Here is a 55,521-nt window from a genome sequence, read left to right as displayed (position 1 = left end):
CCACGCACCTGCACCCCGGCGACCTGCCGCCGGCCGACGGCATCGCGCTGTGCGCGGCGCACCTGGGCCGCTCGCGGCTGATGCGCGACTGGATCGATCCCTCCGTCACCGACGAACACGACCCGCTGTCGGTGGACCCCGAGCTCGACATGTACGACCCGCGCCATCGCATGCCCTACGACGCCGGCTTCCTCGCGCGCTTCAGCGCCGCGCAGAAGGCGCGCCTCGATCGCCTCGAGCACTGGGCCCTGGAGCGGCTGCGCCTGCTGCGCGGCACGCCCGGCGGGCCGCGCGACCAGGCCTTCGTCGTCTACCGCACGCACGCCGACCCGCGCTGCGCGGACCTCTCGATCGACCCCAACGACCGCGCGCCCGGCAGCGTCTGGGGCGATGCACGGCAGGTCAACTACTCGGCCAACGCGATGGGCCGTACCACCTCGCTGACCGCCTTCCTCTCGCAATGGTCCTCACGCTCGCAGGCCGACGGCCCCGCGAACCTGGCGCGCACCACCTGCCCGAAGCTGCTGCTGACCTACACCGCCGACCAGTCCACCTTCCCGAGCACGCGCGACACGTGGCTCGCGGCCGGCGGCGCGCGCATCCGCAACGTGGACATCGTCGGCGGCAACCACTATCTCGCGGGCCAGCCCAAGCTGGTGCCGCAAGCGGCCGACACGATCGCGGAATGGGCGCACACCCTGTGAGCCGCATGATGGAAGAATTCCGTTTCGCGCCCGAATACGAATTGCCGCACTGGCCTTTCGTCGCGCCACCCGAGCTGGGACGCCAGGACATCGTGCGCCATCCCATCGTCATCGTCGGCGCGGGCCCGGCCGGCCTCACGCTGGCCTGCGACCTCGCCAAGCGCGGCGTGCCGGCCGTGCTGCTGGACGAGGACGACACGGTGGGCGTGCGCGGCGCCTCCTCGCGCGGCATCTGCTATGCGCAGAAGAGCCTGGAGATCTTCGAGCGCCTCGGCGTCTACCAGCGTATCGCGGACAAGGGCATCACTTGGTCTTTCGGCCGCACCTTCTCGGGCGCACAGGAGGTCTACAACTTCAACCTGCAGATCGCCAGCGTCTCGGCGCAGCCGCCCTTCGTCAACCTGCAGCAGTTCTACCTGGAGTGGTTCCTGGTGGACCGCGTCCTGGAACTGGGCGTGGTCGACCTGCGCTGGAAGAACCGTGTGAGGCGCATTGAACCCGGTGGGGACGGCGTGCACATCGAGGTCGAGACGCCCGCCGGCGCCTACGCGATCGAGGCAGACTATGTGATCGATGCCAGCGGCGCCAACAGCCCCATCCGCGCGCAACTCGGCCTGGACGCGCATACCTCGCGCAGCACCGACCGCTGGTGCATCAGCGACGTGCGCTTCAAGAAACCGCTGCCGGTGGAGCGCTGGACCTGGGTCGATGCGCCCTTCAACGAGGGACGCGCGGTCTGGCAGCACCTGATGGCCGATGGCGTGTGGCGCATCGACTACCAGATGCCGGAGGACAGCGACACCGCCCACATCAGCAAGCCGGAGGTGGCGGGCGCGCGGCTGCGCGAGCAGCTCGGCCCCGACGTGGAATTCGAGTTCGTCTGGATCGGACCCTACGGCTACCGCGACCATCTGCTCGACCGCTTCCGTCACGGCCGCCTGTTCTTCATCGGCGACTCGGCCCATGTGGTCAGCCCGTTTGGGGCGCGCGGCGGCAACACCGGCATTCAGGACGCCGCCAATCTCGGATGGAAGCTGGCCCTGGTCGCACAGGGCCAGGCCGGCGATGCCTTGCTGGACACCTACGACGCCGAGCGCCGACCAGCCGCAGCGGAGAACCTGAAGGTCACGAGCCGCACCGCACGCTTCCTTGCGCCGCGCTCGCCGGCCGAGCACCTGATGCGACGCGCCGTGGTCGCGCTGGCCTCGCGCTACTCCTTCGCACGCGCGCTGGTCAACACCGGCCGCATGTCGGTGGCCAACGCGTACCCCGCGGGTGACCATCTGCCGGAGGGCGGGTGCAGCGTGCAGAACTTGCCGCTGCGCTGGCAGAACGGGGGCTCCTGCAGCTTGATGCAGTTGCTGGCCGAGGGCACCCATTGCCTGGGCCTGTGGCACGCGCCGACGCGAGATCAGGCGCAGGCGGCCGCCGCGCTCGCCTCGCTGCCCCTGCGCCTGATCGGCATCGGCGGCGACAGCGGCCTGCCCACGCTGGCGCCGGACGAGACGCTGCTGCAGCACCTCGGCCTCGACGATCCCGCCGGCGGCTTCTGCCTCATCCGCCCGGACGCCTACCGCGCCGCCCTGCTGCGCGACCCCACGCCGGCGGCCATCGCCGCCGCCCTCCACGCAGCCCTGGCCCATGACTGACGCACCCATGATCACCGAGCCCCACATCCCCGACCCCGACGACTTCTATGCTGCCTTGCTGGCCGCTCACGAAGGCCTGAGCGACCCGCAGAGCGCGAGCCTCAATGCGCGCCTTGTGCTGCTGCTGGCCAACCAGTGCCGCGACCACGCCGTGCTGCTGGAATGCATCGCCGCCGCGTGCGCCACCGGAGCCGCGGAATGAGCGGCCAGGTCTCTTTCGCCTCCGCCGCGGACACGCGCGAGCAGAAGCCGCAGCTGCGCGAACTGGCGCCAGACGTCTACGGCTACATCAGCGACTTCGATCCCAACTGCGGCTTCGTCGTCGGCGACGAGTACGTGGTGCTGATCGACACCCGGCCCACACCGCGCATGGCGCGCGACTTCCTGGCCGACATCCGCCGTGTCACCGACAAGCCAATCAGGTTCATCGTGCTCACGCACTACCACGCCGTGCGCGTCATGGGCGCGAGCGCCTTCGATCAGGTGCAGGCCATCATCGCCAGCCGCGGCACGATGGACTGGGTGCGCGAGCGCGGGCAGGCCGACTTCGACTCGGAGGTGGGCCGCTTCCCCCGCCTGTTCGCCGGCGTCGAGGAGATCCCCGGCCTCACCGTGCCGGACATGAGCTTCGAGCGCGAGATGAGCCTGTGGTTGGGCTCGCGCGAACTGCGGCTGATGTGCCTGGGCCGTGGCCATTCGGGCGGCGACACCGTGGCATGGCTGCCGGACTGCGGCGTGCTGTTCTCGGGCGACGTGGTGGAAAACCGCTGCGGCGTCTATGCCGGCGATGCCTACATCCAGGACTGGGCCGCCACGCTGGACGCGGTCACCGCACTCGCGCCCCGGGTGCTGGTGCCCGGCCGCGGCGCCGTGCTGCACGACCCTGCAGCCTGCGTGCAGGCCATTGCACTCACCAAGGACTTTCTCTCGACCCTGCTGGACAGCGTGCGCGCCAGCATCGACGCGGGCGAGGACATCCGCGGCTGCTTCGAGCGTGCCGAGGCCACCATGAAGCCGCGCTTCGGCGACTGGCCGGTGTTCCAGCATGTGCTGCCCTTCGATGTCTCGCGCGCCTACGACGAGCTGCGTGGCATCGAGCATCCGGTCGTGTGGACGGCCGAACGCGACCGCGAGTTGTGGCAGGCCCTGCGCAGCTAGGGCTTGGCTACCAGCCGAGCCCCAGGTGCAGCGGCATGTAGACCGCCATGCCGGCCACCATCGTCCCCAGGACGCCGCGCCGCCAGAAGTAGTAGGCGGCGCCGGCGGCCGCACCGTAGAGGCGCGCGTCCTGCCAGGTCGAGATCAGGTGGCCCTGCGTCGTCACGATCTCAGGGATGATCACGGCGGCGAGTGCGGCCACCGGGGCATAGTGCAGCGCGCGGTGTGCCCAGTCCGGCAGGCCCCATGGCCGGTCGAGGATGAAGAAGAAGCAGCGCGTGAGCACCGTCACGCAGGCCAGGCCGATGATCACGGCCAGGGTCCATGGATCGGTGGTGCCGCCGCTTCCCAGGCTCACTTGTCGTCCTCCGCGCTGGGGTCCAGCCCGAACTGCTTCTCCAGCCAGAAGCACAGCAGCACCGCCACGCCGATGCCGGCGACGATGTTGAGCTTCAGCGGCAGCGCATAGGCTGCCACGGCCGTCGCGCCGGCGATCAGCGCCGCGAGGATGCGCAGCCGCGTCGTCACCATCGAGCAGACCACGGCGACGAGGCAGAGCACCCCGGCAAAGCCCAGTCCCCAGCTCTGCGGGATCAGGTTGGCCAGCACGACGCCCAGCAGGCTCATGCCCATCCAGGAGCACCAGGTCACGAAGTAGTTGCCGGTGAGATAGGCCTCCTGCGCGCGCTTCTCGGCCTCATTCGTCGGCGGCTGCTCGTATTGGCGGGTGAAGAACGCATAGGTCATGTCGGCCGTCAGATAGCCATGCGTCATGCGGCGCCAGCGCGGCATGTGCATGAGATAGGGTCGCAGGTGCAGGCTGAAGACCACGAAGCGCAGGTTGACGCAGAAGCCCGTGGCCAGGATCACCCAGGCCGGCGCGCCGGCGATCAGCAGCGGGATGGCGGCCAGTTGCGAGCTGCCGGCGTAGACCAGCAGCGTCATCGCGATGGATTCGAAAACGCTCATGCCGGACTTCACCATCGCCACGCCGGTCATCAGGCCCCAGGCGCCGGTGCCGAGGGCGACCGACGACATGTCGCGCATGCCCTTGCGGAACTCGGGTTGGCGGCGGATGGAGGAGGAGAAGAACATCAGGACTTCCGCCGGGCCGCCTCAAGGGGGGCCTGCGCGCCCTCGGGAGGCAGCGAATACACACAGTGATGAGCGTGGGGGCAATTCATCAGCCGAAGACCTGCCCGGGCTTCACATCGAAGCCGCGCAGGAAGTCGGCCACCGGCAGGCGCTTGCCGCCCGGGCGCTGCAGTTCGGTGAGCATGACGACCGCGCCCTTGGCCGCGACAGCCACGCCGGTGGAACTGACCGCTAGCACCGTACCCGGAGGATCGGCCGGCGCGCCGGATTGCACGCGCGCAGCCCAGAGCTTGAGGGTCTCGCCGTCCAGGGTGCTCGTGGCACCGGGAAACGGGTCGAAAGCGCGGATGCGGCGCACGATGGCGGCGGCCTCCTGCGACCAGTCGATCTGCGCCTCCGGCTTCTCGACCTTGTGCGCATAGGTCACGCCTTCGGCGGGTTGGGCCTCGGGCTGCAAGGCTGAAGTTTCGGCCTGCTTCAGCGCATCCACGATCAGCCGCGCACCGAGCGCGGCGAGGCGGTCGTGCAGCAGCGCGGTGCTGTCTTCGCCGATTGCCAGCGATTCGCGCACCAGCATGGCGCCGGTGTCGAGGCCCGCATCCATCTGCATGATGGTGACGCCGGTCTCCTCGTCGCCGGCCTCGATCGCGCGATGGATGGGTGCGGCGCCGCGCCAGCGCGGCAGCAGGCTGGCGTGGATGTTGAGGCAGCCCAGGCGAGGCGCGTCGAGCACCCACTGCGGCAGGATCAGGCCATAGGCCGCCACCACCATGGCATCCGCCTTGGCGTCGAGGATGGCGGCGCGCGCCGCCGCGGCATCCTCGGGGTATTTGCCGTCGAGGCGCAGGCTGCGCGGCTGTGCCACCGGCCAGTTGCGCGCGACCGCCAACTGCTTGACCGGCGAGGCCTGCAGCTTCATGCCGCGGCCCGCGGGACGGTCGGGCTGCGTCAGCACCAGCACGATGTCGAAGCCCGCCGCGGCAATCGCCTCCAGGGCGACGCGGGCGAACTCGGGTGTCCCCGCGAATGCGATCCTCATGCGCCCCTCACAGCGGCGCCAGCAGTTCGAGCATCAGGTCGTCGCCGGTGTGGTAGCGCTGCACCACGCCGTTCCGATCGATGTAGATGAAGAGCAGGCGGGGCGTGTTCTGCCACTTGTAGCGCCAGGTCCAGATGTTGCCGTCGAAGGAGCCCACCCGCGTGATCTCGAAGGGCCGGCCGTAGGTGCGCAGCACGTCGGCCGTGCGCCAGGTGCCCACGCCCGGCTGGATGGTGCGGTCGAACAGGCGCTCGTCCAGCTCCTGCGTCACCGCGACCACGTGGCCGCCCGCATCGAGGTCGACGTTGTTGACCTCGAAGCCGGCCGGCGCGCGCGAATACTGCAGGCGTTCGCCGTCGCCCGGCAGGGTGTACGTGGCGGTCGGCGTGCCGAGTTGCCGCAGCGTGTCGTCACGCGAGGTGCCTGCGGCAAGGCGGGTCGGCTCGCCGGCGCAGCCGGCCAGCAGCGCGGCCGTTGCCAGCAGCGCGGCCGGGCCGATGCGGGACGACACGGTCAACGCCGGCCTTCCCGCTGCTCCAGGCGCTGGTCCTCGCGCTGTTGCTTGAGCAGCTTGCTCTTGATGCGATTGCGCTTCAGGGGCGAGAGGTATTCGACGAACACCTTGCCCAGCAGATGGTCGAGTTCGTGCTGGATGCACACTGCCAGCAGGCCCTCGGCTTCGATGGTGCGAAGCTCGCCCTCGGCATCGAGGGCCGTCACGCGCACCGAGGTCGAACGCTCGACGCCGTCGTAGATGCCGGGAACCGAGAGACATCCTTCCTCATTGAGGACTTTTTCATCACTCGCCCAGACGATCTCGGGGTTGATCAAAACCAGCGGCTCGTTACGCTCCTCGGAGACGTCGATCACGACCAGCCGCTCGTGCACGTCGACCTGGGTGGCTGCCAGGCCGATGCCGTTGGCGTCGTACATGGTCTCGAGCATGTCGGCGACCAGGGTCTTGATGCGTGCATCGACACCCTGCACCGGCTTGGCGACCTTGTGCAGGCGAGGGTCGGGAAAGCTCAGGATGGTTCTTTTGGCCATGAACGGGAGGAAAAGTTGTCGTTATTTTCGCCATTTCCGCGACGCCCCAAGCGCCAGCAGCTTGATAAACGTTGCCCGATCAAGGGCTTCGGCGCAAAATTCGTAGCAAATTGTGAGTATTTGTATGCCCTCCGGGGCCGCATGCGTGCACACCATACGACCATGACACACCGCATCCAAGACAGCCTGCGTCCGCACCTTCTCGCCACGCTGGCGGCCCTCGCGATGGCGGGCATGGGCACCACCGCCCTGGCACAGAACTACCCGGTCACACCGCAGCAGCGGAGCACGGCCCAGCAGGCGGCGCAGGCCGGGGTGCCGCTGTCCGAACTGGCGCCCAACGCGCCGGACGAATACACGGTCAAGCCGCGCGACACCCTGTGGGCCATCTCCCGCCTCTACCTGCGCAGCCCCTGGCGCTGGCCCGAGCTGTGGGGCATGAACATGTCGGAGATCCAGAACCCGCACCGCATCTACCCCGGGCAGGTGCTCTACCTCGACAAGAGCGGCGGCCGCGCCCGCCTGGCGCTGCGCCGCGGCGGCAGCGGCATGCCGGAGGGCGGCACCATCAAGCTGTCGCCGCGCACCCGCTACGAATCGCTGGCCGACATGGCCCTGCCGACGCTCAACCCGAGCTTGATCGAACCCTTCCTCGCCGAACCGATCGTGGTGGACGCCGACACGCTGACGATGGCACCGCGCATCGTGGCCGGCAACGAGAGCCGCGTGGTGCTGGCGCGGGGCGACCGCATCTATGCGCGCGGCGAGGCCAAGACGCCCCTCGTGGAGGCGGCCGGTCCCATCCAGACCTATCGCGTCTTCCGCAACGCCACCCCGCTCAAGGATCCGGGCACGGGCGAGATCCTCGGCTACGAAGCCCAGTACGTCGGCAAGGCCGAGCTGCAGCGCGGCGAATCGAGCGCCAAGGAAGAAGTCGACGGCAAGGAAGTCTTGTACCCGGTGCCCGCCAGCCTCGACATCGTCGCGACGCGCGAGGAAATCCGCGCCGGCGACCGCCTGCTGCCCGAGCCGCCGCGCCAGCTGTTGAGCTACGTGCCGCGCGCACCCGCCCAGCCCATCGCCGACGGCCGCATCGTCTCGGTCTACGGCAACGCGGTGCAGTTCGCGGCCCAGAACCAGGTGGTGGCGATCAACAAGGGCACGATCGACGGCATCGAGAACGGCCACGTGCTGGCCATCCTCAAGAACGGCGACACCATCATCGACAAGACCAGCGGCACCAAGGAGACGATGAAGCTGCCCAACGAGCGCATCGGCCTGCTGATGGTGTTCCGGCCCTTCGAGCGCGTCTCGTACGCGCTGGTGCTCGAGATCCACGACGCACCGCGCATCGGCGATCTGCTGGTCAATCCCTGATCCCCTCCGGCGCTTGCGTGGAGCCTGACGAACTCGCGGGCTGGCTTCGGCTCACGCTGACGCCGGGCATCGGCAACACGGCCGCGCGCCGGCTGCTGGCCGCCTTCGGGCTGCCGGCAGCGATCTTCGAGCAGACGCCAGCGGCCCTGCAACAGGTGGTGAGCGAGGCCCACGCGACAGCACTGCTCACACCACAGGCCGGCCTTGGCGCCTTGCTCGACAGCACCCAGGAGTGGCTGCACGGCGTCGAAGCGCTGGGTGCCACGCGCCGCATCCTGACGCTGGGCGATGCAGGGTATCCGGGCTCCCTGCTCGAGATGGCCGACCCGCCGCTCCTGCTCTACGTTCTGGGCCCGGCCGCGCTCGATCTCACTCAGCTCGAGCGCAGCATCGCCATGGTCGGCAGCCGCAATCCCACGCCGCAGGGCATCTCGAACGCCCGCGCCTTCGCCCGGGCCTTCGGCGAAGCCGGCGTCACGGTGGTCTCCGGACTGGCGCTCGGCGTCGACGGTGCGGCGCACGAAGGTGCGCTGGACGCGGCCATAGACCCCCTCTGGCCGGCCACGGTGGCCGTGGTGGGCACCGGGCTGGACCGCGTCTATCCCGCACGGCACCGCGCGCTCGCGCAGCGCATCGCCGAGCGCGGCCTGATCGTGAGCGAGTTCGCACTCGGCACGCCGCCGCTCACCCAGAACTTCCCCAAGCGCAACCGGATCATTGCCGGCCTGACGCGCGGCACGCTGGTAGTGGAGGCGGCGCTGCAGTCGGGCTCGCTGATCACCGCGCGGCTGGCCTCCGAACAGGGCCGGGAGGTGTTCGCGATCCCGGGTTCCATCCACTCGCCCCAGTCGCGCGGCTGCCATGCGCTGATCCGGCTGGGCGCGAAGCTGGTGGAAACGGTGGGAGACGTGCTCGAGGAATTGCGCTTCGACGCCGCGGCGCCGGCGCCATTGCTCGCGTCAGGAAACGAGGCCTCGCCGCATCCCGGGCTGCTGCAGGCCCTCGGCCACGATCCCGCGAGCCTGGACGCGCTGGGCGCGCGCACCGGTCACGCCGTGGCCGCGCTCCAGGCGCAATTGCTGGAGCTCGAACTTGCCGGCCAGGTGGCCCGGCTGCCGGGCGGGCTGTTCCAGCGGGTCATCCGGGCATAGGCGATCCCGCCTGCATGCATCCATGCCGTGGCGCGGACGCGAAGCTGGGCTATATTGGCCCCATGTTCGAAGTGCTCGTGTACGTGTACGAAAACTACTGGCGCGGCGATGCCTGCCCCGAACCCGAGCAGCTGGGCCGCAAGCTCAGCGCCCAGGGCTTCGATCCCCAGGAGATCCGGGACGCCCTGTACTGGCTCGACGGCCTCAGCCTCGCCACCCAGGGCATCGAGTTGACGCGGCATGCCGACGGGACCAGCGCCACCGTCCGGGCCGCACCGGTGGTCCTCCCGGGATCACCGGACTCCATGCGCATCTACTCGACCGCCGAACAGGAGCATCTGGGCGCCGAGTGCCTGGGCTTCATCAGCTTCCTCGAGTCGTCCCAGGTGTTTTCGGCCGGGCTGCGCGAGATCGTGGTCGAGCGCGCCATGGCCACCACCGGCGATACGCTGACGCTCGACGAGCTCAAGATCATCGTGCTGATGGTGCACTGGAGCGCCGGGGTCGAGCCCGACGCGCTGGTGCTCGACGAGCTCTGTGACGACACGTCCACACGCGTCGCGCACTGAGCCCGCTCAGTTCAGGAGCCGTTCCGGGTTCGCATCCAGCTTGGCGAGCGCCTCGCGCGTGGCGCGCACGGTGAGCGTCTCTTCCTCGGCAGGCACCAGCAGTCCGGCCTGCAGGTAGGAGGCCAGACGCCCGACCTGGATGAGGAAGCTGCGCCCGTCGCTGGAGGCGAACAGGTGCAGCTGCTTGCGCTCGCTGCGCCAGACGAACTGGACCTGGCTCACGCGGTCGTTGTGGTCCAGCATGAACCAGGTGCCCACCTGCAATTCGTGCGCCCACTGCACCATGTCCTCGCCGACCTTGTTGCCGGTGTCGGGCACGATCTCGAGCGAGGCCGCGTCCACGCCCAGCAGCAGCTCGATGCTGGCGGCGTCCAGCGGCAGGTCAGTGGCGTCGCCCTCGTCACTGACGAAGTCCTCCAGGTTGGCCAGGCGCTTGGCCATGGCCTCGATCTTGGCCTGCGGGATGGCCTCTGTCTTGGACAGGAAGGCATCGGACAGCGTGGAGCCGATGGTCTTGATCTGCGCCTCCTGCGGCTCGCCCTCGATGCCCAGCAGGCTCATGCCCTGGCGCAGGCGCTGCAGCAGCTGCGGCAGGTCCTGGATCACGCGGGCGCGGTCGTTGCGATTGGGCTTGGCGCTGGCGGCCCACACCAGGTCGGAGGCGGCGCGCTTGAGCGTGACGGTCTGCTCGTCCTGCGGGCCATGCCGCAGCGCGGCGATGGCCAGCACCTCGGCCCAGATCTTGAACAGGAACTCGCGGATCTCCTCGCGCACCGGCATGTCGTTGAGCATCTTGCGCAACTCGATGGTGTACTGGATCGCCATCGTCTCCTTCTGCTCGACCTGCTGCGCCACGCTCATCAGCCGCTGGGTGGCGTCGCTCTGCGTCAGGTACTTGTTGAGGAAGGCGACGAATTCGTCGAACACCAGCTTGAACACCCGCTGGCCGGTCTCGGGGTATTGCTCGATCACCTGCACCACGCGGCGGATCTCGCCTTCGAGCGCACTGCCCGAGATGGCGGCGGCGTCGAAGCCCATCACGCAGGAACCCATGCGGTCGATCAGCATGCGCGCCGGATGCTGCAAAGTGGCAAAGAACTCCGGCTCAGCGATCGCCACGCGCAGCACGGGCATCTGCAGGCGTGCGAACCACACGCGCGCCGAGAAAGGGATGCGCTCCTCCGCCAGGATGGCCTGGAACATCAGCGCCACGATCTCGACCGTGGCCTTGTCGGCGGTGGTCGGCGCCTTCTTCTTGAGCTCGCTGGTGCGCCGGCGCAGCTCGGCAGCCGTCTGGTGGATGGCGGTGGCCTCGTCGCCGACCACATACTGCGAGGCCATCGCCTGGTAGGCCTGCTCGGCGTCGGCAATGGCAGCAGCGAAGGCCGGCGCCGCAAGCCCGACGGGTCCGCCGCCGCCTCCTCCACCACCGCCACTGACACCCACCGCGCCAGGACCGTGGCCGCCCGGCACACGCATCTGCCCCAGGTCGCCGCCGATCCTGGCGGTCACGAAGCGCTTGAGGTTAAGCAACACCCCTTGCGCGCGCTGGCGTGCCAGGACCAGCGGGGAACCGCCGGTGGCGACCAGGGTGTCGCCGCCCGCCCGCCCGGCGCTGACGCCGATTGCGGCCGGCGCGAAGCTGCCCGGCGGCAGGGTGATGCCGGCGCTCATGCCGGGCGGGATGGTTCCCACCTGCGAGGATCGCGCGAAGCTGCCGCCCAGCGCAGCGGTGCCCGAGTTGGCGCTGCCGGTACGCTTGACGAAGCTCTTGAGATCGATCTCGGGCATCACGCCCCGCTCGATCAGGAAGGCATTGGCATCCTTGTAGGCTTGGACGACCACGTCCACCAGGCGCTGCTGCACCACCTCCTGGACCCGGTTCCAGGATTCGCGGCTCAGCCCCGCGGCCAGCCACTGGTCGACCAGGGTCCGGGCCAGCGCCTCGGGCTTGAGCACGTCCTTGGCGTCCAGCTCGGTCGTGCCCTCCAGGTGCTGGATGCGCAGGCGCAGGTCATTGAGCTCGAAGCTGGCCTTGTCCGTGATCGCCTGGGCCAGGCGCGAGGACAGGATGTTGGTCTCCACCACCTCATCGCCGATCAATTCCAGCCGGAGGCCGCCGGTCGAGCCGCCGCTGGCGCCACCGGTCAGCGCCTTGCGCCATGCAGCCTGCGACAAGGGGGCCCAATTCGAACCCTGCGACTGGAAGGCCAGGAAATCGTCGCGGTGCTGCTGCATTTCGCGCACGCTGGCGGTCATGGTGGCCAGCGCCACCAGCCGCTCGCGCACCGCATTGGCCACCGGGACGATCGCCCCGCCGGTGGCGGTGACGAAGCGCTCGCGCGTCTCGCGGGCGAGCTGCTGGGAGGAGGCGGGAGACCGCGAGATCATGGAAGGGGCAAGGACGGCAAATAAAACGTTTCAACAAGCCTGAGCTTGTATTGTGAAGCGTAACCGCACAAGCGCCCCCGAGGCTGCTCCGCAACCCGAACGCCCGGCGGCCCGGGCGCGGCCCGCGGTGTTTACACCACGGCGCCGGTGTTCGGATCGTCCGGGTCACCCTCGCGCTTCGTGGGCTTGACCAGGTCTTCCCGTTTCACGCCCAGCCACATCGCGATCGCCGCCGCCACGAAGGCGGACGAGTAGATGCCGAACAGGATGCCGATGGTCAGGGCCAGCGCGAAGTAGTGCAGCGTCGGCCCGCCGAAGAAGAACATCGACAGCACCACCAGCTGGGTGGAGCCGTGGGTGATGATGGTGCGGCTGATGGTGGAGGTGATGGCGTTGTCGATCACCTCGCGGGTGTTCATCTTGCGGTAGCGCCGGAAGTTCTCCCGCACCCGGTCGAAGATGACCACCGACTCGTTGACCGAGTAGCCCAGCACCGCCAGCACCGCCGCCAGCACCGCCAGCGAGAACTCCCACTGGAAGAAGGCGAAGAAGCCCAGGATGATCACCACGTCGTGCAGGTTGGCCAGCACGGTGGCCAGCGCGAACTTCCATTCGAAGCGGAAGGCCAGGTAGATCATGATGCCGACCACCACCATGCCGAGGGCCTTGAGGCCGTTGGTGGTGAGCTCCTCGCCCACCTGCGGCCCGACGAACTCGTTGCCGCGCAGGGTGGCCGACGGATCGACCGCCTTGAGCGCGGACATGACCTGCTCGCTCTGCTGGGCCGAGGTCTGGCCCTTCTGCACCGGCAGGCGGATCTGGACGTCGCGCGAAGTGCCGTAGTTCTGCACCTGCACGTCGGCGTAGCCGAGCTTGCCGATGGTCTCGCGCACCTTGCCCACGTCCACGGACTGCTGGTAGGCGACCTCCATCACGGTGCCGCCGGTGAATTCGACCGACAGGTGCAGCCCGCGGTGGAACAGGAAGAACACCGCCAGCAGGAAGGTGATGACGGAGATCGCGTTCAGCACCAGTGCATGGCGCATGAACGGGATGGTCCGGTGGATTCGGAAGAACTCCATGTTGCGTGCGCTCCCCTACTTGGCGTCCGCCACGGTCTTCTCGGCGTCCGGCTTCCAGACCGTGCCGATGGACACGCTCTTGAGCTTCTTCTTGCGGCCGTACCAGAAGTTCACCAGGCCGCGCGAGAAGAACACGGCCGAGAACATGGACGTCACGATGCCGATGCAGTGCACCACCGCGAAGCCGCGCACCGGGCCGGAGCCGAAAGCCAGCAGCGCGATGCCCGCGATGAGGGTGGTGACGTTGGAGTCCAGGATGGTGCCCCAGGCACGGTCATAGCCCGCGTGAATGGCGGCTTGCGGCGAGGCGCCGCCGCGCAGCTCCTCGCGTACCCGTTCGTTGATCAGCACGTTGGAGTCGATCGCCACGCCGATCGCCAGCGCCATGGCCGCGATGCCCGGCAGCGTGAGCGTGGCCTGCAGCATCGACAGGATGGCCACCAGCAGAAGCAGGTTGACGGCCAGCGCGATCGAGGAGAACAGCCCGAACAGCATGTAGTACAGGCACATGAACACCATGATCGCGGCGAAGCCGTACATCACGCTGTCGAAGCCCTTCCGGATGTTGTCTGCGCCCAGGCTGGGGCCGATGGTGCGCTCCTGGATGATCTCCATCGGCGCGGCCAGCGAGCCGGCACGCAGCAGCAGCGCCAGGTCGTTGGCTTCCACCACGTTCATCGCGCCGGAGATCTGGAAGCGGTTGCCCAGCTCGCCGTTGATGGACGGTGCGGTGAGCACCTCGCCCTTGCCCTTCTCGAAGAGCAGGATGGCCATGCGCTTGCGGTAGTTCTCGCGGCTGACGTCGCGCATGATGCGGCCGCCCTTGGCGTCCATGGTCAGGTCAACCTTGGGCTGCTGGGTCTGCGAGTCGAAGCCGGTCTGGGCGTCGGTGAGGTTCTCGCCGGTCACCAGCACCTGCTTCTTGACGATGACGGTGCGGCCTTCGCGGTCGAGGAACTTCTCGGAGCCGAAGGGCACCGGGCCGCCGCCGGTCTCGGCCGCGCGGCCCTCGGCAGACTCGTCCACCAGGCGCATCTCGAGCGTGGCGGTGCGGCCCAGGATGTCCTTGGCCTTGGCCACGTCCTGCACACCCGGCAGCTGCACCACGATGCGGTCCAGCCCCTGCTGCTGGATCACCGGCTCGGCCACGCCCAGCTCGTTGATCCGGTTGTGCAGCGTGGTGATGTTCTGCTTGAGCGCCGCGTCCTGCAGGCGGCGCGCCGCCTCGGGCTTGATGGTGACGGTGAACTTCGTCTCGCCGCCTTCCTGGCTCTCGACGATGGCCAGGTCGGCGAACTGGTCGCGGATCAGGTCCCGGGCCGGCGCCACGGCGGCCGCGTCGCGGAAGCGCAGCTCGATGGTCTGGCCGTTGCGGCTGACCGCGGCGCCGCGGATGCTCTTGTCGCGCAGACCCGAGCGCAGGTCGTTGGCGAAAGACTCGGCCTTCTTGTCGATGGCGCCCTTCATGTCGACCTGCAGCAGGAAGTCCACGCCGCCGCGCAGGTCCAGGCCCAGGTACATCGGGAAGGCGTGCAGCGCGGACAGCCACGAGGGCGATCGCGACACCAGGTTGAGCGCCACCACGTAGGGCGGATCGCTCGGGTCGGGCACCAGCGCCCGCTGCAGCGTGTCGCGCGCCTTGAGCTGGTCATCGGTGGTGGCGAATCGGGCGCGCACTGAATTGGCGTCCAGTGTGATGAGGTCCGGCGTGAGGCTGGCCGTCTTGAGAATCTCCGTCACCCGGGCAGGGGTGCCGGCGTCGATCTTGACGGTCGACTTGGCCGAGGACACCTGCACCGCGGGCGCCTCGCCGAAGAAATTGGGCAGGGCGTAGATCAGCCCCACCAGCAGCACGATGACGATGATCGTGTACTTCCAAACCGGATAGCGGTTCATCGCATGAAACCTTCAATGACGCGGGTGCGCGGCACCCGCGTTTTCCGCCGGACTTACTTGATGGCGCCCTTGGGCAGAACCTGGACGACCGCCGAGCGCTGCACCTGCACCTCGACGCCCTTGGCGATCTCGACCGTCAGGTACTGCTCGCCCAGTTGGGTGATCTTGCCGAGCACACCGCCGGCCGTGGCGACCTCGTCGCCCTTGGCCAGGGCCTCGAGCATCGCGCGTGCTTCCTTCTGGCGCTTCATCTGCGGGCGGATCATGACGAAGTACAGCACCACGAACATCAGCAACAGCGGGAGCATGCTGCCGAGCGAGGACATCATGTCGCCCCCGCCGGATGCAGGAGCGGGCGCGGTCTGGGCGTAAGCGGTGGAAATGAACAAGGAAGTCTCCAGCAGAGAGGAAGGATGGGAGCGCGAAGCCCCTCTGGGGTTCACGGTTCCGCGCGCTGTAGAGACAGGCGCGCGAAGGCGGGGCGGGGCCCCGCACGGCATCGCGCATTGTATTCGGCGGCGTCCGGCCCGCCGGCGCTAAGCCGGCCGGGCCGGGAGGGCTTTCGCCGGCCAGGCGACGGCGTCGACCGGAGATGTGCTCAGGCGGCCACGCGGGCGCCCTGGGGGTCGCGCCACTTGGCCATCAGCGCGGCCCAGCGGCCGCGCGCCGCCTGCAGGTTGCGCTCCTTCACGTGGCCGTAGCCGCGGATCTGCTCCGGCAGCGCCGCGATCTCCAGCGCCAGGGCGTGGCTGCCGGCATTCAGGCCGGCCAGCACTTCCTCGACGCTGGCGCGGTACTCGCCGATCAGCGCGCGCTCGGTGCGGCGCTCCTCGGTTCGGCCGAAGGGGTCGAGCGCCGTGCCGCGCAGGCCCTTGAGCTTGGCCAGCAGACGGAAGCCGGTCAGCATCGCCGGGCCGAACTTCTGCTTCTGCAGCTCGCCCCTGGCATTGCGCTGGGCAATCATCGGCGGCGCCAGGTGATAGTTGAGCTTGTAGTCGCCCTCGAACATGCCCTCGACACGCTCGAGGAAGCTGCGGTCCGCATGCAGGCGCGCGACCTCGTACTCGTCCTTGTAGGCCATCAGCTTGAACAGGTAGCGGGCCACCGTCTCGGCCAGGGCGGTCTTGCCCAGCGCCGCCTCGGCCTGCTGCACCTTGGCGACGAAGGCCCGGTACTGCTCGGCGTACGCCGCGTTCTGGTAGGCCGTCAGGAACTCGGCGCGGCGCGCGACGAGACTCTCGACCGTTTCGCGCTTCTTGAATTCGATGACCTGTCCGGGGTTCAGTCGCTTGCCGAGCTCCTGCGGCCGCTGGGCGGCCTGGCGGCCCCATTCGAAGGCGGCCTTGTTGTTCTCGATCGCCACCGCGTTGAGTTCGATCGCGCGCATCAGCGACGCGTGCTCCAGCGGGATCCAGCCCTTCTGCCAGGCGTAGCCCAGGATCATCGGGTTGACGTAGATGGTGTCGCCCATCAGCGAGCTCGCGGCGGCATCCGCATCGAAGGCGCCGAGCGACCCGGCACCCACGGCACGCGCGATCTCGGCAGCGCAGGCCTCCTGCGGGTTCTGCCAGTTGGCATTGCGCACGAAGCCCGCGGTCGGCGCGCCGTGGCTGTTCAGCGCCACGTGGGTGCGGCCCTCGCGCATGCGCGCCATCGTCTCGGCGTTGACGCTCACCAGCGGATCGCAGGCCAGCACCAGGTCGGCTGCGGCCGTGCCCACGCGGGTGGTCCGGATGTCGTCCTGGGTGTCGCCGATCAGCACGTGGCTCCAGGTCGCGCCGCCCTTCTGCGCGAGGCCGGCGGCGTCCTGCGTGACGATGCCCTTGCCCTCGATGTGCGCCGCCATGCCCAGCAACTGGCCGATGGTGATCACGCCCGTGCCGCCGACGCCGGCCACCACGATGCCCCAGACCTGGCCGCCGGCCAGCGAAGGCAGCGCCGGCTCGGCCAGGGCGCCGAGCTCGGCCGGCGTCGAGGCCTTGTTCTTCGCCTTCTTCTTGAGCTGACCGCCTTCCACGGTCACGAAGCTCGGACAGAAGCCCTTGAGGCAGCTCATGTCCTTGTTGCAGGTGCTCTGGTTGATGGTGCGCTTGCGGCCGAACTCGGTCTCCAGCGGCTCCACCGACAGGCAGTTGCTCTGCACGCTGCAGTCGCCGCAGCCCTCGCAGACCAGCTCGTTGATGACCACCCGCTTGGCCGGATCGACCATCGTGCCCCGCTTGCGGCGGCGGCGCTTCTCGGTGGCGCAGGTCTGGTCGTAGATGATGGCGGTGGTGCCCTTGATCTCCCGGAACTCGCGCTGGATCTCGTCCAGCTCGTCGCGGTGCCGCACCTTCACGTCCTGCCCGGGCACGTTGACGCCCTCGTACTTCTCCGGCTCGTCGGTCACGATGACCACCTTGGCCGCACCCTCGGCATGCAGGCTCTCGGCGATCTGCAGCACGGAGTGGCCCTCGGGACGCTCGCCCACCTGCTGGCCGCCCGTCATCGCCACCGCGTCGTTGTAGAGGATCTTGTAGGTGATGTTGACCCCGGCCGCGATGCTCTGGCGGATCGCCAGCAGGCCGCTGTGGAAGTAGGTGCCGTCGCCGAGGTTGGCGAAGATGTGCGGGTCGGTGGTGAAGGGCTGCTGGCCCACCCATGGCACGCCCTCGCCGCCCATCTGCGTGAAGCCGATGGTGGAGCGGTCCATCCAGGTCGCCATGAAGTGGCAGCCGATGCCGCCCATCGCGCGCGAGCCCTCGGGCACGACGGTGCTGGTGTTGTGCGGGCAGCCCGAGCAGAACCAGGGCTGGCGGCTCGCGTCCACCGGGCTCACGATCTGCGGCGCGGCCATCGCGCGCTCCTTGGCCTCGAGGATGGCGAGTTGGGCGTCGATGCGCGCCGCCATGTCGCTGCCGGCGGCGGCCAGGATGCCGGTCTTCTTCAGCCGCATCGCGATGGCCTTGGCGATCAGCGCCGGGTTCAGGTCGGCGTTCGCACGCAGCAGGGTGTGGGCGGTCGGGTTGGGCATGGACCATTCGCCGCCCGAGTAGCCCTCGGCCTCGTGCACCTCGCCCTCGTCGAACTTGCCGACCACGTTGGGCCGCACGTCGGCGCGCCAGTTGTAGAGCTCTTCCTTGAGCTGGTACTCGATGACCTGGCGCTTCTCTTCCACCACCAGGATTTCCTGCAGGCCGGTGGCGAAGTCGCGGGTGAGCTGCGCCTCCAGCGGCCACACCACCGCCACCTTGTGCAGGCGGATGCCCAGCTGGCGGCAGGCCGCGTCGTCCAGGCCCAGGTCGATCAGGGCCTGGCGGGTGTCGTTGTAGGCCTTGCCGCTGGCCATGATGCCGAAGCGGTCGTTCGGGCCTTCGATCACGTTGTGGTTGAGCCGGTTGGCGCGGATGTAGGCCAGCGCGGCATACCACTTGTAGTGCATGAGACGCGCCTCTTGCTCCAGCGCATGGTCGGGCCAGCGGATGTGCAGGCCGCCGGGCGGCATCTGGAAGTCGGTGGGCATGACGATCTCGACGCGCTCGGGGTCGATCATCGCGGTGGCGCTGGATTCGACGATCTCCTGGATCGTCTTCATGCCCGACCAGATGCCGGCGAAGCGGCTCATCGCGAAGGCATGGATGCCCAGGTCCAGGATCTCCTGCACGTTGGTCGGGAAGAACACCGGCGTGCCGCAGGCCTTGAAGATGTGATCGCTCTGGTGCGCCGCGGTCGAGCTCTTGGAGATGTGGTCGTCGCCGGCCACCGCGATCACACCGCCCCAGGGCGTGGTACCGGCCATGTTGGCGTGCTTGAAGACGTCGGAGCAGCGGTCCACGCCCGGGCCCTTGCCGTACCAGATGCCGAACACGCCGTCGTACTTGTTGGTGCCCGGCGGCGCGAAGCCCAGTTGCTGCGTGCCCCAGAGTGCCGTGGCGGCAAGCTCCTCGTTCACGCCCGGCTGGAAGACGATGTGCTGTTCCTTGAGGTACTTGCTGGCCTTCCACAGCGCCTGGTCATAGCCGCCGAGGGGGGATCCGCGGTAGCCGCTGATGAAACCTGCCGTGTTCTTGCCGGCCTGCTGGTCGCGCAGCCGCTGCAGCATGGGCAGCTTGACCAGGGCCTGGACGCCGCTCATGAAGGCGCGGCCGTAGTCCAGTGAATATTTGTCGTCGAGCGTGACCGTTTCGAGTGCCTTGCGGATGTGCTCTGGCAGCGGTGCGTTCATCGTCGTTGTCTCCGGTGGCTGTGCCTTGTGGGCGTGGCGGTGGGTGGGGCGAGGCATCCGGGTGTGGACCCCGCAGCCATCATGCTCGCAAAGTGTATGCCTGGCGCCTTGATAGGTGTTTGCGTTCTTTGCCCATTCGAGGCCCTATTTCGAAAGGATCTTGCTTAAGATAGGCCTTCATGGAAAGCATTGACAAGTTCGACCTCGCCATCCTGCAAGAACTGCAGGCCGACGCACGCCTCACGAACGCCGAGCTGGCCCAACGCGTGGGCCTCTCGGCCGCGCCCTGCTGGCGCCGGGTGCGGGCGCTGGAAAAGGCCGGCTACATCCGCGGCTACCACGCCGAGATCGACCGCCACAAGATCGGCCTGGGCGTGCTGGCTTTCGTGCGCCTGGACACCGACCGCGCCACCGGCGAGGTCACGCGCAAGATCGAGGAGGCGATCCGCAAGCTGCCCGAGGTGGTGGCCTGCCACTACATCAGCGGTACCGGCATGTTCGAGCTGCAGGTGGTGGCCGAGGACCTGGACGGCTTCTCCCGCTTTGCCCTCAACAGCCTGATGCACCTGCCGAACGTGAAGGACCTGCACACCAGCTTCTCGCTGGGCGAGGTCAAGGCCAGCCGGGCGCTGCCTTTGGGCCACTTGGCGAAAAAGACCGGCAAGTCCGGCCGCCCGGGCACCGGACAATAGCGACGCTCATGCCCCCGATCTCGCCAGAAGAAAGCCCCGTCCAGACACGCGTGCCGCCGCCGCGCATCGGCCCCTTCGAGCCGCTCAAGCTGCCGGTGTTCCGCATGCTCTGGAGCACCTGGCTGGTGGCCAACATCTGCATGTGGATGAACGACGTGGCGGCGGCGTGGATGATGACCTCGCTGACCACCTCGCCGATGTGGGTGGCACTGGTGCAGTCGGCCTCCACCCTGCCGGTGTTCCTGCTGGGCCTGCCCAGCGGCGCCCTGGCAGACATCCTCGATCGCCGGCGCTGGCTGGTCGCCACCCAGTTCTGGCTGGCCGGCGCCGCCATCGTGCTGTGCGGCGCGGTGGTGCTGGACCTGATGAGCGCGCCGCTGCTGCTGGCCCTGACCTTCGCCAACGGCATCGGCCTGGCGCTGCGCTGGCCGGTGTTCTCGGCCATCGTGCCCGAACTGGTGCCCCGCACCCACCTGCCGGCGGCGCTGGGCCTCAACGGGCTGGCGATGAACGCCTCGCGCATCGTCGGGCCGCTGCTCGCCGGCACACTGATCGCGAGCGCGGGCACGGTCTGGGTCTTCGGGCTGAATGCGGTGCTGTGCGTGGCCTCGGGCTTCATCGTGATGCGCTGGCGGCGCGAGCACAAGCCGAACCCGCTGGGACGCGAGCGCCTCATCAGCGCCATGCGCGTGGGCGTGCAGTTCGTGCGCCAGTCGCAGCGCATGCGCGCCGTGCTCACCCGCATCTCCATCTTCTTCCTGCATTCGACCGCGCTGCTGGCGCTGCTGCCGCTCCTGGCGCGCAACCTGAAAGGCGGCGGGGCCGGCACCTTCACGCTGCTGCTGGCGGCCATGGGTGCGGGCGCCATCACCGCGGTGATGTTCCTCCCGCGGCTGCGCCAGGCGCTGGCGCGCGATCAGCTGGTGATGCGCGGCGCGATGCTGCAGTCCGCCGCCACGGCCGTGATGGCGGTGGCGCCCAACGCCTGGATCGCCGTGCCGGCAATGTTCTGCGGCGGCATGGCCTGGATCACGGTGGCGAACTCGCTGTCGGTCTCGGCCCAGCTGGCGCTGCCCGACTGGGTGCGCGCCCGCGGCATGTCCATCTACCAGATGGCGATCATGGGTGCCAGCGCCTTCGGGGCGGCGCTCTGGGGGCAGGTGGCGGAGCTGTCTTCGCTCCACCTCACCCTGGGCATCGGCGCGGCCAGCGGCAGCCTGTGCATGCTGCTGGCCATCCGCTACGTGACCGACCACGTGGGCGAGGACGAAGACACCACCCCCGCACGCAAGGGCTGGGCCAAGGGCCCGCCGACCGAGGCGCCGGGCGAGGATGGCCGCGTGGTCGTCACCATCGAATACCTGATCGACCCGGCCCGCGCCGCCGCCTTCCACGTCGTCATGCAGCAGACCCGCCGCGCGCGCCTGGGGCAGGGTGCGATCGGCTGGGAGCTGCTGCACGACATCGCCGAGCCGGGCCGCTACCTGGAGGAGGTCGTGGACGAGTCCTGGACCGAGCACCTGCGCCGCTTCCACCGCGCCACCGCGGCCGACATGGCGCTGCGCGAGCGCCGCCTGGCCTTCCATCAGGGCGAGACGCTTCCGGTGGTCACGCGCTACGTGGTGCGGCGCTGAGGCCTGCGTCGACAGCTTCCTGAAAGCTCCGGCGCGGCACCATCAACGCATTCCAAACAGACCGATGGAGACGACCATGCACGATCCGCAATCCGCCGGGCCCGCGTCCGACTTTTCCCCCGCCCGCCGCCGCCTGCTCGGCATGAGCGGCGCGCTCGGCCTCGCTGCCGCCTGGCCGCGCATCGCGCCGGCACAAGCCGCCTGGCCGAGCAAGCCGGTGCGCTTCGTCGTCCCCTTCGCGCCGGGCGGAAGCTCCGAGATCGTGGCCCGCTCGGTGGCCGCCGAACTCTCGCGCACGCTGGGCCAGAGCGTGTTCGTCGACAACAAGCCCGGCGCTGCCGGCAACATCGCGATGACCGAGGTGGCCCGCGCCGACGACCAGCACACGCTGATCCTCGGCCACATCGGCACGCTGGCGGTCAACCCGTACATCTTCGACAAGCTGCCCTACGACGCCAACAAGGACTTCAAGCCGGTCAGCCTGCTGGCCAAGGTGCCCAGCCTGTACGTGGTGCATCCCGACGTGCCGGCGAAGAACCTGCGCGAGCTGATCGCCTACGCCCAAAGCAAGCCCGGCAAGCTGAGCTACGGCTCGGCCGGCAACGGCAGCGCCGGCCACCTGGCCTTCGAGTACCTGAAGATGACCTCCAACATCTTCATGCTGCACGTGCCCTACCGCGGCACCGGCCCGATGCTGACCGACCTCATGGCCGGGCGGCTGGATGCCTCGGCCATCGGCGCGGCGGCGGTGCTCCCCTTCATCAAGGCCGGCAAGCTGCGCTGCGTCGCCACCGGCTCGGCCCAGCGCCTGCCGCAGCTGCCCGATGTGCCGACAGTGGCCGAGCAAGGCTTCCCCGGCTTCGAGATGACGCAGTGGTACGGCTTGCTGGCGCCGGCCAACCTGGCGCCCGCGAACCTGGCCAAGCTGTCGGCCGAGACCATGAAGGCGGTGAAGGCACCCGCCGCGCTGGAGCGGCTCAAGGGCGACGCCGCCGAATCGATCGGCGACACGCCGGAGCAGTTCGCCAAGTTCATCGCCGGCGAACAGGCCCGCTGGAAGAAGGTGATCGCACGGGCCAACATCAAGCCCGACTGAAAGCGGCCGCCGCGGGCATAGTGGCGCCATGCGCATCCTGCTGGCCGAAGACGAACACGCGCTGGGCACCTGGCTCTGCAAGGCGCTGGAGCATGCCGGCATCCAGGTCGACTGGGTGGACGACGGGCGGCTGGCCGACCGTGCCCTGCAGCAGCACGACCATGACGCGCTGGTGCTCGACCTGGGCCTGCCCGGCCTGGACGGCCACGCGGTGCTGCAGCGCCTGCGCGCCCGCGACCAGCGGCTGCCGGCGCTGATCCTCACGGCCAGCGATTCGGTGGACGAGCGGGTGCGCTCGCTCAACGCCGGCGCCGACGACTTCCTGGCCAAGCCTTTCGCGCTGGCCGAGCTGGAAGCCCGGCTGCACGCGCTGGTGCGGCGCGCCCGCGGCACCGAGCATCCGCGCCTGGCCTGCGGCCCGCTGGCCTACGATGCCGCGCGCCGGCAGTTCCTGCTGCACGGCGAGCCGCTGGCCTTGTCGCCGCGCGAGCAGGCGGTGCTGAAGGTGCTGGTGCAGCGCAGTGGTGAGCCCTTCTCCAAGCAGCAGATCCTGGAGCGCGTGTTCTCCGACGAGGCGGACGTGCAGCTGGAGGCGGTCGAGGTGATCATCCATCGCCTGCGCAAGCGCCTCGAAGGCCGGGGCGTCGGCATCACGACCCTGCGCGGCCTGGGCTATGCGCTGGAAGCGGCCTGAAGAGCCTGAGAGTCTTTCGCGCTGGCTGCGCGAGGCCAGCCTCTGGCGGCGCCTGGCCTGGCTGCTGCTGCCGATGCTGGTGCTGGTCACCGCGCTCGAGCTGTGGATGACACGGCACGACGCGCTGGAGGCGGCCGACTCGGCCTACGACCGCTCGCTGCTGGGCGCCCTCAAGTCCATCGACGCCAACATCTCCACCGCCTCGGGCGGTCTCTCGGTCGAGCTGCCCTACCGCATGTTCGAGTTCTTCGAGCTCACCGCCAGCGGCCAGGTCTACTTCCGCGTTGCCACCTCCGACGGGCTGGTGGAGCTGGGCAGCGCGGACCTGCCTGCGCCGCCCGGCGTGGTCACCACGGGCCAGCCCGTTTTCTACGACGCGCCCTATTTCGGCGAGCCGGTGCGCTTCGCTGCCTACCGGCGCGCGCTGGAGCGCGCCCCGGCCGGCAGCGAGGCGCGCAGCGTGCTGGTGCAGGTGGGCGAAAGCACGCGCTCGCGCCGGGAGTTCACCCGGCGCTTCGTAAAGCGGGCGGTGCTGCGGGACGCGTTGGTGCTGGCCCTGCTGGTGTGCTGCACCGCCGTCGCGCTCGCCGCCGCGCTGCGCCCGCTGGCGCGCCTCGCGCGCGAGGTGCAGACGCGCAGCCCCGAGGACCTGGCCCCGATCGCCGGGGACGGCCTGCCGGCCGACATCCGCCCCCTGGTGGCGGCCGTCAACCAGCAGATGGCGCGCACCCAGGCGCTGGTGGCGCAGCAGCGCCGGTTCCTGGACGATGCCTCGCACCAGCTGCGCACCCATCTCACCACGCTGCAGATGCAGGCCGACTACGCCCGGCGCGAGCAGGATGCCACCCAGGTGCAGGCCGCGCTGGAAGCGCTGGGCACGGAGATCGGCCGCGCCACCCGCAGCACGCAGCAGCTGCTCGCGCTGGGCCGCAGCGACACCGCGGCGCTGGACATCGCGCAGCTGGACCTGGCGGCGCTGCTGCGTGAGGTCGCGCTGGCCTTCCTGCCGCAGGCGCGCGCCCGCCGGATCGACCTGGGCATCCACACGCCGGCGCCGGAGTTCCCCGCGGTGGCCGACCGCGGCCTGATGCGCGAAGCGCTGGCCAACCTGGTGGCGAACGCGGTGGCCCACACGCCCGAAGGCGGCACCGTGACCCTGTTCGCCGCCGCCGATGCGCAGGGTTTCAGCCTCAACGTGGAGGACAATGGCCCCGGCCTGGCCGCCGAGGAGCGCGCCGCGCTGGGCCAGCGCTTCCGGCGCGGGCAACGCGCGGCCGGCGGCGGGTCCGGGCTGGGCCTGGCGATCGCCCGTGCCATCGCCGAGCGCCACCGCGGCGCGCTGCGGCTCGAGGCGCGCGAGGCGGGCAGCGGCCTCCACGCCATCCTCTGGTGGCCCCGCACAATGGGCTGACCCATCCCATGAACACGACCGGCGCCCTCGCTGCCCCCGCACGCCGCCGAATGCTGCGGGCGCTCGGCGCACTGGTATTGCCCGCTTGCATGCCGCTGCGCGCCGATGCCAACGACGATCCCTCGTACGGCCCCGCGGAATGCGTGGTCCCCGCCAAGCCCGGCGGCGGCTTCGACCTCAGCTGCGCGCTGGCGCGCGAGGCCCTGCAGGCGGTTCGGCCGGCGCGGCCGCCGTTGGCCAGCCGCTATCTGCCGGGCGGCATCGGCGCCGTGGCCTTCGACCGCATCGCCACCGGCCGGTTGGGCGGCCCCGCGACCCTGGTCGCCTTCTCCAGCGGCTCGCTGCTCAACCTGGCGCAGGGCCGCTTCGGCCCGCATCCGCCCTCGGCGGTGCGCTGGATCGCCACACTGGGCACCGACTACGGCGTGATCGCGGTGCACCGCGACGCCCCCTTCAAGACCCTGGGCGAGCTGGTCGCCGCCCTGCGCCAGGACCCGGCCCGCCTGGCGTTCGGTGCCGGCGGCACGGTGGGCAGCCAGGACTGGATGAAGGCCGCCCTGCTGGTGCGCGCCGCCGGACGCGACCACAAGGCGATGCGCTTCGTCGCCTTCGAGGGCGGCGGCGAGGCCCTGGCCGCGCTGCAGGGCCGCCACGTGGACCTGTTCCCAGGCGATGCGGCCGAGGCCCTGCGGGCCCAGGCCGCCGGCGCCCCCCTGCGCTTCCTGGCGGTGCTGGCCGAGACCCGTCTGCCCGGCGCCCTGGCCGGCGTGCCTACCGCACGCGAACAGGGCATCGACCTGGTCTGGCCCACCGTGCGCGGCCTCTACCTCGGCGCGGACGCGCCCGAGGCCGCCGTGCGCGCCTGGACCGAGGCCTTCCGCCAGGCGGTCGCCAGCCCCGGCTACGCCGCCCTGCGGGAGCGCCATGGCCTGTACCCCTTCACCCTGACCGGCGACTCGCTGGAGGATTTCGTGCGCCAGCGCATCGAGGCCTACCGGCGCCTGGCGGACGAACTGGGCCTGCGCCGCTGGGCGCGGTAGCATCGGCCCTGCCCGGGAACCTAATTCCACCCTCAGACTCCCACGGCATGATCCGCTGCACAAAAAAGGACTCAACGTCCCGCACAACGACAGCAGCCTGCACCTCCACAATACGAAACGGAAAGACGACCCTCCCATGCGCCTCACCACCAAAGGCCGCTTCGCGGTCACTGCCATGATCGACCTGGCGCTGCGTGAGCGCTCGGGACCGGTGACCCTGGCCGCCATCAGCCAGCGCCAGCGGATCTCGCTGTCCTACCTGGAACAGCTCTTCGGCAAGCTGCGCCGCCACAAGCTGGTCGAATCCACCCGCGGCCCGGGCGGCGGCTACTCGCTGGGGCGCAAGGCGGCCGACATCACGGTGGCGGACATCCTGTTCTCGATCGAGGAAGAACCTGCCGAAAAGCAGGATCCTCACGCCGGCGCCGACGGCCGCTGCAGCACCGAGGAGCTGTGGGCTTCGCTGAACCGCCGCACGGTGGAGTTCCTGGATTCGGTCTCACTGCAGAGCCTGGTGCTCGAGCAGTTGGCCAAGGGCGTGAAGGTCGAGAGCGAGCAGCCGGCGGTCAAGCGCGTGCCGGCCAGCACGCCGGTGCCGAAGCGTCCCCGGGTCAATGCGCCGAACTCTGTGTTCGCGCTGGGCACGCTGGCCAAGCGCTGAGTCTTCCCCCTCCCTCCAGTTTCCTTCAGCGGACCGGCAACATCATCCGCAGCAGCCCGCCCGCCGTTACCAGGCGGTCGGGGCTATAGCTCTCCTCCAGCACGGCGCCGAGCCGGCGCACGATGCCCGGGCTGCGTTGCGCACGCCAGAACACGAAGTCGGCGATCCAGGGATGGTGGTTGACGCGGTTGGCCTGCGCATAGGCCGCGAAGCGCGGCTTCAATGCCGTCAGCGCCGCGTCGTAGCGCGCGCCCACTGCGGCATCGCCCTCGGCGCTGGTCATGGCTTCGGCCGCGAGCATGCCGGTTTCCATCGCCTTGCCGATGCCCTCGCCGGTGAAGGAATAGGTGCTGCCCGCCGCCTCGCCCGTCACCAGCACGCCCGGACGCGACCAGCGCGCGCCGTCGAGCGAGCAGCGCAGCGGCGCGCCCTTGAGCTCACCTTGCAGGCTGCCGCCCTGCATCAGCTCGCGCGCGGGCGCATGCACCTGGGTGAAGGCGGCGAACAGCGCGCGCAGGTTGAGTTCGGGGCCGCCTTCCGCGGGGCTGTCCAGCAAGCCGGCACCGACGTTGAACAGCCCGTTGCCGCAGGGAAAGATCCAGCCGTAGCCGCCGCGCAGGGCGCGGTGCCACACCACCTCGAGCTGGCGGATGCGCCCGGCCATCGCCTCGTTCCTCACATAGCCGCGCAGCGCGACGCCGCTGGGCACGCGCCGGCTGCACATGTCCGCGGCCAGCAGCGGACCCGCCGCCGCGCCGGTGGCCAGCACGGTCCAGCGCGCGCGCACCGCTCGCTCGGTGCCCTCGGCCAGCCGCAGCCGGGCGCCCACCACGCGGCCGTCGGCGTCGACCAGCGGCGCCTCGAAGCGCGCCGGCGCGAACCAGCGCGCACCGGCCGCCAGCGCGGCCTGGCGCACGATCTCATCGAGCTCGCGCCGCGGCAGCACCGCCAGGCTGGCCGGCACCTCGATCCTGCTGCCGCGCGGCGCCACGCAGGCCACGTGGCTGGCGGCGCAGGCGCGGGCCAGGACCGCATCGAGCACGCCAAGGCGGGCCAGCGCCCGATGGGCATCGGGGATCAGCCCGTCGCCGCAGACCTTCTCGCGCGGAAAGCCATGGCGGTCGACCAGCAGCACGTCCGCCCCGGCACGCGCCAGCAGTTGCGCGCAGGCACTGCCGGCCGGCCCCGCACCGACCACCAGCACGTCGCAGTCTGCCGGCTCAGGCGCCGCTGCCATAGGGGCGGGTGATGATCTCGAGCAGGTGGCCGTCGCGGTCGGGCCAATAGACCCCGCGGCCGCCGTCGTTGTGGTTGATGCGGCCGGGCTGGTGCTGGTGCGGGTCGGCCCAGTAGGGCAGGCCGCGCGCGCGGATGCGATCGAAGATCGGGTCGAACTCCGCCTCGCTCACCAGGAAGGCATAGTGCTCGATCGGGATCCGCTCGTCGCTGCGGATGTAGTCGAGCGTGACGCCGTTGTCGAGCTGCACGCAGTGGAAGGGCCCGAAGGTGGTGGGCGCCTCGCGCCCCAGCAGTTCCGCCAGGAACAGGGCGGAGGCTTTCGGATCGCGCGCGGGAACGATCGTGTGATTGAGCTGGATGGCCATGGCGTTCCTCCATGAGCGCGGCGGGATGGGTTGCCGCAGGAGAGCGCGCATGTTAAGACTTGCACCGGGCCTGCGCGCGGCGAATCCGGCGCCGGCCCCATCGCGTAGAGGGTGGATCGCAGCCTGACGGGAGACCGCCATGAAACGCTTCCTGATGATCGTCGCGGCCCTGGCGGTGATGGTCGCCGCACTGTTCGTGCCGCTGGAGGCGGACCGCACCCGCTTCGTCAACAGCGCGGAGATCGCGCGGCCGCCGGCGGCGGTGCACGCGAGCCCGAGCGCCTGTGGCGCATCGCGGGCAGCATCGGAGAGCGCGAGGCCGGTGTGCTGAGCTACACGCTCACGCCCACGGCGGGCGGCACGCATTTCGAGCGCAGCTTCGAATACCGCTCGCCCAACCTGCTGTTCGCGATCCTGAATGCGCTGAGCCTGCGCGCCCGTGTCGAGGCTGAATCGGCGCACGCCGTTTCCCGCCTGAAAGCAAAACCGGAACAGCCCGGCCCGGCCTGAAAGTTGCGTGGACCCGACACCTTCCGGCTGCCGCGGCAGCCCGGGCCACGCCTTCGCATTAGGATCAAGCCCACGTCAAAGGGGGCACGATGGGCAACAGAAGCGACGAAGACAGCATCGAGTTCGACAAACCGCCGGTGCGCGAGGAGGCCGCCGTCGCGGTGCCGGACTGCGACGGCCCACTGGTGGTGCAGGCGCTGTCCTCGATGCTGGAGCTGATCCGGGAGCAGCTCGGCATGGACGTGTTCTTCGTCTCCGAATTCATCGACGGCCGCCGCGTCTTCAGGCACGTGGCGACGGCGCCGGCCATGGGCATCATCCGCGTGGGCGAGTCCCACACGATGGAGGACAGCATCTGCCAGCAGGTCATCGACGGTCGCGTGCCCAGCCTCGTGCGCGACCTGCGCGTGCTGCGCACCCGGCAGCCCCTGCCCGAGGTGACCCGGCCGATCGGCGCGCACATCAGCGTGCCGGTGGTCCTGCCGGACGGCAGCATCTACGGGACCCTGTGCGGCTTCGCGGTCGAGCGCAGCGTCGAGCTGTCGGAGCGGCACGTACGCAGGCTCGAGATCGCTGCCCAGGCGACCGCCCGGCTGCTGGCGCAGGCGGCCGGCGAACTGAGCCCTTGAAACCATCGCCATGACGACCGGCACCGCCACGCCCCCCGCCGCTGCGCCCGCCATCGGCCCGGACTTCACGATCGCCTTCCAGCCGATCGTCGACCCGGTGCGGCGCGAGGTCTTCGCGCACGAGGCGCTGGTGCGCGGCTTGGCGGGGGAAGGCGCCACCGGGGTGCTCTCGCGGGTCCAACCCCAGCATCGCTTCGCCTTCCACGAGGCCTGCCGCGTGCGCGCCATCGAGATGGCCGCGCAGCTGGGCATGAGCTCCAAGCTCAGCCTGAACGTCATGCCCAACGACGTGGCCGGCCAGGAGGAGTGCTTCCGCACCGCCATCGACACCGCCATGCGCTGCAACTTCCCGGCGAACCACCTGATGTTCGAGATCACGGAGGGCGAGCGCGTCATCAACCTGCCTGGCCTGGCGGCGTCCTTCCACATCTTCCGGCGCTATGGCTTCACCTCCGCCATCGACGACTTCGGCGCCGCCTACGCGAACTTCGAGCTGCTCGCGGCCTTCCAGCCCGACGTGGTGAAGATCGACATGAGCCTGGTGCGCGACATCCACGTCGATCCGGTCCGGGTGGCCATCGTGAAGGGCTTCGTCACCACCTGCGACGAGCTCGACATCAAGGTGATCGCCGAGGGCGTGGAGGCGGCCGACGAAGCCCGGGTGCTGCTGGAGCTGGGCGTCGATCTTTTCCAGGGCTTCCTGTTCGCACGGCCCACCATCGGCACCCTGCCCACGGTGAACTGGGACGCGGCCTGAGCCGCACGGCCGTTCCGAAGGCGAATACCGCAGCCGCAGGCGAAGGTACTCCAGTGCGCCGCGGCACAGGCCGGCGGCGCGGCCCGCCTACACGTTGCTGGTCGCGCGCACTTCGTCGATGGTCGTCAGTCCCGCCAGCACCTTCTCGATGCCGTCCTGCCGCAGGGTGCGCATGCCCTCGCGCAGCGCCGCTTCCTGCAGCTGCTCGGCGCGCGCGCCTTCCTGTATCAGCCGTCGCACGCCCTTGGACACCACCATCAGCTCGTGGATGCCCACGCGCCCCCGGAAGCCGGTCTCGCCGCAGTGCTTGCATCCCTTGCCCGCGTGGAGGTGCAGCGCGCCCTCGCGGCCATGCTGGCGAACCCAGGACTGCCGCAAGGCATCGCGCCGCTCCGGCGTGTCCTGCGACGGAACGACGTGCAGGTAGTCGCCCACCAGTTCGTCGATCTCTTCCGCGCTGGCCGGGCGGCTCTCGCTGCAATGCCGGCAGATGCGCCGCACCAGCCGCTGCGCCAGCACGGCCAGCAACGAATCCGCGAAGTTGAAGGGGTTCATGCCCATGTCGAGCAGCCGCGTCACCGTTTCGGGCGCGCTGTTCGTATGCAGGGTCGACAGCACGAGGTGGCCGGTGAGCGAGGCCTCGATCGCCATCTTCGCGGTCTCCTCGTCGCGGATCTCGCCGACCATGATCACGTCGGGGTCGGCCCGCACGAAGGCGCGCAGGGCCTTGGCGAAGGTCCAGTCGATGCGTGGATTGACCTGCACCTGCCGCAGGCCCGCCTGCGTGATCTCGATCGGGTCCTCCGCAGTCCAGATCTTGCGCTCCGGCGTATTGATGTGCATGAGCGCCGAGTGCAGCGTGGTCGTCTTGCCCGATCCGGTCGGGCCGACGCACAGCACCATGCCATAGGGGCGATCGACTGCCTCGGTCAGTCGCTCGAGGTTGCGCTTCGACAGCCCCAGCTGGTCCAGCGGGATCGGCTTGGCCGAGGCCAGGATCCGCATCACCACATCCTCCAGCCCGTTGTTGGTGGGGATGGTGGCCACGCGCAGCTCGATGCGGTGCTGCGGCGAGAACTTCGAGAAGTTGATCTTGCCGTCCTGCGGCTTGCGCTTCTCGCTGATGTCCAGATCGCACATGATCTTCACCCGCGCCACGATCGCATTGCGGTAGTTGGGCGGCAGCTCCAGGTAGGTGTAGAGCCGCCCGTCGCGGCGGAAGCGGATGCGGGTCTTGTCCCGCCCCGGATAGCTCTCGATGTGGATGTCCGACACGCCCTCGCGGTGCGCTTCGAGAATCATGCTGTTGATCATCCGCACCAGCGAGTTGTCCGACTGCTCGATCGCCGCCTCTTCGTCCTCGGACGCGCGGTCCTCCTTCTCCAGGGTCTGCAGCAGCTCGCTGGTGCCGGCCAGGTCGAAGTCGATGGCCATCGGGTCGGTGGCGGGCGCACGCTTGTCGCCCTGCGCGCCGATCTTCTCGTAGGCCTTGCTCAGCACGGTGTCCAGGTCGAGGGCCTGGCTCAGGACCGGGATCACCTTCATCTGGGCGATGAACTCGACCTCGTCCAGGGCCGAACGGCGGCTGGCCGGGTCATCGAGCGCGACGATCAGCCGCCCGTCGTGGATCATGAGCGGCATGACCTGCAGACGCTGCGCCACGCCGTAGCTGACCTTGCGCAGGGCCTCCGTCGCGGCCGGGAACTCCTGCACGTTGACCAGCGGATAACCCATCTTCCGCGCCAATGCGGTCTGCAACTGCGCGCGGCTCACCACGCCCATGCGCACCAGGGTCTCGCCCAGCGGCACGCTGCGGTCCAGCTGCTGCTTGGCGAGGGCCTCGCGCAATTGCTCGTCGGTGATCATGCCCAGCGACATCAGCGCCTGCCCGATGCGCAGGATCGGCATGCGGCTCTGGGCGTCGATTTCCTTCAAGAGTTGCTGTGGCGTGACGACTTCGGCAGATGCCATTGCATCGATCTCCTGCGTTGTTGTGTCCAAGGATTCTGAGCCCCGGCAGCATACTTGTCAGCCCGAAGCGCGCGACGGGGCCGGCCGGCATCGCATTCGCGTCGCGATCTCGCTACCAAAGTATTCAGCTCACAGCTTGTCAGGGCGCAAATGCGAAGGTGTTGCGTCCCGCCGCCTTCGCGCTGTAGAGCGCGACATCCGCGCGGGCCAGCAGGTCCCCCGGCGCCATGGTGGCATCGACGTCGCGGACGAACACGATGCCGATGCTGGTCGTGATGTCGAGGCTGCGGCCATCGACCTGAAAGGGCGAGCCGCCGATCTGCCGGATGATCTTGCGCGCCACGACGGCGGCGGCCTCCTGGGTGTCCAGGTCCTCGAGCACGACGACGAACTCGTCGCCCGCCAGACGCGCCACGGTGTCGGTGCTGCGCACGCTGGAACGCAGCCTTCTCGAGTATTCGGCCAGCACCCCGTCCCCGCTCGCATGGCCCAGGGTGTCGTTGATCGACTTGAAATGATCGACGTCGAGGAACATGAGCGCCATGCCGCGCCCCGCGTACGCCGCATGCGTGATGGCGGCGGGCAGGTGCTCGTTGAAGGCCAGCCGGTTCGGCAGTCCGGTGAGCGTGTCGACGCGGGCCAGCTCGATCAGCTTGCGCTCCACCGCCTTCAGGGCGGTGACGTCGAAGCTCAGGGAGAAGATGCCGCGCGTCGACCCATCCGCCGCGATGTGCGGCACGTAGATGACGCGGGTGACCCGGTCGAACTCGCCCTTGCGGGTCTGCGCCTCGAATTCGACCCGCTCGCCCGCGAGCGCCCGGTCCACCAGCCCCTTGCGCGCGAGGTACAGCTCCTCGCCCGCGACCTCGCGGATGTGCTTGCCCAGCAGCAGGGCGGGGTCCAGCCCCAGCCATTCGCGGTAGGTGCCGTTGGCGAAGGTGATCCGTTCGTCGCTGTCGATGTAGGTGATGAGCGCAGGGATGTTGTCGGTGATGGCGCGCAGGCGCATCTCGCTCTCGGCCAGCTGAAGCTCCGTTTCCTTCAGCGCCGTGACGTTGAAGGCCATCAGATAGAAGCCCAGCACCTGCCCCTGCAGGTTCCGGTCGGGAATCATGTGCACCTGGAAGTAGCCGGTCTTGTCGTAGAGCGGCGCCTCCACCTGGAAGCGGGCCGTCTCGCCGGCCAGCACCTGGGCGACGTAGGGCGCCTGCTGCGCATAGACCGCCTCGCCCATGGCCGAGGGCAGCGTCACGCCGTCGAGCGCCCCGTCACCCAGGCCGGCCATCTGCCGGCCGCGGCTGTTGGCGAAGTGGCAGCGCAGCTCGCGGTCGAAGTAGCCCACCAGGGCCGGAATGCTGTCGGTGACGTCGCGCAGCCGCTTCTCCTGCTCGGCCAGCGCGTTGCGGACCCTCACCTCATCGGTGATGTCGAAGGTCATCGCGAAGACACCCTGGACCATGCCGACGTCGTCGGTGTCGGGGATGTAGTGCGCCTTGTAGGTCCGGTCGCCCACGCCCAGCTTCGGGTCGCCGCGCTTCTCCACGATCACCGTCTCGCCGGCCAGGGCGCGGCGGTAGTAGGGCTCCACCACGGCGAAATCCGCGCTGCCGCGCTTCTCGGGCATGGGCTGGCCCACCAGCGCGTTGTCGTTGTGCAGCGCCCGGACCTTGGCGTTGACGAAGGTGTAGATCAGCGATGCGTCCACGTGCGAGACCAGCGCCGGGATGTTGTCCGCGATGATGCGGATCCGCGCCTCGCTGTGCGCCAGGTTGAGCTCGATGCGCTTGCGCTCCGTGATGTCGGAAGTCATGGCGTAGTAGCCGCGCACGGCGCCCGCGGCGTCGCGGTCCGGGATCAGGTCGGTCTGGAAGAAGCGCGGCTCCTCCCCGTGGCGCACGGAGCCCCGGCGCTCGAAGGTCACGTGCTCGCCGGCCATCACGCGCTGCAGGTAGCGGTCCGGGATGGCGTAGTTGCCGCTGCCCGGCTGGCCCTGCGCGGATTCGCCGATGAGCTCGGCCCTGCTTCGGCCCAGGCGCTCGGCGAGCCTGGCGTTCACGAAGGTGTAGCGGCCCTGGGCGTCCGCATGCGACACCATGACCGGGATGTTGTCGGTGATGTCGCGCAGGAATTTCTCGCCTGCCCATTGCTCGCGCATGAGCTGGTCGAAGGTGTAGGCGAGATCGCCGATCTCGTCGTCCCGGTAGCCGGGCGCCACCGCGGGCTCGCCGGGCGCGGCGTCGGACCGTGCGTCCAGCATGCGCCCGTGCAGCGCCGTCAGCGGGGCGAGCTGGCGCCGCACCACGACCGACACGATGGCGCCCGCCGCCAGCGCCAGGGCCAATGCCCCGCCCCAGGCCACATGCTCGATGGACTCGATCCGTGCGAAGGCCTCGCTGCGCGGATACATCGACCCCAGCACCCAGGGGGTCTGGCGAAGCTGCTGGAAGACGTAGAGCCCCAGGGTGCCCTCGGGACTGCGGCCTTCGGTCACCCCTTCGAAGCCGGCGATCGCCCGCTCGATCTCCAGGTCGGCCGGCCCCTCGGCGTTCGCGCGGCTCAGGATGCGCTCGTCGCGCGGATGGTCGACCACCACGCCGTCGCGGGTGACGACGAAGAGGTAGCCCGTGTTCCCGAACCTGACCTGGGCGAGCTCGCCAAGGATGCTGCGCTCCTTCAGGTTGATCGAGCCCGAGATCACGTAGCGGACCTGCCCGGCGCGGTCTTTCACCGGTGCGGTGATGGCGACCTGCGCCAGCCCGTTGAGCCGGTTGCGGTAGGGTTCGGAGATCGTGCCGGTACCGGAGGCCACGGTGTCGCGGAAGTACGGGCGATCCTTCACGTTCAGGCGGCCGATCTGCTGCGCCCCGTTGAGATTGGCGACGAGCCCGCCTTCCAGGTCGATGAACGCGACGTTGTCGAAGGCATCGCGCAGGGACGGATGCTGTTCGAGGAAGGCCTGCAGCGGCACCTCGCTCGCCGGGTCCAGCGCCTCCACGCTCTCGGCGAGGGTCGCCAGCAGGGTCCGTCGGCTCGCGAACTTCTGGTCGAGCGCATCCGCGACGAAGGACACGTGGCCGAGCTGCTCGCTCGTGATGGCCGACTCCATGCTGGCCTTGACCAGGTGCAGCGCGATCGTGGCAATGGCAAGGGTCGCGGCCAGCACCACAGCCGCGACGCCGAGGCCCAGGCGGGTGTTCAGGCCGATGCGCCTCTTGCTCAGACCTGGTGAATTCATCGACGGTGGTGCAGCACGCCGGAGGGATTGTTCATGGGCGCGGATCCACCTCACTCCTCGCGCAGGTCCGCGGCCGCATCGTAGCGCAGCCCGCTCCACTGCCGGCCCCGGGCGGGCCCTTCGCGCATCACGATCTGGCCGCCCTGGGCCGCCGCCGGTCAGTCCCTCGTCAGCCGGCCAGCTTGGGATTGCGCCGCGCTTCGCCAAGTCGTGCCTGGCGCACGGTCTCCGCGCACTGCGGACTCCGGCGCGCGTCGGGCCGGGCGCACTGGTTGTTCATGCACACGGCGCGCGCGAAGAAGTTGCGCCCATCACAGCGGGCCGCGGGGCCGCCAGCCAGGTTGCGCGTCGGACGGACCGATGCCGGCGTGGCCTTGCGCACCGGCCTGCTGTCAGCCGCATCCGCGCCCGGCGCGGCTGCCGACAACTCGCGCGGCGTTTCCACAGACGGGGCGGGATGGCTCGGCTGGGCGGCATGTTCCGCGGCAGCCGCCAATTCGATCCCCACCGGCGCCGACAGGCGCTCGCCCGGTGCCGCCACGGCGGCCTGTTCGAAAGGCGTGCCCGGATCCGCCGGCCGAGGGCCGTGCGCCTGCAGCGCCGCGACCGCGGTCACGGTGCCCCACAGCACGACCAGCGCGACGATGGCGATGCGGCTGCGGCGCTCCTCGGGATCGCCATCCGTTGCCGGGGGCGAGACCGGCGTGCCCGCTTCCACCGCGGCGAAGTAGGCCGGCAACTTGCCATCGCAGCCCTTGCAGAAGCACGCATGGCGCGCGTTGATGGTCTGGCAGGCCTCGCAGACCTCGGCCTCGGCCGGCTGGCGCCGCAGGCGCGCCAGGTCGAACAGGCTGCCGAAGGCGACGGTGGCCGCGGGCCTCTGTCGCTCCGGAATGACGACCGTGGCCGCGGCCATCACAGCCTCCCGCCGTCGTGGTCGGCGGGCTCCAGCGCAACTGCCACTGCCACCACGCGGCGGTGCAGCCTCAGTTCGGACGCCGCCAGGCGCGCAAAGAGCGCCACCACTTCGTCCGAGGGCTCGGGACCGCCGCCCAGCTGCACGCGGAAGGCGCGAACGATCTGCGCCTGCGCCGCTTCGCGCAGCCGGGTGGCGGTCAAGGCGGCGCATGCGGCCGTCGCGTGGACAGGGCTGGGGAAGTTCATGGTGGACTCCTGACAGGACCGGCGGAGGGCGAATGCACCGCTCCGCCCAGGCCGGAAAGCCTTTGAAGGACGGCGGAAAGTTCTACTTGTTGACCGCTGGATCCGCGTCCCTTGTCAGACAGCACCTGATGCCCCCGTCGTATCCAGTTCATCTCCCTGAATGACCGATCCCGTCGAAGCCCTCAAGATCAACCGATTGATCAAAATTTTCATCCATCCTCTTCTAATTACGGGTAAACCATAGCGACTCTTTTTTATCCAAGTGGATAATTTAGACAAACCCACTCCTGGCGAGGCCTGTCTCATGAACGCCACACGACCCCATAGCCGCTATTGGTCCGACTTGACAAGCGAAGCCTTTGCGCGGCTCGACCGCTCGCGGCTCATCGCGGTGCTGCCGGTGGGCGCCACCGAGCAGCACGGCCCGCACCTGCCCATGTCCACCGACACGGCCACCATCGACGGCATGGTGCGCGCGACGCTGCCGCACCTGCCGGACGCGTTGCCGGTGCTGTTCCTGCCCACCGTGGCCTACGGCAAGAGCAACGAGCATTCGCGCTATCCCGGCACGCTCACGGTCTCGGCCTCGACGCTGATCGCGATGTGGATGGAGATCGGCGCCTGCGTGGCCAAGGCCGGCGTACGCAAGCTGGTGCTCTTCAACAGCCACGGCGGCCAGATGTCGGTGATGGACATCGTGGCGCGCGACCTGCGCGAGCGCCACGACATGATGGTGGTGGCCGCCAACTGGTACACCCTGGGGCTGCCGGAGGGCCTCTTCAGCGCGCACGAAGGCCGGCACGGCGTGCATGCCGGCGACCTGGAGAGCTCGGTCATGCTGCACCTGACGCCAAACGACGTGCGCCCGGCGCAGTTCCGCCGCTTCCCTTCGATGACCGAGGACCTGGCGAAGGAGAACCGCTTCCTCTCGATCACCCCCAGCGGCAAGCTTGGCTGGCAGATGCACGACATCAATCCGCAGGGCGCGGCCGGCGACGCCACGCTGGCCACGGCGGAAAAGGGCGCCGCGGTGCTCGACCACGTCGGCCGCCGCTTCAGCGAGCTCCTGCAGGAAGTGGATCGCTTCCCCCTGGAGCGCCTCGCCAACGAGCCCGCCTGGCAATGACCATGCAGCAGCACCACGACACCGCGGCGCTGGTCCGCCTGCGCAACGTCAGCAAGCGTTTCGCCAACGGCACGCTCGCGCTCCAGGGCATGAGCCTGGACTGCGGCGAGCACGACTTCATCAGCTTCCTCGGCCCCTCGGGTTGCGGCAAGAGCACGGCGCTGCGGCTGATCGCCGGCCTCACGCGGCCCAGCGCGGGCGATCTGGCCTGGGCGGGCGCATCGGCGCGAAGCGCCGGGCGCGACCGCGAGCTGGGCTTCGTGTTCCAGGAGCCGACGCTCATGCCCTGGGCCCGCGTCTTCGACAACGTCTGGCTGCCGCTGAAACTCTCCGGCGTCTCGCGCGAGGCCGCGGCGCCCGTCGTGAAGGATGCGCTGGAGATGGTGGGCCTGTCGCGCTTCGCCGAGGTCTACCCGCGGGAGCTCTCGGGCGGCATGAAGATGCGCGTCTCCATCGCGCGCGCCCTGGTCACGCGGCCGCGCCTGCTGCTGATGGACGAGCCCTTCGCCGCGCTGGACGAGATGACGCGCATCAAGCTCAACAACGACCTGCTCGCGATCTGGCGCGAGCACCGCTTCTCGATCATCTTCGTCACCCACAGCGTCTACGAGTCGGTCTACCTGTCCAACCGCATCGTGGTGATGGCACCGCGCCCCGGCCGCGTGATCGAGGAGATCCGCATCGACGAGCCCTACCCGCGCGGCGATGCCTACCGCACCTCCACCCGCTACAACGTGCACTGCACGGCGGTGTCGCAATCCCTGCACGGAGCCCTCCATGGCGTCGACATCGATCACTGAAAAGCCTGCCCTGGCCGAGCTGCAGGCCGCCGCGCCCTCCGCCGCCGATCTGCAGGCGCACGAAGACCGGCTGCGCCGGCGCGAGTCGCTGCTGCGAATCGCCATCCCCACCGCGCTGGTCGCGGCGCTGCTGCTGCTGTGGGAGCTGCTGGTGCGCGTCAACGACGTGCCGCACTACATCATCCCCGCGCCTTCGCTGATCTTCACGACGCTGATCGACAACTGGGACACGCTCTCGGCAGCGCTGTGGTTCACCGTCAAGCTCACCCTGCTGGCGCTGGCGGCGGCCATCGTGGGCGGCGTGCTGCTGGCGATCTGCTTCGCGCTCTTCAAGTGGGTGGAGATCGGCCTGTTCCCGATCGCGGTGATCCTGCAGGTCACGCCCATCATCGCGATCGCGCCGCTGATCCTGATCTACGTCTCCAGCACCACCGCCGCGCTGCTGCTGTGTGCGTGGATCGTGGCCTTCTTCCCGATCCTGTCGAACACCGTGATCGGCCTGAAGAGCGCCGACCGCAACCTGCGCGACCTGTTCCAGCTCTACCGGGCCTCGCCCTGGCAGCTGTTCCGCTACCTGCTGGTGCCCAGCGCCCTGCCCTACTTCATGGCCGGCCTCAAGATCGCCGGTGGCCTGAGCCTGATCGGCGCGGTGGTGGCCGAGTTCACCGCCGGCACGGCCGGGCGCGAGACCGGGCTGGCCTCGCGCATCCTGGAGTCGAGCTTCCGCACCGAGATCCCCATGATGTTCGCGGCGCTGTTCCTGGTGTCGCTGCTGGGCATCGCGATCTTCATCGTCTTCGCGGCGCTCTCGCGCATGGTGCTGGGCCACTGGCACGAAAGCGAAATGCGAGGCGAGCGCTAGCCATGGATGCCGTGACCATCGCCGAGCGCGCCATCGGCCGCGCCGTGGACTGGGACGCCGTGGCGCGCGACCTCCAGGGCCTGAACGTGATCGCCTCGCCCGGCCAGCGCAAGCAGCTGTCCAAGGACTTCTACTGGTACAGCCCCATCCTCACGCAGCAGCTCGCCGGCTGCGTCGCCGACCTCGTCGTCAAGGTCAGCACCGAGGAGGACGTGCGCCGTGCCGCGGCCGTGGCCGCCAAGTGGAAGCTGCCGCTCACCGTGCGTGCCGGCGGCACCGGCAACTACGGCCAGTGCGTACCGCTCTTGGGCGGGCTGGTGCTCGACGTCACGCCGATGTGCCGCGTGCTCGGGGTCGGCGAGGGCCGGGTGCGCGTGCAGGCCGGCGCGCGCATGCACGACATCGAGCTGGCGGTGGCCGAGACCGGCCAGGCGCTGCGCATGTGGCCGTCGACCTGGCACGTGGCCACCATCGGCGGCTTCATCGCGGGCGGCTTCGGCGGCATCGGCTCGATCCGCCACGGCATCCTGCGCGACCCGGGCAACCTGCTGCGCGCGCGCGTGATGACGGTGGAGCGCGAGCCGCGGGTGATCGAGCTGGCCGGCGACGAGATCCAGCAGGTGCACCATGCCTACGGCACCAACGGCGTGATCCTCGACGTGGAGGTGGCGCTGAGCCCGGCGGTGGATTGGGTGCATTGCATCGCCCTGTTCCCCAGCTACCGGCAGGTGATGGACTTCGGCGTGGCGGCCAGCACGCCCGAGATCGACCTGTTCCTCCTGTCGGCGGTGGATGCGCGCTTCTCGCCCTACTACGCGAACCTGGGCAGCCACTTCCCGCCCGACCGGCACGCGATGTTCATGATGGCCGCGCCCGCCTCGATGCCGGCGCTGCACGCGCTGGCCGCATCGCGCGGCGGCCGCATCTCGCTGGCCGGCACCGAGGCCGAGCTGCAGGCGATGGGCCTGCCGCCGGCCTACGAGTGCGCCTACAACCACACCACCCTGCAGGCGCTGAAGGTGGACCGCAGCTGGACCTACCTGCAGGTGGCCTACGCCCAGCCCTTCGACCCGGCGGTGGTCGACCGCCACATTGCGCTCTTCGGCGACGACGTGCTGCAGCACCACGAGTTCGCGCGCGCCGGGGGCGAGTACGGCACCTTCTCGATCCTGCTGGTGCGCTGGAAGGGCGAGGCCCACCAGTACGAGGTGATGCGCGAGATCGAGTCCGAGGGCGGCTGCGTGATCTTCAACCCGCACGTCGTGACCATCGAGGACGGCGGCATGAAGACCATCGACACGCAGCAGATCGAATTCAAGAAGAAGAGCGACCCGATGGGCCTGATGAACCCCGGCAAGACCCGCGGCTGGACGCCCGACATGGCGCGAGCAACATGAGCCCCCCGGCTTTTCACTTCGCTTCGCTGCGTGTAACTCCACCCCCCGAGGGGGAGGCGCGGCTCGCCTTGGGGCGGCCCGGTGGCGGCCGCCTCTCTCCCTTTCCACCTTTCCCCCAGACCCAAGGAAGACAAGCCATGAAGCTTCAAGCCCCCTTCGCCGCCCGCGCCCTGCTGGCCACCCTGCTGGCCGGCTACGCCTTCGCCGCCATCGCGCAGGACAAGGTGGTGCTCGCCACCAACTGGCGCGCCCAGCCCGGCCACGGGGGCTTCTACCAGGCGCTGGCCGACGGCACCTACAGGAAGTTCGGCCTCGACGTGGACATCCAGCAGGGCGGCCCGCAGGTCAACAACCGGCCCATGCTGCCGGCCGGCAAGGTGGATTTCCTGATGACCGGCAACATGCTGATGGCCTTCGACAACATCAAGCAGAAGGTGCCGACGGTAGTGGTCGCGGCCTACTTCCAGAAGGACCCGCAGGCCATCATCGCCCACCCGGGCCAGGGCATCGAGAAGTTCGCGGACCTCACCAAGGCCAAGACCGTGCTGCTGGCCAAGGATGGCCAGATCAGCTACTGGCAGTGGATGAAGAAGGCCTACGGCATGCGCGACGAGCAGGTGCGCCCCTACAACTACAGCCTGTCGCAGTTCCTGGCCGACAAGCAGTCGGTGCAGCAGGCCTATGCGACCTCGGAGCCGCTGGCGGTGGAGAAGCAGGCCGGCTTCAAGCCGGTGGTGCTGTCGCTGGCCGACGCGGGCTGGTCGACCTACGGCATGGTGATCGAGACGCGGCAGGAACTCGTGAAGACCAAGCCGGACCTGGTCCGGCGCTTCGTCGAGGCATCCAACATCGGCTACTACAACTACCTCTATGGCGACCGCAAGGCGGCCGATGCGCTGATCAGGAAGATCAACCCGGACATCAGCGACGAGTACATCGAGAAGTCCATTCCGATCCTGCGCGACCACATCGACGTCGGCGACGCGGCCACCAAGGGCATCGGTGCGATCAGCGATGCGCGGATGAAAGACTTCCACGACAAGACCATCGCCACCGGCTTGTACAAGGACGGCGACTTCAACTACGCCGAGGCTTACACGACGCAGTTCGTCAACAAGGGCACGGGCCTGGAACTGCGGAAGGCGGCTGCGAAGTAGCACCATGGCCGAGCGCACCCTCACCGTGCGGGTGGCGCGCATCGCGCGCCAGACGCCGGAGATCCTGTCCTTCGAGCTGGCCCACCCGGCCGGCCGCGCCCTGCCGCCCTACCAGGCCGGGGCCCACATCGACGTGCACATGCCCGGCGGCTTCTCGCGCCAGTACTCGCTGGCGCGCGCGCACGGCGAGGCGGCGGCGTCCTCCTACCTGATCGGCGTCAAGCGCGAGGCGGCGAGCCGCGGCGGCTCGGCCTCGATGCATGCCCGGGTGCGCGAGGGCGACCTGATCCCGATCAGCGCGCCGCGCAACACTTTCCCGATCCGCCCCGAGGCCCGCCGCCACCTGCTGCTGGCCGGCGGCATCGGCATGACGCCGCTGCTGGCAATGGCGCAGGCGCTGGCGCGCGAGGGCGCCGACTTCGTGCTCTGCCTCTTCGTGCGCGGCGAGGAGCACCTGGCCTTCGCCGAGGCGCTGCGCACGCCGTTGCTGGCGCCGCACGTGCGGCTGCATTTCGACACCGGCGAGGCCGGGCGGAAGATCGACCTTCGGCAGCTGCTGGCCGAGCGTCCGCCCCGCGCCCACCTGTATGTCTGCGGCCCCGGCGGCTTCATGGCGGCCGTGCGCGAAGCCGCGGCCCATTGGCCGGAGGAGGCGCAGCATGCCGAGTACTTCGCGGCCCCCGCCGGTGCGGCGGTGGCGGGCGGCCGGCCCTTCACGCTGCGGCTCGCCCGGCGCGGCATCAGCGTGCCGGTGGCGGCCGACCAGACGGCGGTGGATGCCCTGCATGCCTTCGGCATCGACATCCCCATCTCCTGCGAGCAGGGCCTGTGCGGCACCTGCGTGGTCGGCGCGGAGGGCGCCGGCGCCGAGCACCGCGACTTCTGCCTGACCGGCGGCGAGCGCGCCGCGAAGGTGGCGCTGTGCTGCTCGCGCGCCAAGGGCGAAGAGCTGGTGCTGGACCTCTGAGCGCAGCGCCGCCACTCTGGCACCATGCAGTCCCGATGACCCGACGATCCAGCGCCACCGACTCCATGACCGCCGAGGAGGCCGACGCGCCCGCCACGCGCGGCCGCGCGCGCAAGTACACGCAGGTGCTGGGGGTGATCTACCAGGCGGCGGTCGAGGTCTTCGCGGCCGACGGGCTGGCCGGCGCCTCCACCCAGGCCATCGCCGACAAGGCGGGGCTGTCGAAGGCGCAGCTGCACTACTACATCGAGAGCAAGGAGGCGCTCTACCGCCAGGTGCTGCAGGACATCATCAACGACTGGATCGGCGTGTTCGGCTTCAGCGACGAGGCTTTCGGCCCGCGCAAGGTGCTCACGGACCTGATCCAGCGCAAGATGCTGTTCTCCTTCGAGCATCCGCTGCGCTCGCGGATCTTCGCGGCCGAGATGATGCGGGGTGCGCCGGTGATCCGGGAAATGATGGGGACGAGCAAGCAGCGCACCAACCAGGCCGCTGCCGTCATCCAGAACTGGATCCACCGCGGGCTGATGGATCCGGTGGACCCGATGCTCTTTCTCTTCCACCTCTGGGCCGTGACCCAGTTCTACGCCGACCATGCGGCCCAGGTGGCCTATTTCCGCGACGTGCCGGTCAGCGACGAGAAGGACCGGCGGTATCTCACCGAGCAGGTGACGGAATTCCTGCTGAAGGGGGCCGGAGTGCGCTGAGGCGCACCGCCATTCATCAAATCGTCAAACCGCGGCAGTGGCTTGACGATTTCGTCAAGCGGCGGTCAGTGCGGTTCGCAAGCCTGGACGAAGGGCATCGCGTACTCGCGGCCGATCATGCCGCGCGCGAAAAGGTAGTTGTTGCGGGCCTTCTCGCTCATCGCGTCCAGATTGACCATCCCCGTGCTGTCGCAGGGGAAGGTCAGTGCGCGCCCCTGATTGAACAATGACTGGAAGCGGATCTCGAACGCTTCCGCGTTCTGCATCGTGGAACTGTGCGACATGATCGTCTCCTGCAAAAAGGGCAAGGAATTGAACGCCTTGATCAAGCGAGCCGGCATGTGAACCCTCCTGCCGGTGGCCTTGCATCAACCGTGCCTGGGCTCGTCCTGATTAACGATCCACGCCGCCTCGCGTTGCAGGGGATTACGCGCCCCCGCCGCACTCGGTTGTGCGAAATGCCACGATTTGCGAGATTCCACGAGACTTTTCATCCGCGGGCACACCCAGGCCGCGCCGGCGCGCGAGGCGCGCTGCGAGGGGGCCAACCCGTCAGTGCTGCGGCAGATACATCGTCGCCTCCACCTCCACGAGGACTTCGTCCCCCGGCAGGAAGCGGGAGACCTCCACCACCGTGCTGACCGGCGGCTCGCCCGGGTAGAACAGGCCGCGCACGCGGTTGTAGAGGGCGTAGTCGGGCAGGCGGCGGAAGTACTGGACCAGCTTGACCACGTCGTCCATGGTGCCGCCGTGCTCGGCCGCGATCTGGCGGATGCGCTCCAGCACGAACCAGCTCTGCGCCACCACCGGCGCCTCGAACACGTCCACCGACATCTGGCCGGTGGCGTAGCCCAGGCCGCGCAGGGCCTCGCGGGCCTCCTCGGGAATCTGTTCGTAGCCCATGACGGCGCGGCGCGTGGCCGGGTCGACGGCAACCACGCCGCTCATGAAGACGAAGTCGCCCACGCGCTTGGCGGCCGCGTAGTTGGCCATCGGTTTGCCCATGCTCATTCGGTTTTCTCCAGGATGCGGCCGGCGCGGATGACCGTGCGGCGGCGTCCGCGCGCGTCCAGCAGTTCGTGTTCGTCGCGCGCCGCCAGCAGCACGAGGTCGGCCGGGCAGCCGGGTGCGATGCGGCCGTCCCAGTCCAGGCCCAGGGCGTGCGCGGGGTTGAGGGTGATGGTGTCCAGCCAGTCGGCGGCCGGGGCCAGGTGCGCCATCTGCACGCCCAGGCCGAAGGTCTCGATCAGGTCGTAGCCGCCGTAGGGGTAGAAGGCGTCCTGCACGTTGTCGGTCGCCAGGCTGGCGCGCACGCCGGCTGCGGCCGCCTCGCGGATGCGCGTGATGCCGCGCTGCACCGGCGTCCGGTCCCAGGCGCCCTGCAGGTACAGGTTGGTGGTGGGCAGCGCCACCAGGTGCAGGCCGGCCTGCGCGCACAGGGCGAGGGTCTCGCGGGCGAAGCCGTCCTCCTGCACGGCCAGCGAGCAGGCATGGCCACAGACCACGCGGCCGTGCAGGCCGCGCGCGATGGCCAGCTGGGCGATGCTGCGCAGCCCTGTGGCGTCGGCATCCAGGCCCTCGTCCACGTGGAAGTCGAGCGGCAGCTGGTGCGCCTGCGCCAGGTCGAACACGCGGCCCAGCTTGTGGACGATGCCCTCGTTGCGGTAGACGAAGGCGCCCAGCACGCCGCCGGCACGCTGCACCGTCTGCGCGATGTGCTCGCCGGCGGCCGCGTCGGCGTAGACGTCCAGCGGCACCAGCGCGGCGAACTGCAGCGCCAGGCGGCCATGCCAGCGGGCGCGCAGCTCCTCGAAGACGGCGAGCGAGGCCGGCGCGTCCGTGCCGATCCAGTCCAGGTGCGTGCGCAAGGCGCGAGTGCCGGCCTGCCAGGCCTCGCCGAGGGCGCGCTCCATGCGCACACGCAGCCCCTCGGCCGTCCAACCTGCGCGGTGCGCGGCGATGCGCTGGATGGCGGCGAAGAGGTTGCCTTCGGCCGCGCCCACCTCCCGCACCGTGTAGTTCTTGTCGATGTGGGCATGCGCGTCGACGGGCGCGCTCAGCAGCGTGCCGCGGGCCGGCTGGCGGCTGGGCTCGATGGCAGCCACGTGCGCGCCCTCGATCTGCAGGTCGAACACCTCCGCCTCGCCCGCGGCAAAGCCGCGCAGCCGCGGCGGAATGCGCAGCGCTTCGAGCCTCATGCCTGCGGCACCACGCGCAGCCAGCCGAGGCCGTCGGAGGTGCCACGCGTCACGGCACCGCGCGCGGGCCGGTACTCGCAGCCGACCCACCCCTGCCAGCCGCACTGCGCCGCCACTTCGTCGATCACGCGGAACAGGTAGGGGTGGTTCAGCTCGCCGACGTCGGGTTCGTGCCGCTCCGGCACGCCCGCGATCTGGAAATGGCCGACGCGGCCGGTGGGCAGGTACTTGCGGATCTTCATCGCCACGTCGCCCTCGACGATCTGGCAGTGGTAGAGGTCCATCTGCACCTTCAGGTTGGACGCCCCGACGGCCTCGGCGATCTCGTGCGCATGGTCCTGCCGATTGAGGAAGAAGCGCGGGATGTCGCGCGTGTTGATGGGCTCGATCAGCAGGTCGCGCCCGGACTTGGCGGCCTCGGCCGCGGCCCAGCGCAGGTTCTCGACGTAGGTGGGCTGCACCGCCTCGCGCTCCGTGCCGGCCGGCACCAGCCCGGCCATGACGTGCACGCGGGGGCAATCCAGCGCCTCGGCATAGTCCAGCGCCTTCAGCACGCCTTCGCGGAACTCGGCCTCGCGTCCGGGCAGGCAGGCCAGGCCGCGTTCGCCGCCGTCCCAGTCGCCGGGCGGGCCGTTGAACAGCACCTGCTGCAGGCCGTTGGCCGACAGGCGGGCCTTGAGCTCGCGCCGCTCGTAGGGGTAGGGGAAGAGGTACTCGACGGCCTGGAAGCCGTCCTTGGCGGCGGCCTCGAAGCGGTCGAGGAAATCGAGCTCGGGATAGAGCATCGAGAGGTTGGCGGCGAATCGGGGCATGGGGGGTGCTCTCACCAGCGGGCGCCGAAGGTCTGGCGCAGTTCGTCGATCTGGGCCGGGCCCAGGGCTTGGGGCGGCGGCTCGTGCGCCGCGCTCAGGTGGAAGAGCCTCGCGGTCTCTTCCAGTTCCTCCAGCACGGCCATGGCCGCGGCCGGCGTGTCGTGCCAGACGTTGGGGCCGAGGCGCTCCAGCATCACGGCGCGGATCGGCGTGCCGCGCTCGCCGTAGCGGCGGATGGCCTGCGCGACCGCCTCGGCCGCCTCGGGCGCGCCGGGGCGGTGGTAGGGGAGGCGCGGCACATGGCCGACCTTCATCACGAAATAGGGCGTGAGTGCGGGCAGCAATTCTTCGGACGGGGCCGTGAGCGTGAGCGCCACGCAGTGCGTGCTGTGGGTGTGGATCACGCAGCGGGTGCCGGGGTCGAAGGCCGTCGCGGCAGCATAGATGCGGGCATGCAGCGCGATGGTCTTGCTGGCGCGGTCGCCGCCGGTCTGCTGGAACCGCCCGTCGAGCCGCGCAAGCCGGGCAGGATCGAGAAAGCCCAGGCAGGCATCGGTCGGCGTGATCAGGAAGCCGTCGTCCAGCCGCACGCTGATGTTGCCCGCGGTGGCGTGCACGTAGCCGCGCTCGAAGAGGCTGCGGCCGATGCGGCAGATCTCTTCGCGCGCCTCGTTCTCGGTCATCAGCGGCCGCCCGGCCGCCCGAAGGCCGCTGAGCGCCCCCTCGGGGGGCAGCGATACACGAAGTGATGAGCGTGGGGGCAGATCATTCCAGGAATGTAAAGGCTTTGGTGAAGAAATCGTCGGTGCCGAAGTTGCCGGACTTGAGCGCGATGTGCAGGCCCGCGCCGCCCGCCGCCTCGGCCTGCGCATGGCACCAGGGCACGCCCGGATCGATCTGCGCGCCGATCTGCATCTGCGCGATGCCCAGCGCCTGCACGCAGGCGCCCGAGGTCTCGCCGCCCGCGACCACCAGGCGGCGCACGCCGCGCTCGACCAGGCCGCGCGCGATCGCGGCGATGGTGCGCTCGACCATCGCGCCGGCCTCCTCGACGCCGAGTTGCCCCTGCACCGACTTCACGGCACCCGACTCGGCCGTCGAATAGACCAGCACCGGCCCGTCCTGCAGCAACGGCGCCGCCCAGGCCAGCGCCTCGGCCGCCACGTCCACACCTGCCGCGATGCGCAGCGGATCGATCGCCAGTGCCGGCCGGCCCGCGGCGATGAAGGCGCGCACCTGCCGATTGGTGGCCAGCGAGCAACTGCCCGAGACCACCGCGCCCAGCCCGTCCGAAGCCGGCAGCGCGGCAGCGCCCGCCGACGGCGCGATGCCGAAGTTGGCCGGCAGCCCGATCGCCACGCCCGACCCCGCCGTGACCAGCGGCATCCCGGCCAGCGCCGGGCCGAGGCGCAGCAGGTCCTCGTTCGAGACAGCGTCGACGATCGCGATGCCCGCGCCCTCGGCACGCAGCGCGGCGATGCGCTCGCGGATCGCCATCGGCCCGCGTGCCACGACGGCATGGTCGATCAGGCCCACCTTGCGCTGCGTCTGCGCCTGCAGCACCCGCACGAGGTTCGGGTCCGTCATCGGCGTGAGCGGATGCTTTTCCATGCCGCTCTCGTTCAGCAGCACCTCGCCCGCGAACAGGTAGCCCTTGAACACGGTGCGCTTGTTGTCGGGGAAGGCGGGCGTGGCGATGGTGAAGTCGCAGCCCAGCGCGTCCATCAGCGCCTCGGTCACCGGCCCGATGTTGCCCTCCGGCGTGCTGTCGAAGGTGGAGCAGTACTTGAAGTAGATCTGCCGCGCGCCCTGCGCCTGCAGCCAGCGCAGCGCGTCGAGCGACTGCGCCACCGCCTCGGCCGGCGCGATGGTGCGCGACTTGAGCGCCACCACCACCGCATCGACCTCGGCGGCGAGCGGCTGCGCCGGCACGCCGATGGTCTGGACCACGCGCATGCCGGCGCGCACGAGGTTGTTGGCGAGGTCGGTCGCGCCGGTGAAATCGTCGGCGATGCAGCCCAGCAGCAGGGTCATGGCTTGGTGGTCTTGTCGGAGGTGGAAGGCGAAGGCAGCTCGATGCCCGGGAAGATCTTGATCACGGCGCTGTCGTCCTCGCGCGCGAAACCGGCGGTCGATGCCTGCATGAACATCTGGTGCGCGGTGGAGGCCAGCGGCAGCGGAAACTTGCTGGCGCGCGCGGTGTCGAGCACCAGGCCCAGATCCTTCACGAAGATGTCGACCGCCGACAGCGGCGTGTAGTCGCCGGCCAGCACGTGGGCCATGCGGTTCTCGAACATCCAGCTGTTGCCCGCGCTGTGGGTGATGACCTCGTACAGCGCCTCGGGCGCCACGCCCTCGCGCAGCCCCAGCGCCATGGCCTCGGCCGCCGCCGCGATGTGCACGCCGGCCAGCAGTTGGTTGATGATCTTGACCTTGCTGCCCGCGCCGGCGCGGTCGCCCAGCCGGTACACCTTGCCCGCCATGGCCTCGAGCACCGCCCCGGCCTTGTCGTAGGCCTCGGGCCGGGCGGCGGTCATCATGGTCATCTGCCCGCTGGCGGCCTTGGCCGCGCCGCCGGAGATGGGCGCGTCGATGTAAAGAATGCCGAGCGCCGCCAGGCGCGCCTCGAGCGCGATCGACCAGTTCGGGTCCACGGTCGAGCACATGACGAACACGCTGCCGGACTTCATGGCGGCGGCCGCACCCTGCTCGCCGAAGAGAACTTCCTCGGTCTGCTGCGCGTTGACGACCACCGAGACCAGGACCTCGCAGGCCGCCGCGACCTGTGTGGGGCTGTCGCAGGCGACCCCGCCCTGCTGCGCGAAGGCGGCCGCGGCGCCCGGCCGCGCATCGCAGACGTGCAGTTCGTAGCCGCGCTGGCGCAAGGTGGCCGCGATGCCGGCGCCCATGGCGCCGAGGCCGATCAGGCCGACGGGTGATGTCATCGGTGTCTCATTCCTGCTGGCGAAGTGGTCGATTGTGTGGCACGGCCGCAGGCTAGGCTTTTCCTCCATCGGGCGCGCACGAATTGACCCTGCCTCCAGCCGCATGCTAAGAATCGTCCTGCGCGTCAACCAAGGAAAGACCATGGACGACTACGGGGACAAGTGCGAACCATCGCAGGACTTGCAGCAGGACTGCCAACGCTACGACCCGCGCGGCTACCAGCAGACGACCTGGATGCGCCACGTGCTGACGGCCGTGATCGCGATCATCGCGCTCGGTGCGGCGGTGGCCTCGATCCCCTACTGGGACGGCCCCACCTTCCCGGTGACCAGCCTGGTCATCTACGTCGCGGGCATGGTGTTCGTCGCCATGCCGCTGTGCCTGCTCTACGAGGCACTCCTGAAATCGCACCACGAGCACGTGGCGCACGCCAAGCTGCTCGCCGGCTAGGGCTGGGGCTGCGCCGCGCCCACCAGCTTGTCCCGGTGGCTGCGCACGGCCGAGGCAACGATCGGCATCAGATCGCCGGCACCGCCCGCGTCGAGCTCGCCGATCAGTTGGCGCCGCATGCTGGGCGCCCAGAATGACTTGAGGTGCCCCGCGATCGCCTGCCGCGCAGCGACCGAATCGTTGGGCGTCTGGGCCTGGAAGAAGCTGCCGATCTGGTTGGCCATCTTGACCAGCTGGGCGGTCGGGTTGTGCATGTTCGGATCTCAGTTCTGCAGGCGTTCAGGGCGGCAGTAGACGACCAGGTCGTCCTTGCGTGCGAAGCCCACCAGCGTGAGCCGCGCGCGCTCGGCGGTCGCGACCGCGAAGGAGGTCGGTGCCGACACGGCGGCCAGGAGCGGCACGCCGGCCATGGCCGTCTTCTGCACCATCTCGAAGCTGGCCCGGCTGGTGACTGCGATGAAGCCGGTGGCCGCCTCGATCTCGCCGACCGCCAGCGCGCCGACCAGCTTGTCGAGCGCGTTGTGGCGGCCGACGTCCTCGCGCAGGAGCACCACTTCGCCCTGCGCCGAGCACCAGGCGGCCGCGTGAACGGCGCCGGTGGCCTGCTGCAGGGTCTGCTGCGCCTGCAGGCGCGACATGGCCTTCGCAATGGCGCGCCGGTCGATCGGCGCGCCATCGTCCAGCGCCGGCAGCTCGCGCGACACATGGGCCAGGCTCTCCGTGCCGCACAGCCCGCAGCCGGTGCGCCCGGTCATCGAGCGGCGCTTCTGCTTGAGGCGCGCGAAGGCGGCACCAGCCACATCCAGGCGCACGGTGATGCCTTGTTCCGAGGGCTCGGCCTCCACCCCGTAGAGCTCGTGCGCGCCGTCGAGGATGCCCTCGGTGAGCGAAAAGCCGAGCGCGAAGTCCTCCAGGTCCATCGGCGTCGCCAGCATCACCGCGTGCGAAATGCCGTTGAACTCGAGCGCCACGGGCACCTCCTGCGCCACCCAGTCCTGCACGGCGAAGGCCAGGCCGCCGCGCACGCCGCGCACGGGCAGCAGCAGGGCGCCCTCGCAGGCGGGTGCATCGGCGTAGGTGACGGCGGAGGGCAAGGCGGCGACGCTCATCGGGGTCCTCTTCGGGTTACTTGGCAGGCACCGTCTCTGTGCCCTGCGAGGCCTGCGTCAGCAGTTCCTGCTGCCGGCGGTTGAAGCGGCTGTATTCCTGCTGCCAGGCGGAGGGCTGCATCACGGGCATGACCTGCACCGCCGTGACCTTGTACTCGGGGCAGTTGGTGGCCCAGTCGGAGTTGTCGGTGGTGATGACGTTGGCGCCCGACTCCGGAAAGTGGAAGGTGGTGTAGACCACGCCCGGCTGCATGCGCTCGGACACCGTGGCGCGCAGCACCGTCTCACCGGCGCGGCTCTGGATGCCGACCCAGTCGTCGTCCTTGATGCCGCGCTCTTCCGCATCGTGCGGATGGATTTCCAGCCGGTCCTCGCTGTGCCACTGGTTGTTGTCGGTGCGGCGGGTCTGCGCGCCCACGTTGTACTGCGACAGGATGCGCCCGGTGGTCAGCAGGAGCGGGAACTTGCGCGTCACCTTCTCCTCGGTGGCCACGTACTGCGTGACGATGAAGCGGCCCTTGCCGCGCACGAAGCGGTCGATGTGCATGGTAGGCGTGCCCTCGGGCGCGTCCTCGTTGCAGGGCCACTGGATGCTGCCGAGCTCGTCCAGCCGCCGGTAGCTCACGCCATGGAAGGTCGGCGTCAGCGCGGCGATCTCGTCCATGATCTCCTCGGGGTTCGCGTAGTCCATCGGGTAGCCGAGGGCCTGCGCGAGCTTCACGGTCACTTCCCAGTCGGCATAGCCGGCCTTGGGCGGCATCAGCTTGCGCACGCGCGAGATGCGGCGTTCGGCGTTGGTGAAGGTGCCGTCCTTCTCCATGAAGGAGGAGCCGGGCAGGAACACGTGCGCGTACTTGGCAGTCTCGTTGAGGAACAGGTCCTGCACCACCACGCACTCCATCGCCATCATCGCCGCCGCCACGTGCTGCGTGTTCGGGTCCGACTGCACGATGTCCTCGCCCTCGCAGTACAGGCCCTTGAAGCTGCCGCCGATGGCGGCATCGAACATGTTGGGAATGCGCAGGCCCGGCTCGGGGTCGATGCGCACGCCCCAGGCGGCCTCGAAGGAGGCGCGCGAGATGCTGTCCGACACGTGCCGGTAGCCCGGCAGCTCGTGCGGGAAGGAGCCCATGTCGCAGGAGCCCTGCACGTTGTTCTGGCCGCGCAGCGGGTTGACGCCCACGCCCTCGCGGCCGACGTTGCCGGTGGCCATGGCCAGGTTGGCGATGCCCATCACCATGGTCGAGCCCTGGCTGTGCTCGGTGACGCCCAGGCCGTAGTAGATCGCGCCGTTGCCGGCGGTGGCATAGAGGCGCGCGGCGGCGCGCAGCTCGGCGGCAGGCACGCCGGTCGCCTCTTCGGAGGCCTCGGGCGAGTTCTCGGGCTTCGAGACGAAGGCGCGCCACTCGGCGAAGGAGCCGGCGTCGCAGCGCTCGGCCACGTAGTCCTCGGCGATCAGGCCTTCAGTGGCGATCACGTGCGCCATCGCGGTGATCACCGCCACGTTGGTGCCGGGCTTGAGCTGCAGGTGATGGGCGGCCCGGATGTGCGGCGACTTCACGATGTCGATGCGGCGCGGGTCGACCACGATGAGCTTCGCTCCCTCGCGCAGGCGCTTCTTCATGCGAGAGGCGAAGACCGGGTGGCCATCGGTCGGGTTGGCGCCGATCACCATGATCACGTCGGCCTTCTCCACCGACTTGAAGGTCTGCGTGCCGGCCGATTCGCCCAGCGTCTGCTTCAGGCCGTAGCCCGTGGGCGAGTGGCACACGCGGGCGCAGGTGTCGACGTTGTTGTTGCCGAAGCCGGCGCGCACCAGCTTCTGCACCAGGTAGGTTTCCTCGTTGGTGCAGCGCGAGGAGGTGATGCCGCCGATCGACTCGCGGCCGTACTGGGCCTGCAGGCGCCTGAATTCGCTCGCGGCGTGGTTGATGGCCTCGTCCCAGCTCACCTCCTGCCACGGGTCGGTGATCTTCTTGCGGATCATCGGCTTGAGCATGCGGTCCTGGTGCGTCGCATAGCCCCAGGCGAAGCGGCCCTTGACGCAGGAGTGGCCGTCGTTGGCCTTGCCGTCCTTCCACGGCACCATGCGCACCACCTCGTTGCCCTTCATCTCGGCCTTGAAGGCGCAGCCCACGCCGCAGTAGGCGCAGGTGGTGATCACGCTGTGCTCGGGCTGGCCCAGCCAGATCACCGATTTCTCCTGCAGCGTGGCGGTGGGGCAGGCCTCGACGCAGGCGCCGCAGCTCACGCACTCGGATTCCATGAAGGGCTGATCCTGCCCGGGCGAGACGCGCGAATCGAAGCCGCGGCCGCTGATGGTCAGCGCGAAGGTGCCCTGGGTCTCCTCGCAGGCCCGCACGCAGCGGTTGCAGACGATGCATTTGGAGGGGTCGTAGCTGAAGTACGGGTTGGATTCGTCCTTCTGGCTCTTCAGGTGGTTGGCGCCATCGAAGCCGTAGCGCACGTTGCGCAGCCCCGTCACGCCCGCCATGTCCTGCAGCTCACAGTTGCCGTTGGCCGAGCAGGTGAGGCAGTCCAGCGGATGGTCGGAGATGTAGAGCTCCATCACGCCCTTGCGCAGGTCCTGCAGCTTCGGCGTCTGGGTGCGCACCTTCATGCCGGCCTCGGCCGGCGTGGTGCAGGAGGCCGGGAAGCCGCGGCGGCCCTCGATCTCGACCAGGCACAGGCGGCAGGAGCCGAAGGGCTCCAGACTGTCGGTGGCGCACAGCTTGGGCACGCGGATGCCGGCATCGACAGCAGCGCGCATCAGCGAGGTGCCTGCCGGCACGGTGACCTGCTGGCCGTCGATCTCCAGCGTGACCTCGCGCTCCGATTCGCGCTTGGGCGTGCCCCAGTCGGTTTCTTTCAGGTGGTCGAGCATGTTCTTGTTCCTCTCTGGCTCAAGCGGCCTTGCGGTCGGGCACGACGAGGCCGAAGTCCTCGGGGAAATGATCCAGCGCGGACAGCACCGGGAAGGGCGTCATCCCGCCCATCGCGCACAGCGATCCATGGACCATCGTGTCGCACAGGTCGCGCAGCAGGATCACCTGTTGCGGCCGGTTCTGGTTGGCGCGGATCTTGTCGATCACCTCCACGCCGCGGGTCGAGCCGATGCGGCAGGGCGTGCACTTGCCGCAGGACTCGATGGCGCAGAACTCCATCGCGTAGCGCGCCAGCTTCGACAGGTCGGCCGTGTCGTCGTGCGCCACGATGCCGCCATGGCCGACGGTGCCGCCGACCGCGGCATAGGCCTCGTAGTCCAGCGGCAGGTCCCACTTCGATTCGGGCAGGTAGGCGCCCAGCGGCCCGCCGACCTGCACCGCCTTGATCGGCCGGCCCGAGGCCGAGCCGCCGCCGTAGTCGTAGAGCAGCTCGCGCAGCGTGACGCCGAAGGCCTTCTCGACCAGCCCGCCGTACTTGATGTTGCCGGCCAGCTGCATCGGCAGCGTGCCGCGCGAGCGGCCCACGCCGTAGTCGCGGTAGAAGGCGGCGCCGCGCGCCAGGATCAGCGGCACGCTGGCCAGCGTGATCACGTTGTTGATCAGCGTGGGCTGGCCGAACAGGCCGGTGATGGCCGGCAGCGGCGGCTTGGCGCGCACCACGCCGCGCTTGCCTTCGATGCTCTCGAGCAGCGCCGTCTCCTCGCCGCACACGTAGGAGCCGGCGCCCTTGCGCACTTCCAGGCGGAAGGCGCGGCCCGAGCCGAGGACGTCGTCGCCGAGGTAGCCGGCCGCCTCGGCGCGGGCGATCGCCTCGTTCATCGCGGCGATCGCATGCGGGTACTCCGAGCGCACGTAGACGTAGCCCTGCGTCGCGCCGGTGGCGATGCCGGCGATGGTCATGCCCTCGATCAGCATGAAGGGATCGCCCTCCATGGTCATGCGGTCGGAGAAGGTGCCGGAATCGCCCTCGTCGGCGTTGCAGACGATGTACTTCTGCGCCGCTTCCGTGCCCAGCACGGTCTTCCACTTGATGCCGGCCGGGAAGGCGGCACCGCCGCGGCCGCGCAGGCCGGAATCCAGAACCTGTTGCACCACCTCGGCCGGGGCCTGCGCCAGCGCGCGGCGCAGGCCGGCATAGCCTTCGTGCGCTTCGTAGTCGGCGATCGACAGCGGGTCGGTGATGCCCATGCGCGCGAAGGTGAGGCGCTCCTGCTTCTTCAGGTACGGGATCTCGTCGGTCGGGCCGAGGTGCAGCGCGTGCGCCGCGCCCTGCAGGAAGCCGGCGTCGAAGAGGCCGGCCACATCTGCGGCCGTCACCGGCCCGTAGGCGATGCGCCCGGCGGGCGTTGCCACTTCGACCAGCGGCTCGAGCCAGAACAGGCCGCGCGAGCCGTTGCGGACCAGCGTCACGTCCAGCCCGCGTGAGGAGGCTTCCTGCGCGATGCGGCGCGCCACGCGCTCCGCGCCGGCCGCGAGCGCCGCGGAATCGCGCGGCACGTAGACCGTGATGCTCACTGGACTACCCTCTCTTTCATTGCAGTCGTAGTGGAGCTGCGGCGCAGGGTTGTCCACGGCGGCGGGCGTC

53 protein-coding genes (1 of these 53 only partly in view) are annotated in these 55,521 nt (G+C 69.6%); 26 read left to right on the top strand and 27 right to left on the bottom strand.

The window, feature by feature from the left end; translation table 11 throughout:
• The 4 genes in view from A8M77_RS26300 to A8M77_RS26285 are tightly spaced (at most 8 nt apart) and all read left to right on the top strand, a layout consistent with a single transcriptional unit that may run on beyond the window.
• A protein-coding gene (locus A8M77_RS26300) for an alpha/beta hydrolase (protein ID WP_086924473.1) crosses the window boundary here: on the top strand, positions 1 to 704 show its 3' portion. The gene continues 418 nt to the left of window position 1, outside the view; 704 of the gene's 1,122 nt are visible here — the last part of the coding sequence; the start codon falls outside the window, past its left edge; its stop codon occupies positions 702 to 704.
• An 8-nt stretch (positions 705 to 712) separates the two neighbouring features.
• On the top strand, positions 713 to 2,353 hold the full coding sequence (locus A8M77_RS26295) for an FAD-dependent monooxygenase (RefSeq protein ID WP_086924488.1): 1,641 nt from the start codon (positions 713 to 715) through the stop codon (positions 2,351 to 2,353).
• Positions 2,354 to 2,360: 7 nt separating this feature from the next.
• Positions 2,361 to 2,555, top strand: coding sequence for a DUF2783 domain-containing protein (locus A8M77_RS26290; RefSeq protein ID WP_086924472.1), 195 nt, complete (start codon positions 2,361 to 2,363; stop codon positions 2,553 to 2,555).
• Positions 2,552 to 3,511, top strand: a complete 960-nt coding sequence (locus tag A8M77_RS26285) for an MBL fold metallo-hydrolase (RefSeq protein WP_086924471.1) — start codon at positions 2,552 to 2,554, stop codon at positions 3,509 to 3,511. Before A8M77_RS26290 ends, A8M77_RS26285 begins: the two co-directional genes overlap by 4 nt.
• A gap of 7 nt (positions 3,512 to 3,518) precedes the next feature.
• Here the strand turns inward: A8M77_RS26285 and A8M77_RS26280 are convergent, their stop codons facing one another.
• The 5 genes from A8M77_RS26280 to def form a co-directional block, all read right to left on the bottom strand.
• Positions 3,519 to 3,869 carry an AzlD domain-containing protein gene (locus A8M77_RS26280; RefSeq protein ID WP_086924470.1) on the bottom strand — a complete coding sequence of 117 codons (351 nt, stop codon included), beginning with the start codon at positions 3,867 to 3,869 and terminating at the stop codon, positions 3,519 to 3,521.
• Positions 3,866 to 4,606: an AzlC family ABC transporter permease gene (locus A8M77_RS26275; protein ID WP_086924469.1), complete on the bottom strand. Its 741-nt coding sequence runs from the start codon at positions 4,604 to 4,606 to the stop codon at positions 3,866 to 3,868. Before A8M77_RS26275 ends, A8M77_RS26280 begins: the two co-directional genes overlap by 4 nt.
• Positions 4,607 to 4,694: 88 nt before the next feature.
• Positions 4,695 to 5,645 (bottom strand): methionyl-tRNA formyltransferase, encoded by a 951-nt coding sequence (fmt, locus tag A8M77_RS26270; protein WP_086924468.1) that lies wholly within the window; start codon positions 5,643 to 5,645, stop codon positions 4,695 to 4,697.
• 7 nt (positions 5,646 to 5,652) lie between these two features.
• Positions 5,653 to 6,156 carry a hypothetical protein gene (locus A8M77_RS26265; protein ID WP_238136972.1) on the bottom strand — a complete coding sequence of 168 codons (504 nt, stop codon included), beginning with the start codon at positions 6,154 to 6,156 and terminating at the stop codon, positions 5,653 to 5,655.
• Between the two features lie 2 nt (positions 6,157 to 6,158).
• A complete protein-coding gene (gene def / locus A8M77_RS26260; RefSeq protein ID WP_086924466.1) occupies positions 6,159 to 6,692 on the bottom strand; it encodes a peptide deformylase in 534 nt (177 codons plus the stop codon).
• A 162-nt stretch (positions 6,693 to 6,854) separates the two neighbouring features.
• On the opposite strand from def, the gene A8M77_RS26255 reads away from it, so the two are divergent.
• The 3 genes from A8M77_RS26255 (at position 6,855) to A8M77_RS26245 (ending at position 9,789) form a co-directional block, all read left to right on the top strand.
• Complete coding sequence (locus tag A8M77_RS26255; protein ID WP_086924487.1) at positions 6,855 to 8,069, top strand: LysM peptidoglycan-binding domain-containing protein; 1,215 nt, start codon at positions 6,855 to 6,857, stop codon at positions 8,067 to 8,069.
• A 17-nt stretch (positions 8,070 to 8,086) separates the two neighbouring features.
• Complete coding sequence (gene dprA / locus A8M77_RS26250; protein WP_086924465.1) at positions 8,087 to 9,220, top strand: DNA-processing protein DprA; 1,134 nt, start codon at positions 8,087 to 8,089, stop codon at positions 9,218 to 9,220.
• Positions 9,221 to 9,282: 62 nt separating this feature from the next.
• Positions 9,283 to 9,789, top strand: coding sequence for a DUF494 family protein (locus tag A8M77_RS26245; protein ID WP_086924464.1), 507 nt, complete (start codon positions 9,283 to 9,285; stop codon positions 9,787 to 9,789).
• 6 nt (positions 9,790 to 9,795) lie between these two features.
• Here A8M77_RS26245 and A8M77_RS26240 read toward each other — a convergent pair whose 3' ends face one another.
• The 5 genes from A8M77_RS26240 to A8M77_RS26220 form a co-directional block, all read right to left on the bottom strand.
• Positions 9,796 to 12,180, bottom strand: coding sequence for a DUF1631 family protein (locus tag A8M77_RS26240; RefSeq protein ID WP_086924463.1), 2,385 nt, complete (start codon positions 12,178 to 12,180; stop codon positions 9,796 to 9,798).
• A gap of 131 nt (positions 12,181 to 12,311) precedes the next feature.
• Positions 12,312 to 13,262: a protein translocase subunit SecF gene (gene secF / locus A8M77_RS26235; RefSeq protein WP_086924462.1), complete on the bottom strand. Its 951-nt coding sequence runs from the start codon at positions 13,260 to 13,262 to the stop codon at positions 12,312 to 12,314.
• 15 nt (positions 13,263 to 13,277) lie between these two features.
• Positions 13,278 to 15,158 (bottom strand): protein translocase subunit SecD, encoded by a 1,881-nt coding sequence (gene secD, locus A8M77_RS26230; RefSeq protein WP_086924461.1) that lies wholly within the window; start codon positions 15,156 to 15,158, stop codon positions 13,278 to 13,280.
• A gap of 53 nt (positions 15,159 to 15,211) precedes the next feature.
• Entirely contained in the window at positions 15,212 to 15,547 is a 336-nt protein-coding gene (gene yajC / locus A8M77_RS26225; RefSeq protein ID WP_086924460.1) for a preprotein translocase subunit YajC, read from the bottom strand.
• A 209-nt stretch (positions 15,548 to 15,756) separates the two neighbouring features.
• Positions 15,757 to 19,362, bottom strand: coding sequence for an indolepyruvate ferredoxin oxidoreductase family protein (locus A8M77_RS26220; RefSeq protein WP_086924459.1), 3,606 nt, complete (start codon positions 19,360 to 19,362; stop codon positions 15,757 to 15,759).
• A 179-nt stretch (positions 19,363 to 19,541) separates the two neighbouring features.
• Between A8M77_RS26220 and A8M77_RS26215 the strand changes: the two genes are divergently transcribed.
• The 7 genes from A8M77_RS26215 (at position 19,542) to A8M77_RS26185 (ending at position 26,590) form a co-directional block, all read left to right on the top strand.
• Positions 19,542 to 20,054, top strand: coding sequence for an Lrp/AsnC family transcriptional regulator (locus A8M77_RS26215; protein WP_086924458.1), 513 nt, complete (start codon positions 19,542 to 19,544; stop codon positions 20,052 to 20,054).
• A gap of 8 nt (positions 20,055 to 20,062) precedes the next feature.
• On the top strand, positions 20,063 to 21,688 hold the full coding sequence (locus A8M77_RS26210) for an MFS transporter (RefSeq protein WP_086924457.1): 1,626 nt from the start codon (positions 20,063 to 20,065) through the stop codon (positions 21,686 to 21,688).
• 76 nt (positions 21,689 to 21,764) lie between these two features.
• Complete coding sequence (locus A8M77_RS26205; RefSeq protein ID WP_086924456.1) at positions 21,765 to 22,784, top strand: Bug family tripartite tricarboxylate transporter substrate binding protein; 1,020 nt, start codon at positions 21,765 to 21,767, stop codon at positions 22,782 to 22,784.
• A 28-nt stretch (positions 22,785 to 22,812) separates the two neighbouring features.
• Positions 22,813 to 23,478 (top strand): response regulator, encoded by a 666-nt coding sequence (locus A8M77_RS26200; protein WP_086924455.1) that lies wholly within the window; start codon positions 22,813 to 22,815, stop codon positions 23,476 to 23,478.
• Positions 23,459 to 24,889, top strand: coding sequence for a sensor histidine kinase (locus A8M77_RS26195; protein ID WP_086924454.1), 1,431 nt, complete (start codon positions 23,459 to 23,461; stop codon positions 24,887 to 24,889). The genes A8M77_RS26200 and A8M77_RS26195 overlap by 20 nt, the downstream gene beginning before the upstream one ends.
• Before the next feature lie 8 nt (positions 24,890 to 24,897).
• Positions 24,898 to 25,929, top strand: a complete 1,032-nt coding sequence (locus A8M77_RS26190; RefSeq protein ID WP_086924486.1) for a Bug family tripartite tricarboxylate transporter substrate binding protein — start codon at positions 24,898 to 24,900, stop codon at positions 25,927 to 25,929.
• Between the two features lie 136 nt (positions 25,930 to 26,065).
• Positions 26,066 to 26,590, top strand: a complete 525-nt coding sequence (locus tag A8M77_RS26185; protein WP_086924453.1) for an Rrf2 family transcriptional regulator — start codon at positions 26,066 to 26,068, stop codon at positions 26,588 to 26,590.
• 25 nt (positions 26,591 to 26,615) lie between these two features.
• Here A8M77_RS26185 and A8M77_RS26180 read toward each other — a convergent pair whose 3' ends face one another.
• A complete protein-coding gene (locus A8M77_RS26180; protein ID WP_086924452.1) occupies positions 26,616 to 27,827 on the bottom strand; it encodes an NAD(P)/FAD-dependent oxidoreductase in 1,212 nt (403 codons plus the stop codon).
• The gene (locus A8M77_RS26175; protein WP_086924451.1) at positions 27,811 to 28,194 is read right to left on the bottom strand and encodes a VOC family protein; all 384 of its coding nucleotides are present in this window, start codon (positions 28,192 to 28,194) and stop codon (positions 27,811 to 27,813) included. The genes A8M77_RS26180 and A8M77_RS26175 overlap by 17 nt, the downstream gene beginning before the upstream one ends.
• 139 nt (positions 28,195 to 28,333) lie before the next feature.
• On the opposite strand from A8M77_RS26175, the gene A8M77_RS26170 reads away from it, so the two are divergent.
• The 4 genes from A8M77_RS26170 (at position 28,334) to A8M77_RS26155 (ending at position 30,090) form a co-directional block, all read left to right on the top strand.
• Positions 28,334 to 28,525: a hypothetical protein gene (locus A8M77_RS26170; protein WP_086924450.1), complete on the top strand. Its 192-nt coding sequence runs from the start codon at positions 28,334 to 28,336 to the stop codon at positions 28,523 to 28,525.
• Positions 28,519 to 28,704: a hypothetical protein gene (locus A8M77_RS26165; RefSeq protein WP_086924449.1), complete on the top strand. Its 186-nt coding sequence runs from the start codon at positions 28,519 to 28,521 to the stop codon at positions 28,702 to 28,704. Before A8M77_RS26170 ends, A8M77_RS26165 begins: the two co-directional genes overlap by 7 nt.
• An 89-nt stretch (positions 28,705 to 28,793) precedes the next feature.
• Complete coding sequence (locus A8M77_RS26160; RefSeq protein ID WP_086924448.1) at positions 28,794 to 29,333, top strand: GAF domain-containing protein; 540 nt, start codon at positions 28,794 to 28,796, stop codon at positions 29,331 to 29,333.
• A gap of 10 nt (positions 29,334 to 29,343) precedes the next feature.
• On the top strand, positions 29,344 to 30,090 hold the full coding sequence (locus tag A8M77_RS26155) for an EAL domain-containing protein (protein WP_086924447.1): 747 nt from the start codon (positions 29,344 to 29,346) through the stop codon (positions 30,088 to 30,090).
• Positions 30,091 to 30,177: 87 nt separating this feature from the next.
• On the opposite strand, the gene A8M77_RS26150 is transcribed toward A8M77_RS26155, so the two are convergent.
• From A8M77_RS26150 to A8M77_RS26135, 4 genes are all read right to left on the bottom strand, one after another.
• Complete coding sequence (locus A8M77_RS26150) at positions 30,178 to 32,061, bottom strand: GspE/PulE family protein (RefSeq protein WP_086924446.1); 1,884 nt, start codon at positions 32,059 to 32,061, stop codon at positions 30,178 to 30,180.
• Positions 32,062 to 32,200: 139 nt separating this feature from the next.
• Entirely contained in the window at positions 32,201 to 35,296 is a 3,096-nt protein-coding gene (locus tag A8M77_RS26145; RefSeq protein ID WP_086924445.1) for a sensor domain-containing diguanylate cyclase, read from the bottom strand.
• A gap of 169 nt (positions 35,297 to 35,465) precedes the next feature.
• The gene (locus tag A8M77_RS26140; RefSeq protein WP_086924444.1) at positions 35,466 to 36,212 is read right to left on the bottom strand and encodes a hypothetical protein; all 747 of its coding nucleotides are present in this window, start codon (positions 36,210 to 36,212) and stop codon (positions 35,466 to 35,468) included.
• Entirely contained in the window at positions 36,212 to 36,460 is a 249-nt protein-coding gene (locus A8M77_RS26135) for a hypothetical protein (RefSeq protein ID WP_086924443.1), read from the bottom strand. The genes A8M77_RS26140 and A8M77_RS26135 overlap by 1 nt, the downstream gene beginning before the upstream one ends.
• A 304-nt stretch (positions 36,461 to 36,764) precedes the next feature.
• Between A8M77_RS26135 and A8M77_RS26130 the strand changes: the two genes are divergently transcribed.
• The 7 genes from A8M77_RS26130 (at position 36,765) to A8M77_RS26100 (ending at position 43,476) form a co-directional block, all read left to right on the top strand.
• Positions 36,765 to 37,586, top strand: coding sequence for a creatininase family protein (locus A8M77_RS26130; RefSeq protein WP_086924442.1), 822 nt, complete (start codon positions 36,765 to 36,767; stop codon positions 37,584 to 37,586).
• Entirely contained in the window at positions 37,583 to 38,386 is an 804-nt protein-coding gene (locus A8M77_RS26125) for an ABC transporter ATP-binding protein (protein ID WP_192871684.1), read from the top strand. The genes A8M77_RS26130 and A8M77_RS26125 overlap by 4 nt, the downstream gene beginning before the upstream one ends.
• Positions 38,364 to 39,248, top strand: a complete 885-nt coding sequence (locus tag A8M77_RS26120; RefSeq protein ID WP_086924440.1) for an ABC transporter permease — start codon at positions 38,364 to 38,366, stop codon at positions 39,246 to 39,248. Before A8M77_RS26125 ends, A8M77_RS26120 begins: the two co-directional genes overlap by 23 nt.
• Positions 39,249 to 39,250: 2 nt before the next feature.
• Entirely contained in the window at positions 39,251 to 40,645 is a 1,395-nt protein-coding gene (locus A8M77_RS26115) for an FAD-binding oxidoreductase (protein ID WP_086924439.1), read from the top strand.
• Positions 40,646 to 40,782: 137 nt separating this feature from the next.
• A complete protein-coding gene (locus A8M77_RS26110; RefSeq protein WP_086924438.1) occupies positions 40,783 to 41,802 on the top strand; it encodes an ABC transporter substrate-binding protein in 1,020 nt (339 codons plus the stop codon).
• 4 nt (positions 41,803 to 41,806) lie between these two features.
• Positions 41,807 to 42,769, top strand: a complete 963-nt coding sequence (locus tag A8M77_RS26105; protein WP_086924437.1) for a PDR/VanB family oxidoreductase — start codon at positions 41,807 to 41,809, stop codon at positions 42,767 to 42,769.
• 35 nt (positions 42,770 to 42,804) lie between these two features.
• A complete protein-coding gene (locus tag A8M77_RS26100) occupies positions 42,805 to 43,476 on the top strand; it encodes a TetR family transcriptional regulator C-terminal domain-containing protein (RefSeq protein ID WP_086924436.1) in 672 nt (223 codons plus the stop codon).
• 65 nt (positions 43,477 to 43,541) lie between these two features.
• Here the strand turns inward: A8M77_RS26100 and A8M77_RS26095 are convergent, their stop codons facing one another.
• The 7 genes from A8M77_RS26095 to ltnD form a co-directional block, all read right to left on the bottom strand.
• The gene (locus A8M77_RS26095) at positions 43,542 to 43,760 is read right to left on the bottom strand and encodes a hypothetical protein (RefSeq protein WP_086924485.1); all 219 of its coding nucleotides are present in this window, start codon (positions 43,758 to 43,760) and stop codon (positions 43,542 to 43,544) included.
• 268 nt (positions 43,761 to 44,028) lie between these two features.
• Complete coding sequence (locus A8M77_RS26090) at positions 44,029 to 44,487, bottom strand: RidA family protein (protein WP_086924435.1); 459 nt, start codon at positions 44,485 to 44,487, stop codon at positions 44,029 to 44,031.
• The gene (locus tag A8M77_RS26085; RefSeq protein ID WP_086924434.1) at positions 44,484 to 45,674 is read right to left on the bottom strand and encodes an amidohydrolase family protein; all 1,191 of its coding nucleotides are present in this window, start codon (positions 45,672 to 45,674) and stop codon (positions 44,484 to 44,486) included. The genes A8M77_RS26090 and A8M77_RS26085 overlap by 4 nt, the downstream gene beginning before the upstream one ends.
• A complete protein-coding gene (gene otnI / locus A8M77_RS26080) occupies positions 45,671 to 46,486 on the bottom strand; it encodes a 2-oxo-tetronate isomerase (protein ID WP_086924433.1) in 816 nt (271 codons plus the stop codon). The genes A8M77_RS26085 and otnI overlap by 4 nt, the downstream gene beginning before the upstream one ends.
• An 11-nt stretch (positions 46,487 to 46,497) precedes the next feature.
• The gene (locus A8M77_RS26075) at positions 46,498 to 47,169 is read right to left on the bottom strand and encodes a class II aldolase/adducin family protein (RefSeq protein WP_086924432.1); all 672 of its coding nucleotides are present in this window, start codon (positions 47,167 to 47,169) and stop codon (positions 46,498 to 46,500) included.
• 82 nt (positions 47,170 to 47,251) lie between these two features.
• Positions 47,252 to 48,520, bottom strand: coding sequence for a 3-oxo-tetronate kinase (gene otnK / locus A8M77_RS26070; protein WP_086924431.1), 1,269 nt, complete (start codon positions 48,518 to 48,520; stop codon positions 47,252 to 47,254).
• The gene (ltnD, locus tag A8M77_RS26065) at positions 48,517 to 49,431 is read right to left on the bottom strand and encodes an L-threonate dehydrogenase (protein WP_086924430.1); all 915 of its coding nucleotides are present in this window, start codon (positions 49,429 to 49,431) and stop codon (positions 48,517 to 48,519) included. The genes otnK and ltnD overlap by 4 nt, the downstream gene beginning before the upstream one ends.
• A 142-nt stretch (positions 49,432 to 49,573) precedes the next feature.
• Here ltnD and A8M77_RS26060 point away from each other — a divergent pair, with 142 nt between their 5' ends.
• Positions 49,574 to 49,882, top strand: a complete 309-nt coding sequence (locus A8M77_RS26060; protein WP_086924429.1) for a hypothetical protein — start codon at positions 49,574 to 49,576, stop codon at positions 49,880 to 49,882.
• On the opposite strand, the gene A8M77_RS26055 is transcribed toward A8M77_RS26060, so the two are convergent.
• The 4 genes from A8M77_RS26055 to A8M77_RS26040 are packed head-to-tail and all read right to left on the bottom strand — an operon-like array spanning position 49,879 to position 55,451.
• Entirely contained in the window at positions 49,879 to 50,136 is a 258-nt protein-coding gene (locus A8M77_RS26055) for a formate dehydrogenase subunit delta (RefSeq protein WP_086924428.1), read from the bottom strand. The two genes, A8M77_RS26060 and A8M77_RS26055, sit on opposite strands and share 4 nt — an antisense overlap.
• Before the next feature lie 9 nt (positions 50,137 to 50,145).
• On the bottom strand, positions 50,146 to 50,991 hold the full coding sequence (fdhD, locus tag A8M77_RS26050; protein ID WP_086924427.1) for a formate dehydrogenase accessory sulfurtransferase FdhD: 846 nt from the start codon (positions 50,989 to 50,991) through the stop codon (positions 50,146 to 50,148).
• Between the two features lie 16 nt (positions 50,992 to 51,007).
• Entirely contained in the window at positions 51,008 to 53,875 is a 2,868-nt protein-coding gene (gene fdhF, locus A8M77_RS26045; protein WP_086924426.1) for a formate dehydrogenase subunit alpha, read from the bottom strand.
• A 19-nt stretch (positions 53,876 to 53,894) separates the two neighbouring features.
• Positions 53,895 to 55,451, bottom strand: coding sequence for a formate dehydrogenase beta subunit (locus A8M77_RS26040; RefSeq protein ID WP_086924425.1), 1,557 nt, complete (start codon positions 55,449 to 55,451; stop codon positions 53,895 to 53,897).
• Between the last annotated feature and the right edge of the window lie 70 nt (positions 55,452 to 55,521).

The organism is Variovorax sp. JS1663, assembly GCF_002157355.1.
Classification (GTDB): Bacteria; Pseudomonadota; Gammaproteobacteria; order Burkholderiales; family Burkholderiaceae_C; genus Variovorax.
This window is presented reverse-complemented; position numbering and strand designations above follow the sequence as displayed.

Coding starts and splice junctions, on each gene's coding strand:
- A8M77_RS26150 (WP_086924446.1), bottom strand. CDS start 32,061: ATGGCATCTGCCGAAGTCGTCACGCCACAGCAACTCTTGAAGGAAATC.
- A8M77_RS26055 (WP_086924428.1), bottom strand. CDS start 50,136: ATGCACAACCCGACCGCCCAGCTGGTCAAGATGGCCAACCAGATCGGC.
- A8M77_RS26290 (WP_086924472.1), top strand. CDS start 2,361: ATGATCACCGAGCCCCACATCCCCGACCCCGACGACTTCTATGCTGCC.
- A8M77_RS26160 (WP_086924448.1), top strand. CDS start 28,794: ATGGGCAACAGAAGCGACGAAGACAGCATCGAGTTCGACAAACCGCCG.
- secD (WP_086924461.1), bottom strand. CDS start 15,158: ATGAACCGCTATCCGGTTTGGAAGTACACGATCATCGTCATCGTGCTG.
- def (WP_086924466.1), bottom strand. CDS start 6,692: ATGGCCAAAAGAACCATCCTGAGCTTTCCCGACCCTCGCCTGCACAAG.
- A8M77_RS26145 (WP_086924445.1), bottom strand. CDS start 35,296: ATGAATTCACCAGGTCTGAGCAAGAGGCGCATCGGCCTGAACACCCGC.
- A8M77_RS26220 (WP_086924459.1), bottom strand. CDS start 19,362: ATGAACGCACCGCTGCCAGAGCACATCCGCAAGGCACTCGAAACGGTC.
- A8M77_RS26125 (WP_192871684.1), top strand. CDS start 37,583: ATGACCATGCAGCAGCACCACGACACCGCGGCGCTGGTCCGCCTGCGC.
- A8M77_RS26060 (WP_086924429.1), top strand. CDS start 49,574: ATGGACGACTACGGGGACAAGTGCGAACCATCGCAGGACTTGCAGCAG.
- A8M77_RS26190 (WP_086924486.1), top strand. CDS start 24,898: ATGAACACGACCGGCGCCCTCGCTGCCCCCGCACGCCGCCGAATGCTG.
- A8M77_RS26100 (WP_086924436.1), top strand. CDS start 42,805: ATGACCCGACGATCCAGCGCCACCGACTCCATGACCGCCGAGGAGGCC.
- A8M77_RS26170 (WP_086924450.1), top strand. CDS start 28,334: ATGAAACGCTTCCTGATGATCGTCGCGGCCCTGGCGGTGATGGTCGCC.
- A8M77_RS26240 (WP_086924463.1), bottom strand. CDS start 12,180: ATGATCTCGCGGTCTCCCGCCTCCTCCCAGCAGCTCGCCCGCGAGACG.
- A8M77_RS26200 (WP_086924455.1), top strand. CDS start 22,813: ATGCGCATCCTGCTGGCCGAAGACGAACACGCGCTGGGCACCTGGCTC.
- secF (WP_086924462.1), bottom strand. CDS start 13,262: ATGGAGTTCTTCCGAATCCACCGGACCATCCCGTTCATGCGCCATGCA.
- otnI (WP_086924433.1), bottom strand. CDS start 46,486: ATGCCCCGATTCGCCGCCAACCTCTCGATGCTCTATCCCGAGCTCGAT.
- fmt (WP_086924468.1), bottom strand. CDS start 5,645: ATGAGGATCGCATTCGCGGGGACACCCGAGTTCGCCCGCGTCGCCCTG.
- A8M77_RS26175 (WP_086924451.1), bottom strand. CDS start 28,194: ATGGCCATCCAGCTCAATCACACGATCGTTCCCGCGCGCGATCCGAAA.
- A8M77_RS26110 (WP_086924438.1), top strand. CDS start 40,783: ATGAAGCTTCAAGCCCCCTTCGCCGCCCGCGCCCTGCTGGCCACCCTG.
- A8M77_RS26255 (WP_086924487.1), top strand. CDS start 6,855: ATGACACACCGCATCCAAGACAGCCTGCGTCCGCACCTTCTCGCCACG.
- A8M77_RS26215 (WP_086924458.1), top strand. CDS start 19,542: ATGGAAAGCATTGACAAGTTCGACCTCGCCATCCTGCAAGAACTGCAG.
- A8M77_RS26210 (WP_086924457.1), top strand. CDS start 20,063: ATGCCCCCGATCTCGCCAGAAGAAAGCCCCGTCCAGACACGCGTGCCG.
- A8M77_RS26285 (WP_086924471.1), top strand. CDS start 2,552: ATGAGCGGCCAGGTCTCTTTCGCCTCCGCCGCGGACACGCGCGAGCAG.
- A8M77_RS26275 (WP_086924469.1), bottom strand. CDS start 4,606: ATGTTCTTCTCCTCCTCCATCCGCCGCCAACCCGAGTTCCGCAAGGGC.
- A8M77_RS26295 (WP_086924488.1), top strand. CDS start 713: ATGGAAGAATTCCGTTTCGCGCCCGAATACGAATTGCCGCACTGGCCT.
- A8M77_RS26135 (WP_086924443.1), bottom strand. CDS start 36,460: ATGAACTTCCCCAGCCCTGTCCACGCGACGGCCGCATGCGCCGCCTTG.
- A8M77_RS26155 (WP_086924447.1), top strand. CDS start 29,344: ATGACGACCGGCACCGCCACGCCCCCCGCCGCTGCGCCCGCCATCGGC.
- A8M77_RS26185 (WP_086924453.1), top strand. CDS start 26,066: ATGCGCCTCACCACCAAAGGCCGCTTCGCGGTCACTGCCATGATCGAC.
- A8M77_RS26245 (WP_086924464.1), top strand. CDS start 9,283: ATGTTCGAAGTGCTCGTGTACGTGTACGAAAACTACTGGCGCGGCGAT.
- A8M77_RS26115 (WP_086924439.1), top strand. CDS start 39,251: ATGGATGCCGTGACCATCGCCGAGCGCGCCATCGGCCGCGCCGTGGAC.
- A8M77_RS26140 (WP_086924444.1), bottom strand. CDS start 36,212: ATGGCCGCGGCCACGGTCGTCATTCCGGAGCGACAGAGGCCCGCGGCC.
- A8M77_RS26075 (WP_086924432.1), bottom strand. CDS start 47,169: ATGACCGAGAACGAGGCGCGCGAAGAGATCTGCCGCATCGGCCGCAGC.
- A8M77_RS26095 (WP_086924485.1), bottom strand. CDS start 43,760: ATGTCGCACAGTTCCACGATGCAGAACGCGGAAGCGTTCGAGATCCGC.
- ltnD (WP_086924430.1), bottom strand. CDS start 49,431: ATGACATCACCCGTCGGCCTGATCGGCCTCGGCGCCATGGGCGCCGGC.
- fdhF (WP_086924426.1), bottom strand. CDS start 53,875: ATGCTCGACCACCTGAAAGAAACCGACTGGGGCACGCCCAAGCGCGAA.
- A8M77_RS26195 (WP_086924454.1), top strand. CDS start 23,459: ATGCGCTGGAAGCGGCCTGAAGAGCCTGAGAGTCTTTCGCGCTGGCTG.
- A8M77_RS26105 (WP_086924437.1), top strand. CDS start 41,807: ATGGCCGAGCGCACCCTCACCGTGCGGGTGGCGCGCATCGCGCGCCAG.
- A8M77_RS26120 (WP_086924440.1), top strand. CDS start 38,364: ATGGCGTCGACATCGATCACTGAAAAGCCTGCCCTGGCCGAGCTGCAG.
- A8M77_RS26180 (WP_086924452.1), bottom strand. CDS start 27,827: ATGGCAGCGGCGCCTGAGCCGGCAGACTGCGACGTGCTGGTGGTCGGT.
- otnK (WP_086924431.1), bottom strand. CDS start 48,520: ATGACCCTGCTGCTGGGCTGCATCGCCGACGATTTCACCGGCGCGACC.
- A8M77_RS26130 (WP_086924442.1), top strand. CDS start 36,765: ATGAACGCCACACGACCCCATAGCCGCTATTGGTCCGACTTGACAAGC.
- A8M77_RS26085 (WP_086924434.1), bottom strand. CDS start 45,674: ATGAGGCTCGAAGCGCTGCGCATTCCGCCGCGGCTGCGCGGCTTTGCC.
- fdhD (WP_086924427.1), bottom strand. CDS start 50,991: ATGAGCGTCGCCGCCTTGCCCTCCGCCGTCACCTACGCCGATGCACCC.
- A8M77_RS26205 (WP_086924456.1), top strand. CDS start 21,765: ATGCACGATCCGCAATCCGCCGGGCCCGCGTCCGACTTTTCCCCCGCC.
- A8M77_RS26090 (WP_086924435.1), bottom strand. CDS start 44,487: ATGAGCATGGGCAAACCGATGGCCAACTACGCGGCCGCCAAGCGCGTG.